Annotated in this window: 54 protein-coding genes and 1 pseudogene (2 of these 55 cut by a window edge); 33 read left to right on the top strand and 22 right to left on the bottom strand. The window is 64.5% G+C overall.

Going from position 1 to position 55,915, the window contains the following annotated elements:
• Positions 1-716 carry the 3' portion of a cytochrome c peroxidase gene (locus tag MTX23_RS32870; protein ID WP_280978299.1) on the top strand. Its footprint begins 310 nt before the window's first position, so 716 of the gene's 1,026 nt are visible here — the last part of the coding sequence; its start codon lies beyond the left edge, outside the window; its stop codon occupies positions 714-716.
• A 17-nt stretch (positions 717-733) separates the two neighbouring features.
• On the opposite strand, the gene MTX23_RS32865 is transcribed toward MTX23_RS32870, so the two are convergent.
• Complete coding sequence (locus tag MTX23_RS32865) at positions 734-895, bottom strand: hypothetical protein (RefSeq protein ID WP_280974225.1); 162 nt, start codon at positions 893-895, stop codon at positions 734-736.
• Between the two features lie 299 nt (positions 896-1,194).
• Between MTX23_RS32865 and MTX23_RS32860 the strand changes: the two genes are divergently transcribed.
• A complete protein-coding gene (locus MTX23_RS32860; RefSeq protein ID WP_280974224.1) occupies positions 1,195-2,178 on the top strand; it encodes a hypothetical protein in 984 nt (327 codons plus the stop codon).
• Between the two features lie 27 nt (positions 2,179-2,205).
• On the opposite strand, the gene MTX23_RS32855 is transcribed toward MTX23_RS32860, so the two are convergent.
• Entirely contained in the window at positions 2,206-2,523 is a 318-nt protein-coding gene (locus MTX23_RS32855; protein ID WP_280990711.1) for a methylamine utilization protein, read from the bottom strand.
• Positions 2,524-2,782: 259 nt separating this feature from the next.
• On the opposite strand from MTX23_RS32855, the gene MTX23_RS32850 reads away from it, so the two are divergent.
• Entirely contained in the window at positions 2,783-5,686 is a 2,904-nt protein-coding gene (locus tag MTX23_RS32850) for an EAL domain-containing protein (RefSeq protein WP_280974222.1), read from the top strand.
• 193 nt (positions 5,687-5,879) lie between these two features.
• On the opposite strand, the gene MTX23_RS32845 is transcribed toward MTX23_RS32850, so the two are convergent.
• Both MTX23_RS32845 and MTX23_RS32840 read right to left on the bottom strand, forming a co-directional pair.
• Positions 5,880-6,428 (bottom strand): sigma-70 family RNA polymerase sigma factor, encoded by a 549-nt coding sequence (locus tag MTX23_RS32845; protein ID WP_066515735.1) that lies wholly within the window; start codon positions 6,426-6,428, stop codon positions 5,880-5,882.
• Positions 6,428-6,631 carry a NepR family anti-sigma factor gene (locus tag MTX23_RS32840; RefSeq protein WP_280974221.1) on the bottom strand — a complete coding sequence of 68 codons (204 nt, stop codon included), beginning with the start codon at positions 6,629-6,631 and terminating at the stop codon, positions 6,428-6,430. The genes MTX23_RS32845 and MTX23_RS32840 overlap by 1 nt, the downstream gene beginning before the upstream one ends.
• 269 nt (positions 6,632-6,900) lie before the next feature.
• Between MTX23_RS32840 and MTX23_RS32835 the strand changes: the two genes are divergently transcribed.
• The 3 genes from MTX23_RS32835 (at position 6,901) to MTX23_RS32825 (ending at position 9,032) form a co-directional block, all read left to right on the top strand.
• Complete coding sequence (locus tag MTX23_RS32835; protein ID WP_280974220.1) at positions 6,901-7,710, top strand: response regulator; 810 nt, start codon at positions 6,901-6,903, stop codon at positions 7,708-7,710.
• Between the two features lie 222 nt (positions 7,711-7,932).
• The gene (locus MTX23_RS32830) at positions 7,933-8,814 is read left to right on the top strand and encodes a DMT family transporter (RefSeq protein ID WP_280974219.1); all 882 of its coding nucleotides are present in this window, start codon (positions 7,933-7,935) and stop codon (positions 8,812-8,814) included.
• Between the two features lie 77 nt (positions 8,815-8,891).
• Positions 8,892-9,032 carry a hypothetical protein gene (locus tag MTX23_RS32825; protein WP_280974218.1) on the top strand — a complete coding sequence of 47 codons (141 nt, stop codon included), beginning with the start codon at positions 8,892-8,894 and terminating at the stop codon, positions 9,030-9,032.
• 45 nt (positions 9,033-9,077) lie between these two features.
• On the opposite strand, the gene MTX23_RS32820 is transcribed toward MTX23_RS32825, so the two are convergent.
• Complete coding sequence (locus MTX23_RS32820) at positions 9,078-9,326, bottom strand: hypothetical protein (RefSeq protein ID WP_280974217.1); 249 nt, start codon at positions 9,324-9,326, stop codon at positions 9,078-9,080.
• A gap of 178 nt (positions 9,327-9,504) precedes the next feature.
• On the opposite strand from MTX23_RS32820, the gene MTX23_RS32815 reads away from it, so the two are divergent.
• Together MTX23_RS32815 and MTX23_RS32810 are read left to right on the top strand one after the other, a co-directional pair.
• A complete protein-coding gene (locus MTX23_RS32815) occupies positions 9,505-9,693 on the top strand; it encodes a hypothetical protein (RefSeq protein ID WP_280974216.1) in 189 nt (62 codons plus the stop codon).
• Entirely contained in the window at positions 9,647-9,847 is a 201-nt protein-coding gene (locus MTX23_RS32810) for a hypothetical protein (protein ID WP_280974215.1), read from the top strand. The genes MTX23_RS32815 and MTX23_RS32810 overlap by 47 nt, the downstream gene beginning before the upstream one ends.
• Before the next feature lie 833 nt (positions 9,848-10,680).
• On the opposite strand, the gene MTX23_RS32805 is transcribed toward MTX23_RS32810, so the two are convergent.
• Entirely contained in the window at positions 10,681-10,935 is a 255-nt protein-coding gene (locus tag MTX23_RS32805; protein WP_280974214.1) for a hypothetical protein, read from the bottom strand.
• Between the two features lie 180 nt (positions 10,936-11,115).
• Here MTX23_RS32805 and MTX23_RS32800 point away from each other — a divergent pair, with 180 nt between their 5' ends.
• From MTX23_RS32800 to MTX23_RS32785, 4 genes are all read left to right on the top strand, one after another.
• Positions 11,116-11,340 (top strand): hypothetical protein, encoded by a 225-nt coding sequence (locus MTX23_RS32800; protein ID WP_280974213.1) that lies wholly within the window; start codon positions 11,116-11,118, stop codon positions 11,338-11,340.
• 118 nt (positions 11,341-11,458) lie between these two features.
• Positions 11,459-12,139 carry a transglutaminase family protein gene (locus MTX23_RS32795; protein WP_280974212.1) on the top strand — a complete coding sequence of 227 codons (681 nt, stop codon included), beginning with the start codon at positions 11,459-11,461 and terminating at the stop codon, positions 12,137-12,139.
• A gap of 105 nt (positions 12,140-12,244) precedes the next feature.
• Positions 12,245-13,144 carry a DMT family transporter gene (locus MTX23_RS32790; protein ID WP_280974211.1) on the top strand — a complete coding sequence of 300 codons (900 nt, stop codon included), beginning with the start codon at positions 12,245-12,247 and terminating at the stop codon, positions 13,142-13,144.
• 301 nt (positions 13,145-13,445) lie between these two features.
• Positions 13,446-13,838, top strand: a complete 393-nt coding sequence (locus MTX23_RS32785) for a hypothetical protein (RefSeq protein WP_280974210.1) — start codon at positions 13,446-13,448, stop codon at positions 13,836-13,838.
• A 975-nt stretch (positions 13,839-14,813) separates the two neighbouring features.
• Here MTX23_RS32785 and MTX23_RS32780 read toward each other — a convergent pair.
• From MTX23_RS32780 to MTX23_RS32770, 3 genes are all read right to left on the bottom strand, one after another.
• Positions 14,814-15,251, bottom strand: coding sequence for a hypothetical protein (locus tag MTX23_RS32780; RefSeq protein ID WP_280974209.1), 438 nt, complete (start codon positions 15,249-15,251; stop codon positions 14,814-14,816).
• Between the two features lie 130 nt (positions 15,252-15,381).
• Entirely contained in the window at positions 15,382-15,753 is a 372-nt protein-coding gene (locus MTX23_RS32775) for a DUF883 family protein (protein ID WP_280974208.1), read from the bottom strand.
• Between the two features lie 133 nt (positions 15,754-15,886).
• Positions 15,887-16,999, bottom strand: a complete 1,113-nt coding sequence (locus MTX23_RS32770; protein ID WP_280974207.1) for an AI-2E family transporter — start codon at positions 16,997-16,999, stop codon at positions 15,887-15,889.
• A 228-nt stretch (positions 17,000-17,227) separates the two neighbouring features.
• Between MTX23_RS32770 and MTX23_RS32765 the strand changes: the two genes are divergently transcribed.
• Together MTX23_RS32765 and MTX23_RS32760 are read left to right on the top strand one after the other, a co-directional pair.
• A complete protein-coding gene (locus MTX23_RS32765) occupies positions 17,228-18,049 on the top strand; it encodes a L,D-transpeptidase (RefSeq protein ID WP_280974206.1) in 822 nt (273 codons plus the stop codon).
• A gap of 8 nt (positions 18,050-18,057) precedes the next feature.
• Complete coding sequence (locus MTX23_RS32760) at positions 18,058-18,699, top strand: DUF2865 domain-containing protein (RefSeq protein WP_280974205.1); 642 nt, start codon at positions 18,058-18,060, stop codon at positions 18,697-18,699.
• A 94-nt stretch (positions 18,700-18,793) separates the two neighbouring features.
• Here the strand turns inward: MTX23_RS32760 and MTX23_RS32755 are convergent, their stop codons facing one another.
• The 3 genes from MTX23_RS32755 to cysD all read right to left on the bottom strand — a co-directional run bounded on the left by MTX23_RS32755 (position 18,794) and on the right by cysD (position 23,851).
• Positions 18,794-20,956, bottom strand: a complete 2,163-nt coding sequence (locus tag MTX23_RS32755; RefSeq protein ID WP_280974204.1) for a malate synthase G — start codon at positions 20,954-20,956, stop codon at positions 18,794-18,796.
• 156 nt (positions 20,957-21,112) lie between these two features.
• Complete coding sequence (gene cysC / locus MTX23_RS32750) at positions 21,113-23,032, bottom strand: adenylyl-sulfate kinase (RefSeq protein WP_280974203.1); 1,920 nt, start codon at positions 23,030-23,032, stop codon at positions 21,113-21,115.
• 24 nt (positions 23,033-23,056) lie between these two features.
• Complete coding sequence (cysD, locus tag MTX23_RS32745) at positions 23,057-23,851, bottom strand: sulfate adenylyltransferase subunit CysD (RefSeq protein WP_280974202.1); 795 nt, start codon at positions 23,849-23,851, stop codon at positions 23,057-23,059.
• Positions 23,852-24,102: 251 nt separating this feature from the next.
• Here cysD and cysG point away from each other — a divergent pair, with 251 nt between their 5' ends.
• The 12 genes from cysG to MTX23_RS32685 all read left to right on the top strand — a co-directional run bounded on the left by cysG (position 24,103) and on the right by MTX23_RS32685 (position 35,651).
• Positions 24,103-25,539 carry a siroheme synthase CysG gene (cysG, locus tag MTX23_RS32740; RefSeq protein ID WP_280974201.1) on the top strand — a complete coding sequence of 479 codons (1,437 nt, stop codon included), beginning with the start codon at positions 24,103-24,105 and terminating at the stop codon, positions 25,537-25,539.
• On the top strand, positions 25,536-25,853 hold the full coding sequence (locus MTX23_RS32735) for a DUF2849 domain-containing protein (protein WP_280974200.1): 318 nt from the start codon (positions 25,536-25,538) through the stop codon (positions 25,851-25,853). Before cysG ends, MTX23_RS32735 begins: the two co-directional genes overlap by 4 nt.
• 12 nt (positions 25,854-25,865) lie before the next feature.
• On the top strand, positions 25,866-27,521 hold the full coding sequence (locus tag MTX23_RS32730; RefSeq protein WP_280974199.1) for a nitrite/sulfite reductase: 1,656 nt from the start codon (positions 25,866-25,868) through the stop codon (positions 27,519-27,521).
• Positions 27,508-28,023 carry a DUF934 domain-containing protein gene (locus MTX23_RS32725; protein WP_280974198.1) on the top strand — a complete coding sequence of 172 codons (516 nt, stop codon included), beginning with the start codon at positions 27,508-27,510 and terminating at the stop codon, positions 28,021-28,023. The genes MTX23_RS32730 and MTX23_RS32725 overlap by 14 nt, the downstream gene beginning before the upstream one ends.
• Positions 28,020-28,751, top strand: a complete 732-nt coding sequence (locus MTX23_RS32720; protein WP_280974197.1) for a phosphoadenylyl-sulfate reductase — start codon at positions 28,020-28,022, stop codon at positions 28,749-28,751. Before MTX23_RS32725 ends, MTX23_RS32720 begins: the two co-directional genes overlap by 4 nt.
• A gap of 259 nt (positions 28,752-29,010) precedes the next feature.
• The gene (locus tag MTX23_RS32715) at positions 29,011-30,000 is read left to right on the top strand and encodes a sulfate ABC transporter substrate-binding protein (RefSeq protein WP_280974196.1); all 990 of its coding nucleotides are present in this window, start codon (positions 29,011-29,013) and stop codon (positions 29,998-30,000) included.
• A gap of 87 nt (positions 30,001-30,087) precedes the next feature.
• Positions 30,088-30,873: a sulfate ABC transporter permease subunit CysT gene (cysT, locus tag MTX23_RS32710; protein WP_280978298.1), complete on the top strand. Its 786-nt coding sequence runs from the start codon at positions 30,088-30,090 to the stop codon at positions 30,871-30,873.
• An 11-nt stretch (positions 30,874-30,884) separates the two neighbouring features.
• Positions 30,885-31,847: a sulfate ABC transporter permease subunit CysW gene (cysW, locus tag MTX23_RS32705; RefSeq protein WP_280974195.1), complete on the top strand. Its 963-nt coding sequence runs from the start codon at positions 30,885-30,887 to the stop codon at positions 31,845-31,847.
• A complete protein-coding gene (locus tag MTX23_RS32700; RefSeq protein WP_280974194.1) occupies positions 31,837-32,886 on the top strand; it encodes a sulfate ABC transporter ATP-binding protein in 1,050 nt (349 codons plus the stop codon). Before cysW ends, MTX23_RS32700 begins: the two co-directional genes overlap by 11 nt.
• Before the next feature lie 191 nt (positions 32,887-33,077).
• Positions 33,078-33,575: a CAP domain-containing protein gene (locus MTX23_RS32695; RefSeq protein WP_280974193.1), complete on the top strand. Its 498-nt coding sequence runs from the start codon at positions 33,078-33,080 to the stop codon at positions 33,573-33,575.
• Between the two features lie 111 nt (positions 33,576-33,686).
• Positions 33,687-34,850 (top strand): DUF3734 domain-containing protein, encoded by a 1,164-nt coding sequence (locus MTX23_RS32690; RefSeq protein ID WP_280978297.1) that lies wholly within the window; start codon positions 33,687-33,689, stop codon positions 34,848-34,850.
• A gap of 12 nt (positions 34,851-34,862) precedes the next feature.
• Complete coding sequence (locus MTX23_RS32685) at positions 34,863-35,651, top strand: 3-hydroxybutyrate dehydrogenase (protein WP_280974192.1); 789 nt, start codon at positions 34,863-34,865, stop codon at positions 35,649-35,651.
• Between the two features lie 93 nt (positions 35,652-35,744).
• On the opposite strand, the gene MTX23_RS32680 is transcribed toward MTX23_RS32685, so the two are convergent.
• Positions 35,745-37,136, bottom strand: coding sequence for an oligosaccharide flippase family protein (locus MTX23_RS32680; RefSeq protein ID WP_280974191.1), 1,392 nt, complete (start codon positions 37,134-37,136; stop codon positions 35,745-35,747).
• 116 nt (positions 37,137-37,252) lie between these two features.
• Positions 37,253-38,092: a protein-disulfide reductase DsbD domain-containing protein gene (locus tag MTX23_RS32675; protein WP_280974190.1), complete on the bottom strand. Its 840-nt coding sequence runs from the start codon at positions 38,090-38,092 to the stop codon at positions 37,253-37,255.
• 136 nt (positions 38,093-38,228) lie between these two features.
• Between MTX23_RS32675 and MTX23_RS32670 the strand changes: the two genes are divergently transcribed.
• Positions 38,229-38,879, top strand: coding sequence for a YqgE/AlgH family protein (locus tag MTX23_RS32670; RefSeq protein ID WP_280974189.1), 651 nt, complete (start codon positions 38,229-38,231; stop codon positions 38,877-38,879).
• A 148-nt stretch (positions 38,880-39,027) separates the two neighbouring features.
• Here MTX23_RS32670 and MTX23_RS32665 read toward each other — a convergent pair whose 3' ends face one another.
• Both MTX23_RS32665 and MTX23_RS32660 read right to left on the bottom strand, forming a co-directional pair.
• Entirely contained in the window at positions 39,028-39,915 is an 888-nt protein-coding gene (locus MTX23_RS32665; protein ID WP_280974188.1) for a TauD/TfdA family dioxygenase, read from the bottom strand.
• A gap of 177 nt (positions 39,916-40,092) precedes the next feature.
• Positions 40,093-40,872 carry an SDR family NAD(P)-dependent oxidoreductase gene (locus MTX23_RS32660; RefSeq protein ID WP_280974187.1) on the bottom strand — a complete coding sequence of 260 codons (780 nt, stop codon included), beginning with the start codon at positions 40,870-40,872 and terminating at the stop codon, positions 40,093-40,095.
• Between the two features lie 183 nt (positions 40,873-41,055).
• On the opposite strand from MTX23_RS32660, the gene MTX23_RS32655 reads away from it, so the two are divergent.
• A complete protein-coding gene (locus tag MTX23_RS32655) occupies positions 41,056-41,790 on the top strand; it encodes an SDR family oxidoreductase (RefSeq protein ID WP_280974186.1) in 735 nt (244 codons plus the stop codon).
• Positions 41,791-42,185: 395 nt separating this feature from the next.
• Here the strand turns inward: MTX23_RS32655 and MTX23_RS32650 are convergent, their stop codons facing one another.
• Together MTX23_RS32650 and MTX23_RS32645 are read right to left on the bottom strand one after the other, a co-directional pair.
• Complete coding sequence (locus MTX23_RS32650; RefSeq protein ID WP_280974185.1) at positions 42,186-43,880, bottom strand: SGNH family hydrolase; 1,695 nt, start codon at positions 43,878-43,880, stop codon at positions 42,186-42,188.
• A gap of 353 nt (positions 43,881-44,233) precedes the next feature.
• Positions 44,234-45,622 (bottom strand): lytic murein transglycosylase, encoded by a 1,389-nt coding sequence (locus MTX23_RS32645; RefSeq protein WP_280974184.1) that lies wholly within the window; start codon positions 45,620-45,622, stop codon positions 44,234-44,236.
• Between the two features lie 222 nt (positions 45,623-45,844).
• Here MTX23_RS32645 and galU point away from each other — a divergent pair, with 222 nt between their 5' ends.
• On the top strand, positions 45,845-46,720 hold the full coding sequence (galU, locus tag MTX23_RS32640; protein WP_280974183.1) for a UTP--glucose-1-phosphate uridylyltransferase GalU: 876 nt from the start codon (positions 45,845-45,847) through the stop codon (positions 46,718-46,720).
• Positions 46,721-46,844: 124 nt separating this feature from the next.
• Here the strand turns inward: galU and MTX23_RS32635 are convergent, their stop codons facing one another.
• From MTX23_RS32635 to MTX23_RS32625, 3 genes are all read right to left on the bottom strand, one after another.
• Positions 46,845-48,458: a benzoate-CoA ligase family protein gene (locus MTX23_RS32635; RefSeq protein WP_280978296.1), complete on the bottom strand. Its 1,614-nt coding sequence runs from the start codon at positions 48,456-48,458 to the stop codon at positions 46,845-46,847.
• The gene (locus MTX23_RS32630) at positions 48,452-49,582 is read right to left on the bottom strand and encodes an FAD-dependent monooxygenase (protein WP_280974182.1); all 1,131 of its coding nucleotides are present in this window, start codon (positions 49,580-49,582) and stop codon (positions 48,452-48,454) included. The genes MTX23_RS32635 and MTX23_RS32630 overlap by 7 nt, the downstream gene beginning before the upstream one ends.
• A gap of 260 nt (positions 49,583-49,842) precedes the next feature.
• Positions 49,843-50,844 carry an NADP-dependent oxidoreductase gene (locus MTX23_RS32625; protein WP_280974181.1) on the bottom strand — a complete coding sequence of 334 codons (1,002 nt, stop codon included), beginning with the start codon at positions 50,842-50,844 and terminating at the stop codon, positions 49,843-49,845.
• 153 nt (positions 50,845-50,997) lie between these two features.
• Here MTX23_RS32625 and MTX23_RS32620 point away from each other — a divergent pair.
• Positions 50,998-51,156: pseudogene (locus MTX23_RS32620) on the top strand (amino acid ABC transporter substrate-binding protein); the annotation flags it as partial.
• Between the two features lie 82 nt (positions 51,157-51,238).
• On the opposite strand, the gene MTX23_RS32615 reads toward MTX23_RS32620, so the two are convergent.
• Positions 51,239-52,174 carry a RimK-like protein gene (locus MTX23_RS32615; RefSeq protein ID WP_280974180.1) on the bottom strand — a complete coding sequence of 312 codons (936 nt, stop codon included), beginning with the start codon at positions 52,172-52,174 and terminating at the stop codon, positions 51,239-51,241.
• Positions 52,175-52,473: 299 nt separating this feature from the next.
• Between MTX23_RS32615 and MTX23_RS32610 the strand changes: the two genes are divergently transcribed.
• From MTX23_RS32610 to MTX23_RS32600, 3 genes are all read left to right on the top strand, one after another.
• Positions 52,474-53,247 (top strand): ferredoxin--NADP reductase, encoded by a 774-nt coding sequence (locus MTX23_RS32610; RefSeq protein WP_280974179.1) that lies wholly within the window; start codon positions 52,474-52,476, stop codon positions 53,245-53,247.
• 471 nt (positions 53,248-53,718) lie between these two features.
• Positions 53,719-54,473, top strand: a protein-coding gene (locus tag MTX23_RS32605; protein WP_280972604.1) for an IS5 family transposase whose coding sequence is annotated in 2 segments (ribosomal slippage) — positions 53,719-54,052 and positions 54,052-54,473 — 756 coding nt in all. Because the reading frame shifts where the segments join, the coding sequence is not laid out codon by codon here.
• 208 nt (positions 54,474-54,681) lie between these two features.
• Positions 54,682-55,915, top strand: the 5' portion of a protein-coding gene (locus MTX23_RS32600; protein WP_280974178.1) for an FMN-binding glutamate synthase family protein. Its footprint extends 398 nt past the window's final position; only the first 1,234 of its 1,632 coding nucleotides appear in the window; the start codon lies at positions 54,682-54,684; its stop codon lies beyond the right edge, outside the window.

Below are 55,915 nucleotides of genomic sequence, written 5' to 3'. Positions count from 1 at the left end.
TTCGCGCACCAACCCTGATCGACGTGGCCTTCACCGAGCCCCTGGGATGGGACGGCAAGTTCAAGACTCTCGAGTCCGTTGCGTTCGGACCTATCGAGAGCCCCGCCAACATGAACATGACGGAGCCGGAATTGATCGCCCGCCTCTCGGCGATCCCCGGTTACGTCGACGCGTTCGCCCGTGCCTTTGGCGACGGCGCGATCACGCGGCCGCGAATCGAAGCGTCGCTGGCGACGTTTGAGCGCTCCATCCTGGCCGGTGAGGCGCCGTTCGACCGGTGGATCAAGGGAGACGACACCGCCATCAGCGCGTCGGCGCAGCACGGTTTTCGAATTTTCAACGGCAAGGCACGTTGCTCGTCCTGTCACAGCGGCCCGTCCTTCTCGGACGGATCCTTTCAGGACATCGGTACCGCGAAGGGCAAGGACATCGGGCGGGGCAGTTTCTTTCCGACCTCCGTCAAGCTGCGATACGCGTTCAAGACGCCGACATTGCGCGACGTTGCGCGTCGCGGGCCCTACATGCACGACGGATCGGTCGCGACCCTGGAAGACGTCATAGAGCTGTACAACAAGGGCGGAATCGATCGGCCGAGCCGGTCTCCGGACGTCAAGCCGCTGTCCCTGACAGCCAGCGAGAAGAAGGACCTCATCGCCTTTCTTCAGACGCTGACCGCATCCGCGCCAGCGTCCATGGCGCCAAGGCTGCCGCGATGACGGCCGACTGACGCGTGTCAGGACACGCTCGGCAGGACGCACCCCAACAGGCCTAGACCCACGATCAGAAGCGCCCCCGCGCAGGTCTCCAGGGCATCGGTCCGCTCCGGATACCGTTTTGCTCCGAGGGCGAGCACCGAGCCCACCCCGACACTCACGACACTCAACGCTTCGAGCATGCATCGGCTCCCTATCCGCCTTGTCTGCGCTTTCACTACGACAGGTCGAATTGAGGCTCCGTCCAGGAATTAGCTAAAATCCGAGACAATCGGCGGAAAGCGGCGTAAAGGCGCCGGCCTGTTCATCGTTAACCACGAAACAACCAATGGGTGTTGGCCTGCAAAAACTGCTAAAATTTGATGTAAGATGAACAGATCGTTAAAGGTGGGCGGTAGTTGAAATGTTCAGTGGATGGGAGCGGGGTGCCAATTCGGCACCGCGTGGGCGCTCCGTCTTCGCCAAGTGCATTCTCGGGATTTTGTTTTGCGTCATCGCGGCACGAGAGGCCGATGCGCATGTCAAATGGTTTTGTGCCTATAACGTCGCCGGGCAGCCCCGCGGTCTCGAAAATGTCCTGTGCCAGGATTTCGAACTGCTGCTGGGCGTTGCCGTCTTCTGGCTCTTCGCCGGCTGCCTGATCGAGCCAACTGCTCTGGGTGCGGCAACGATCCGCGTCCTCGACCGGATCACCGAGCCGCTGCGGCTGCGCACGGAGACGATGATCCGCGCCGTCTGTGCTTTCTTCTTCATCTCGATCTGGGCCGTCGGCGGAATCCTGCTGACCCCTGAGCTGAAGACGACGTCGCCCCTCGTGGGCATGCTGCAGCTTGGCATCGCTGCCGGCATGCTGTCGCGACGAACGCTGCCGCTGTCTGCAGCCGGGATCGCGATCCTGTTCGGGATCGGCGTGCGCGACTACGGCATCTTTCACCTTGCCGACTATCCGATCTTTCTCGGGGTCGCTGCCTACCTGGCGCTTGTCGGGCTCAAGAAGGACCTGTTCGGAATTTCGCCGCTCGACGTGGTCAGGTATTCGGCCGGCGTGACGTTGATGTGGGCCTCCATCGAAAAATGGGCCTACCCGGAATGGAGCTTCCCGCTGCTCATCGAGCACGCCACCATCACGTTCGGCTTCGACAACGAATTCTACATGCGTGCTGCGGGCATGGTGGAATTCACCCTCGCCTTCGCGCTGCTGTGGACGCCGCTGATCCGGCGCTGCGCGGCCGTGGTGCTTACCGGGATGTTTATCGGCGCATGCTTCGAATTCGGAAAGATCGACGCGATCGGGCACTCGGCGATCGTGGCCGTCCTGCTCGCAATCGTCTGTGACAACCGCACGTCCGCGCGCGACGTTCGTGCGGCGTGGCTTGCGCCCGTCAGCCTGTGCGCGGCGCTGACCGTGACGCTGTTCGTCTACTATGCCGGTCACGCCGCGCTGTTCAAGACATCGATATTGTAGGGCCGCCGGGATCGCTGCCCGAGACCACTACTTGGCGACGTGGACGGTGAGCTTCATTTTCGGATGAATGCCGCATAACACCGTGTAGTCACCGGATACGGGAAAGGCGACGTCATATTTGCTGCCCGGCTGCTGATCGCCGGAATCGAAGCTGAACTTGTCCGAGCTCAAATAAGCGTGATGCAGCAGTTCGCCGTCGTCGTTAATGAACCGTAAAGTCTCGCCACGCCTGATCGAGATCTCCGCGGGTCTGAACTCCCGATCCTTCTGTGAGATGGCATAGGGGCTCGCGCCCAAGGCCGTTCCTGCCAGCGCTCCCGCGATCATCGCGGCCGCAATCTCCACGCGGCCGAACCTGCCCAGTCGCAAAGCGCACAACCAGCCTGACTGCATTTGACCCCCGCTCGAAAGTCGGACATCAGACATCCTACGGCGCAAATGGTGCCTTCAGGGTTACTTTGTCATGATGATTATCGGCAGTTGATCTTAACGATTTTGGCATGAGTTGTAGTCACAACTAGCGCAATTTACGCAAGCAGTTTCTTTCCGCTGCGTCAGGTGTTCTGCGTGGCTCGAGTAACGTACACTGCAGCCGGACACGGACATGGACCTTCTCTTGAGCCTGAAAACGGGAAGTGTTGCGGTGTTTCGGTTTGTTTCCGGCTGCCTGTCGCGTGTCGCTTTGACCAAAGGCTCAATTCGTACCCAAATTCTCATTTTCTCCCTTGCGATGAGCGCCATTGCGGTGGCGCTCGGGGGATACTCCGTGCTTGGAATCCGCCATGCCGGCGATCTGGTGGCCAGGACGTTCGACAAGTCTTTGATGTCGATCAACTACGCCCGCGCTGCGGGCGCGGACTTCGCCGCAATGCGGGTGGCATCGTCGCAACGCCTGTTGACCACCGACCCGACGGCCCGCGCCAGGCTCGACAGCCAGATCGAAGCGCTCGCGAAGACGCTTTCGGAAGATCTGACCGTCGCTGCCGATCGGTCGCAGTCGTCCCGGGCCGCGAAAGCCGCCGCCAAGGTTCAGGAAGCCGCCGACGCCTGGATGGCGCTGCACCGTCGCGCCGTCGAATCGTCTTCGCAGGAAGCTGCTGCGTCCGGGTCGCATGCACCGGGCACGTCGGTCGGTGACGTCGACCGATACGCCGAGATCGTCAGTCAGCAGGTTGAACTGCTGGTCAACTATACGGCAGGCGACGGCTTTCTGTTTCGGCAGCGGGCACTCTCGACGATCAAGCGGGATCTGCAGCTCAATGTGGCAGGGCTGACCGCTGCGCTGTTTCTGTCCGCGCTCTTTTCGTGGTTGCTGGCGCGCCGCATCATTGGACCGGTCGCCATTGCGTCGAAGGCGGCAAGGCGCATCGCCGGCGGCGATCTCGATGCAACGATCCCCAAGGGCGGCACCGACGAACTCGGCACGCTTCTGACCGCAATGGAAACCATGCGGGACAACATCAGAAGGACGGTCGATCAGGAAGTGTCGCAACGCCGGTCGGCACAGGCGAGGCTGTCCGATGCGCTGGAAACGTCGCATGAAGGCGTCGTGCTTCTGGGCGCGGACGGCGAAATCGCTCTGGCGAATTCGCGCGCAAGCGAGTTCATCCGCCTCTCCCCGCGGCTTCTGCGCTCGGATCGACTCGATGCCGCGGCGCCGGCCGATGGCGAGGTCAATGGATTCGCGAGTGAGGCCCAGCTTTCCGATGGACGATGGTTGCGCGTGAGCCGGAGCGAGACCCAGGAAGGCGGCGTCGTCCTTGTCTACAGCGACATCACCACGCTGAAGCAGCAAAAGGCAGAGCTGCACGCGACCAATCTGCGGCTCGATGCGGCGCTGACGCACATGTCGCAGGGCCTGTGCCTCTACGACAGAGACGGACGGCTGCAGGTCGTCAACCCGCGGTTCTGCGAGATCTTCGATGTTTCGCCCGAATTGATCGTGCCGGGGATGACGCTGGAAGACATCCTCGAGATGAGTGTTGCCGCGGGCAATCATGGCACCCGGACCGTGGCCGATCTGCTGGCGGAGCGCGAGCGGTCGATCAACGCGCGCGAGGGAGGCAACTATCTCCAGCATCTGAGCGACGGGCGCATCATTTCGATCGCGCAGCGACCGACATCCGACGGCGGGTGGCTTGTCACCTGTGAGGACGTGACCGAGCAACAAAGGGCGGAGTCGCAAATCGCGTTCATGGCCCGGCATGACGCCCTGACCAAGCTGCCGAATCGAACCTTGCTCGCCGAACGGATCGAGCAGGCGGTTGCGCAGGCCGGCCGGGGCCTTGGCTTTGCCGTCTTCTGCCTGGATCTCGACAACTTCAAGCAGGTCAACGACACACTCGGGCACCCGGTGGGTGACGAATTGCTGTGCGCGGTCGCGGACCGCCTGAATGCGTGCGTCCGCGAGGTCGACACCGTCGCGCGCTTGGGTGGCGACGAGTTCGCAGTCATACAATGCGGCATCCAGAATCCCGAGGACACCGAGCGTCTTGCGCGCCGCATCGTCGAATGTGTCGCAGCGCCGTACGAGGTGAGCGGGCATCGCGTCGTCGTCGGGTGCAGCGTCGGAATGTCGGTGTCGCCGGGCGACGGCACGACCGGCGAGAAGCTCTTGAAGAACGCCGACGTCGCGTTGTACCGCGCCAAGATGGAAGGCAGGGGAACCTGGCGGTTCTTCGAGCCTGCGATGGACGCGAGCCTGCAGCGGCGCCGCGCGCTCGAGCTGGATCTTCGCGAGGCGATGGCCAAGGACGAGTTCGCGCTGTTCTATCAGCCTCTCTATGATCTGCATCTCGACCGCATCTGCGGCTTTGAGGCTTTGCTGCGCTGGCATCATCCCAAGCGCGGACTCGTGCCGCCCGACCAGTTCATTCCGATCGCGGAAGAGATCGGGCTTATCGTCAAGCTCGGAGAATGGGTGCTCAATCGTGCCTGCGAACAGGCGGTCACCTGGCCGAGCGAGATGAAGCTTGCGGTCAATGTCTCTGCGGCCCAGTTTCGCGATCCGGGGCTGATCGACATCATTTCCGGCGCACTCGCAGCTTCAAAGCTGCCGCCGCGCCGGCTTGAGCTCGAGATCACCGAATCCATCTTCCTGGCAAACAGCACCGAGACGATTGCGATGCTCCACGAGCTGAAGGCGCAGGGGCTGCGCATCGCATTGGACGATTTCGGCACCGGCTATTCGTCGCTGAGCTATCTGCGCAGCTTTCCGTTCGACAAGCTCAAGATCGACAAGTCGTTCGTCCGGGACGCAACGGCGACCCATGGGTCGAAATCGATCGTCCGCGCCGTCATCAGCCTCGGCAGAAGCCTCGGCATGACGACCATCGCCGAGGGAGTCGAGACGGTCGAGCAACTGGACCATATGAGAGCGGAAGGCTGCAACGAGGCCCAGGGCTTCCTGTTCAGTCCTCCGGTCCCGGTGACCGAAATCGCGGCGAAGATTCTGGAGCTGAGAAACGGCTTCAAGGCAGACTCGTTCAGGAATGCGATGGCGAGCTAGAGCATGATCAGGAAAAGTGTGAAGCGGTTTTCCGAAAAGATCATGCTCAAACAAGAGGCTAAAGCGCGATGACGATTCAACCCAATCTCATCGCGCTTTAGCGGCGCGTGATCGCGCTCGCCGAGTCCCTCTTGCACCCCAAACGAAAAGGCGGCCCGGTCGGGCCGCCTTTCCTGATCCGCATGTCTCGCGCCTAGCCGCCATTGCCGCCGATCACGGCGCGCACGGTGTTGTCGGGGCCGAAATCCTCGGCGCTGTCGACATAGAGCAGGGCGCTCAGTTTCGAGCGCGCACGGTTGACGCGGCTCTTGATGGTGCCAACCGCGCAACCGCAGATCGCCGCGGCATCCTCGTAGGAGAAGCCCGAGGCGCCGACCAGGATCAATGCCTCGCGCTGGTCCTGCGGCAGCTTGTCGAGCGCGGCGCGGAATTCCTCGAACTCCAGATGCGCGGCCTGCGACGGCTGGCTCTTCAGCGTCTTGGCATAGTTGCCTTCGGCGTCCTCCACCTCGCGTCGCCGCTTCCGGTAGTCGGAGCGAAACAGGTTGCGCAGGATGGTGAACAGCCACGCCGGCAGGTTCGAGCCCGGTTGGAACGAGTCGATGTTGGCGATCGCGCGCAGCAGGGTCTCCTGCACCAGATCGTCGGCGCGATCGCCATTACCGGAAAGCGAGATCGCGAACGCGCGCAGGCTCGGCACGGACGCCAAGATGTCGTCGCGAAGTTCATTCGTGAGAGGCATTAGTCCCCTCCATTGTTCTTGTCAGCATCGCCCCCGGCAACGGCCGCCGCAGCAGCCTCAGGCCCGTCGAGTTTGCGGATCAATTCCGCAAAGCGGTCGGGCACCCCCTGTCGCACCACGTCGTCGTACATGGCGCGAAGCTGGTGGCCGATTCTTGATTGAATCTCGGCGTTGAGACCGCCCTGCTTCTTTACTTCCTTCATGATCTGATCCACGCTTCCCCGGGAGTTAAGTCTCTGATTTCCAAGTCGTTTCCTCGAGCACAGAGGTTGGCCGCGTCACCTCGTCGGTTCGGAGCTAATGCAAAGTTGCGCAGAAAGTTCCGAAATGCTGGAACTATTTCACGGAACTTTTTCGCCTTTCGCGCGTAGTCCGGCATGCGGGGGAACAGGGGTCGCCCTATGAGCTTGATACGTCACCCCAGGGCAACGTGTTTCAGGCCGATAGGCTCAAGAACAAGGATGGAGTGGGAATGTCCCGATCGCAGGTCGTTGCTGAACATCTTCCGTTGTTGCGGCGCTATGCGCGCGCGCTGACAGGAAACCAGGCGTCGGGAGACGCCTATGTCGGGGCCATGCTCGAGGCCCTGCTGCAGGATGGATCATTGCTGGATCAGACTTACGGCCCGCGCGCCGGGCTGTTCCGGCTGTTCACCCAGATATGGAATTCAGTGTCCGTGAACAACGACAACGCCGACGTGGCGACGTTGTCGTTGCCGCCGGAGCGCAGGCTCTCCAATATCACGCCGTTGCCGCGCCAGGCCTTCCTGCTGCTTTCGCTGGAAGGCTTCTCGGAAGAGGAGGTGGGTTATATCCTCGGCACCGACATCGCCGAGACGCGCAAGCTCACCGACGCCGCCGGCCGCGAAATGGCCGCCGAGATCGCCACCGACGTGCTGATCATCGAGGATGAGACCTTCATCGCGATGGACCTCGAGAGCCTGGTGAAGAATCTCGGCCACAACGTCATCGGCGTGGCCCGCACCCATTCGGATGCGGTGGCGCTCGCCAAGAACAAGAAGCCCGGCCTGATCCTCGCCGACATCCAGCTCGCCGACGGCTCGTCGGGCCTCGATGCGGTGAACGAGCTGCTGCGTACCTTCGAGGTGCCGGTAGTGTTCATCACCGCCTATCCCGAGCGCTTCCTGACCGGCGAGCGGCCGGAGCCGGCGTTCCTGATCTCAAAACCGTTCCAGCCGGCGATGGTGTCGGCGGTCGCGAGCCAGGCGCTGTTCTTCCAGCGCAACTCGCGCAACCGCACGGCGCGCGCGGCGTCGGCATGATGTCCTGATTCAGATAGGCTGGCAGAACCTGGTACCGGCGCGCCGCAAGGTGCGCCGTTTTTCTTTAGAGCATGATCTTTTCGGAAAACCGCTTCACACTTTGCGCTAGCGTGGCCCTCCGGGTCCGGATCATGCTCCAGGCGACCTTCGTGCGCGTTTCGCGCGGCCCGACATGCGGCGCAGGCGGTGGAGCCTCACGTGTCCGCCTGCTAAGCGCATGCCATGGACACAACGCGGCGCGACAGATCGATCGGTTTTCTCTGCCTGTTGGTGACGGCCTCCGGCTGGGCGCTGAACTGGCCGCTGATGAAGCTGTTGCTGCAGCAATGGCCGCCGCTGTTCGCACGCGGGTTGGCCGGAACCTGCGCGGCGGCGATCCTTGGGCTCCTCGCACTGGTCCGCGGGCAGTCGCTCGCGGTACCCCGCGAAGCGATCCCGCGGCTGCTGTTCGCGTCGTTCACCAACGTCTTCGCCTGGATGGGCTTCGGCACCATCGCGATGAAGTTCGTCACCGTCGGCGAGGGTGCGCTGCTGGCCTACACGATGCCGATCTGGGCGATGCTGTTCGCCTGGCCGGTCCTGCACCTCCGCCCGACGCTGCGCGACCTTGCTGCGCTGGTGCTGGGCGTCGCCGGTGTCGCGTTGCTGCTCGGCGGAGCCGGCTTTGCCTTCACCGCCGGCAAGCTGACCGGCATTGCGCTCGCGCTCTCCTGCGCGATCCTGTTCGCGCTCGGCAACGTGCTGAACGGCAAGCCGTTGCCGATGCCGCCGCTTACCGTGGTCGCCTGGCAGGTCGGCATCGGTTGCCTAGTGATGCTGGTGCTGGGCGTGCTGTTCGAGCACCCGAACTACACGGCGATCACGCCGCTCGGCATTGGCTGCTTCGCCTACATGACGCTGATGCCGATGGGCATCTGCTACCTCACCTGGTTCGAGACCCTGCGCCGTCTGCCGCCGACCTCGGCCTCGACCGGCATGCTGCTGGTGCCCGTCATCGGCGTGGTCTCCGCCGCGATCATCCTGGGCGAACCTCTGGGCCTGCGCGAACTCGGCGCCATGGTGCTCACCCTCGGCGGCGTGACACTGGCGCTGCGGCGGGCCTGACGCGCGCTGTTTCCTGCCGGGTCTGAAGGGAACCGACGTCACTGGGGCGCGTTCTCTGCAAGATAAGGAGCTTGGCCATGCGCAAGGTACTCGCGCAGCTTGATGAAGAGCAGAAGGCGCAGCTGCTTTATATCGCGGATCTCGGCACGGCGATGTTTACGTCGGCGCTGGTGGTCTGCATCCTGAAGGGAATCGTGGACCTCTTCAGCGGGGCTTGAGCCGGCGCCGCATTGTGCTCTGGGCACGGACCGCGCAACGCGCCGTCAATCCTTTGTGGGCGCGTCCGTTTCCGTCTGCGTGTGCCCCTCAGGCCCTCGATCGAACACACCATATTCGCTGGATTTCACCCCGGCTGCGGCATCGACGGCCGAGCTTGCCAGGCCGAGCCTGAGCAGCTCGCGGACCGCCGCGGCGCGGGTCGGCATGCGGTGCCTGAATCGGAAATCGTCGACGGCCGTCAGTTCTTCGGGGGAGAGCATGACCTGGAGACGTTCGGCACGAAGCTCGTTCATTGCTGACCACCCAAACTTAGTCAGTTGAGCAATTTGCTGAACGAACCAAATTGCGTCGGGTTCCTCAAGCTCAGACAAAAAAGTTAACTTAGTAAAATTACCAAGCAAAATCAATAATTTACGTGGGTGAAAACGGAACGAATCTAGTGCCCGCGTCTTTCTACTCCGGAGAGATGTCATGGCCGACGAGCTCAAGCTGCCCCGCAAGCTATCCGAGGAGCCGGCTGCGCCGAAGCCGCTGCGGCCGAGCCACGCGCGGGTCATCGAGCAATTGGACCGCTGGGCCAACAGTCCCGGTCTTCAACCGCCAAAGGTAGACGATGCAGAAGACGATGCAGAAAGTGATTCAAAGACGGAAGCGATCTGAGCCCCATACATTCGAGCAACGCCTGGAAGAGCATCGGGTGCGGCTCGAGCGCGAACTGGTGCGGCTGCCGGCCGGCGCCAAGCGTGAGCAGCTTATCTCGCGCATCGAGCAATTGCGGGCCGCAGCCGAGCTGAATGCGATGCTGTCACTATAGGCATGAGCGATTGCGCGCGGAGGGGCCGGCTTAGCAGCCGCGGCAGATCGAACGTATGTTGGCGCTGACTTCCGCGCTATCCTTCGAGCTTTCCGTGGGAGGGCCGAGCCAACTGGGGCGTGCCCATCCCGCCGGGGAAGGGCCTTCCCATCCGGGACGTTCCCAATCCGGCCTTGCTGGCCTTGCCAGAAAGATAATGGGTAAGGTGAACTTGAGCGCATCCTCGTCCATTTCTGCGGGCGGTGGCGGAAGGGGTTGCGCACGTTCGACAATCGCACACGCTTCGTTGTCGAGCGCGGAATTCCACTGTTCTCGACTAGCCAGGTCGACAGCAGCCTGCCCATCCGGTCGAGGCGCAAGCTGACTTTGACGGTCGCGGTCTTCCCCTCGGGCGGTGTGGACGGCCGCTTGGCGGCGTCCAAGCGCGCTACCAGTTCCTTTCTCCATGCATCGACCGCGCGGCTCTGTGCGAACGACGGAGTGGCAGTTGCGATCAACAAAGCAACGACAACGATCCGCTGCTACATGAAAAGACCTAATCAATTCCAATCGCCTTGCCCGTGCGGTCCTATTCGCACGACGGTTGATTGCAAGCGACGCCGCTCGTTATGCATCGGTTTTGCGCCGCCGACATCCAATTCGAAAAAACGTCTTGCCTGCACCGGTGCTGCACCGCCGGGGGCTACATCGCGGCGTCGGTTGCGCTGCCGATCCTGCGCTGTTCGGCGGCCTGTTCCTGGTGAGGACGTTCGCGACGTAGCGCTCTGGAGCATCTTCGAGCGAAGTGGATATCCCTTCGCGCGAAGCGGACGCGTCGATCAGAGCCGAAACAGCTAATCGGTCGGGTGCCGGCCGGTGCGTGGGTTCAATGGGTCGGTCGGCCGTCGCCGCAGTGCCTCGGGGAGGAACGCCTCGCTGCGCTTGGGCGAGGCGTCGGCGCGGACGTCGGCCGCCCATTGTGCGCGTTCGTGCGAGGTCTGGTTGTCGTCGAATGTCCGCTTCACGTCGGTCCCATCGACCGGATCGTTGACCCCATGCTGGCTCACCGGTCCGTTGGTGCCGCTGTGGATATCGCTGGAATCGTCCATGGCGGGCTCCGCTTGCGGTTTCATCCGGACCAACGTTGCCCGTTCGCGCGTCGTTCCGAAAATGTGAAGGGCTGGCGGCGCGATCCACTGGCCGGAATCCTTGGCTCGTGCAGGACCAGTCGGTAGTATGGAACCCGTTTGGGGCCCAAGACCAAGGCAAGACCAAGGAAAGACCAGGGAATGAAGCACGTCGACGTCGCAGTGATTGCTGCCACCTTGTGGCTGCTGGCGTCGATGGTGCTGGACATCCTGACGCCGAAGTCCATCACCGCGCTGATGATTGCGGGCGCACTCGCCCCGCCGTTCCTGATCGGGATCGGCATTCATTTCGCACGCGAATACTTCAAGGCGAAGCGGCACAGCTACGGGCCGCCGCCCCGATGGGACGAACGCTTCAAGAACTGAGCAGGGCAGGCGTGCGATTGCTGCATTGAACCGCGCCGAGGCGGCTTGCTATAGCGTTGCCAAGCGAAGCGAAAACCGCGCGCGCGAGGAAAACGCATCAAGGCAAAGGGTTTGCGGCATGGCCGACACGCTCCCCGATACGATCAGCCGCCTCTACACCGACCCCGGCGAATATATCGACAGCGATCATCCCGCGGTCGAGCAATTCGCCCGTGCCGCCGTCCCTGCCGGGGCGAGCGCGCGCAACAAGGCGAGCCTGCTGTACAAGGCGGTGCGCGACGGCATCCGCTACAACCCCTATGTCAGCATGCGAACGCCCGAGAGTTACCGCGCCTCCAGCGTGCTCGCCGCCGGCAACGGCTATTGCGTCGGCAAGGCGGCGCTCTACGCCGCCGCCTGCCGCGTCCACGGCATTCCGGCCCGTGTCGGCTTCGCCGACGTCCGCAACCACCTCACCACCGAGAAGCTGCGCCAGAGCATGGGGACCGACCTTTTCACCTGGCACGGCTTCACCGAGGTGTTCGTCGACGGCGCCTGGCGCAAGGCGACGCCGACCTTCAACGATACGCTGTGCGCCAAGCTCGGCGTCAAGCCGCTTGATTTCGACGGCCATTCGGACGCGCTGCTGCATCCCTTCGACGGCGCCGGGCGCGCCTACATGCAGTATGTCAACGACCACGGCACCTACCACGACGTGCCCGCCAAATTCCTGATGCGCGAGATGGCGCGCGAATATGCCGACATGCATGGCGAGGACCTCTCCGGCCGCGACATGGAGCGCGAGGCTGCTGAGCAGTAGCGGGCGGGTGTCTCGGCGGATGACGGCGCTGACGCAAACAACCTTCGTCGATTGCGCGCCGACTGAGGGGGGCGTGTTATGGATGCGGAGTTGCCGAAAGCTTCGATGAGCCGCTCGGCTACGGGCTGGCAGGACGCGGTCGCGCTGATCGGCTTCATCCTGGTTGCCGCCGGGCAAGCCTCCAACCAGGTTCTGGCGCGCGGCCTTGCCGGCTCGGTGCCGCCGTTTTCGCTGGCCTACTTCCGCTGGAGCATCATCGCCATCGGGCTGGCGCCCTTTGCGATCGCGGCGATCCGCGATGGCAAGATCCCGCTGGCGCACAGCGCCTGGCCAATCCTCGCCGCGGGCTTTCTCGGCATGTTCCTCTGCGGCGGCCCGGTCTATGTCGCCGGCATCACGACCACGGCAATCCACATCGCGCTGATCATGGCGCTGTCGCCGATCGTCGTACTCCTGATATCGGCAGCGCTCGGCATCGAGCATATCGGCCCGCTGCAGTGGCTCGGGACGGGTCTTGCGCTCGCCGGCGCGCTCCTGATCGTCTCGGGCGGTCACCTGGAAACCTTCACCCAATCGGCGGCGGCATGGGGCGACCTGCTGGTCGTGTTCGCGATGCTCGGGTGGTCCGGCTACACCCTCCTGCAATCGCGCGTCGCGCCGCGTGCCTCGCTGCTGGCGCGCGTCAGCCTCTTCGCCGCGGCTGGCGCGCTGTGCTCGCTGCCGCCTGCGATCCGCGAGATGTGGATCGAACCGGCACAGGTCTTCAACGCCAGGGCGCTGGAGGCCTACGTCTTCGCCGGTCTCGTGCCCGGCCTGCTCGCCTACGCCGGCTTCGCCTGGCTCGGCGGCAAGTTCGGCTCGGTGCGGACGTCGCTGGTGCTCTATGTCGCGCCGATCGCGAGCGCGATCCTGTCATGGATCATCCTCGGCGAGCCGCCGACCGCGCTCCACGTGCTCGGCGGCGTGCTGATCCTCGGCGGCGTCTGGGCAAGCTTGCGGAAGTAGCCGCGGCGCGCGATGAGGCGCGCAGATCAGTCGGCTCTATGCCGCGCGTAATGCACAAAAAGCAGGGCGCGACCGGCATCACCACGATCGCGCCCTACGTCGCCGGTCAATGGGGCAGGGGGAATAACCGGCTGCCGAAATGACGCAGAAACCCCCGGACTCGTTCCGGGCGAGCGAAAATATTTTTTGTACACGGTTAAGTGATTGTGGGAGGCCAGAACCCCCCAGCTTTTGTTCGCGTTGTGTCCGGGATCGCCAAGGGAATTTTAAGGGAATTTTTCACGGGGCGAGGGACATCACCATGTCACAGATTCATATGGGAATTTTCGGCGTGCTCGCTATTGGCCTCACGCTCGGAGCCGTCCAGCTCGCGTCGGGCCATGATCTGATCGGCGGCCAGCAGGTCGCCACGACCCCGGCGCCCGAGAGCGCCGTCAATCGCGCCGCCAAGGCCGACCGTGCCGCGGCGCCGGTGGCCGGTCAGAAGACGAAGACCATCGCGTTGAAGTTCGACGGACTTCCAGCCACCTCCGTCGTGGTCCGTGTTCCCGCGGCCAAGGAAGAAGCGCGCAACCGCCCGGTGGCGCCCGCTCCGGCCCGGCCCGGCGAGGCCCGCAAGGTTGCTTGCGAGCCCGTGGTCAGCGTGCTGACTGACGTCGCCAAGCTCCTGCAACCCGGCCGCTGCGTGACCTGAGGCCGATTGCGCTGATCCGTGACCGGTCGGCGCGGCCAGCGTCCACGCTCTTGTCAGTCCGGCCTCGCGCCAAATGGCGCGCCCCGGAACGACCGCGGCAATCGCATAAAGCATCACTGGCCTCAGGGGCTAACGTTGTTTCCGCGTCGTCATGGCCGGGCTTGTCCCGGCCATGACGAGTTTGCGGCTAGACCAACCAAACCGCACGCATCGAACGCGCAGCGTGATCTGCATATGCAGTTGCCCTGCCGGAACGACGGTGGAGGATGGAACGCCGCCCCTGGCACTGATTTGCCCGACGGCGCAAGACCCCGATGCGAAAATATTTCTGTTTTCCGGAAATGCAACTCAGTCTATGATCCGCCCGTCTCACCCGCTTGAGGGGCGCTTCGCGATCGTCACGAGTGTTGGGTCGAGATGCGGTGGACGCTCACTGCGCGACTGACGAGGGCGCAGGAGGCGGACGGTGAAGTCGTGCAGGCCTGACGCCCTAGTGGCAGGTGTCTCGTCAGCAAGAGGCTATGCCTCTGCTGATGACGGTGACAACAAAGCCCAGTCTCGCCGGGGAGAGCACGTATAAGCCGTAACCCATCGCGCAGGGAAAGCCGGGATTGCTCCGGTTTCACCTGTGGTCCTACCTCCCGAGCTTTCCATTTGCTCGGGACCCATGGGTGCGATCGGCACCCGGCTTTCCCTGCGCCCTCTGCTGATTGAGAGGGCGGAACGAGATGCAAAGCTCGGACAGATCGTGTCGCGAGAATGTAAAGTTGCGTTCCCATCCACTTCTGTCATCGCCCGGCTCGACCGGGCGATCCAGTACGCCGCGGCCTGTCGGTCAAGCTCCACGTCTCTGGAATACTGGATCACCCGCAGGTGCGGGTGATGACACCGCGCTGTTTGACATTTTAAATCGCCAAATCGAGGTCCATCCGCGACGACGTTTCCGGCCATCCGCCGGAACAACCGCGCGGGCCGCTACTTTTCCGTCGGCTCGTTGCTGCCGGCAGCGCTGCGGCTTGCCATCAGGCCGAGTGCGAGGCCGCCCACCGCCAGGATCGGGATCAGCCGCTTGGCGCCGATGGCGCGGACGATCTGCAAGCCGGTGGCGATCACCACCGGATCGGTAAGAGCGTTGGCCGCAGCAGCCTTGGCGGCCTTCTCGGCCTGCCGCCGCATCTCGCGCTTGCGCACTGTGTACGCTATGGCGGCGATCAGCGTGACCACGAAGAACAGCGCGGCACCGGCAAGGCATGCCTCCACCGGGCCGTAGTGCTGCAGCACGAATACGAAGGCGGCCGCGCACAGGAAGACGATGGTGATGAACAGCGCAGCCGCGACGGCGCCGGCGAGCGAGGTCAGCCGCAGGGCGTTCCCGGCGGATTGCTTGACGTCATCGATCAGCCGCTGAAGCATTGCGATGCCTTGCCCTGTAAAGTGCTTCGACAAACGACGCGGCGGCGCGCCAGCGTCGCCAACGCGCTATGAGGCGTGGTTTGTGCATGATTGCCATCGCTGACCTTACTCGCCGGAAGCCATTGGTCGTTTACCGGCGCCAGGTGAGGCCGATCAGAAAGCCGAGGCCGAGCGCGAGGCCGACGGTCGCAAGCGGCCGCTGCGTGATCACCTCTTCCAGTGTTTCCTCGATCGAGGAGGCTGCATCCTGCGCCGCGCCCATCATCGCGCCGCTGCGCTCCGACATGTCGTCGAGCGCGGATTCCGCGTTGGCGCGCGTCTCGCTGTAGCGGCGGCGGGCCTGCTTGCCGGCATTGCCGGCAAACGAATTGAGCGCTTGGGTGATCTGTTCGGTGAGGGCGGCGATATCGTTCTTCACGGCGGTGACATCCTTCTCGAGACGTTCGTAGGTCGCTTTGTCCGTCATGTTCTTGATCCCAAATGCGCTGTCCGTGCCCGACATCGAAAGCACCCTCGGAAAAACCCTGCGTTGAAAAAACGCCTCGCTGTCGGCAAAGTTCCTGGCGTGAAACCGCGCATTCTCGTTTGACACGTTTTCTTCACGCGAACCGGTGCCCACTTCGCTTGAAGCGCTTCTAGCCTTCAGGCAGCTGCGGCGAATTGACCGGCATCAAATGCTCTTTCACGATCAGCCCGACGATCAAAAGCGGCGACGACAGAAAGGCGCCCATCGGGCCCCATAGCCAGGTCCAAAACGCCAGCGCGAGGAAGACCGCGAGCGCATTCAACGACAGCCGGCGACCGACGATGGTCGGGGTGATGAAATGTCCTTCCAGGAAGGTCACGACCGTGAAGCAGGCCGGCGCGATCAGTCCGGCAGCGATCGTTGGCAAGGCGATGATTCCGATCACGACCAGCACCACGAACATTGCGACCGGTCCGATGATCGGGATGAAGTTCAGCGTCGCGGCGAGCGCGCCGAGACCCGCCGGGCTCGGCATGCCCGTCATCGCGCAGATCGCCCCGGTGACGATACCGACGCCAGTATTGATCACGGTCACGGTCAGCAGGTAGTTGCCGAGATGCGTCTCGAGCTCGTTCAGGATCCGCAGCACGCGCAGCCGCGCCTGCCGCTCGCGGAAGGTCATGACCAGCGTGCGACGCAGATCCTTCCAGCTCGCGATGAACAGGATCAGGGTCGCGATGAACAGCAGGAATTCGGCGAAGGTCGGTGACAGGAATTCCAGCGTCGGTTGCACCCATTCGAACTTCGGGAGCTGGAAGGCGGGGAGCGTCTCGGAGCCGCCGACCATGCTCTGCAGCTCCTGCCACAGCGCAAGGAGGGGGTCGAACACGTGCAGCTTTTGCTTCAGGATCGCGCCGAGCTCCGGCAACCGCGAGCTCCATTCCACGATCGGCGACGAGATCAGCCCGACCAGGAAGGCAACCGCCGCTCCGACCGCGATCACGAGCAGCACCGCACCGAGTGGGCGCGGGATCCGGTAGCGTTCGAGGAAGCTCGCCGCCGGCGACAACATGGTGCCGATGATGAAGGCCATGGTGATCGGCAGGAAGAATGCGCGTGCCAGATAGAGCACCACAACGACGACGATCACGAGAAGCGCGACCAGCGCGAAGGCCACGACCTCGGCGCGGCGGATCACTGGCGGCCGTTCGGCCTTGCTGTCGGGGACCGGGGTGCCCTCCGGCGTATCGGCGAGGAAACGTTCACTTGGAAGGACGCGCACCAGACCTCTCCCGCGCGGGGACAAACACATCCGCGCCGCGAAGTCGCCCCGCGCGTCGAATTACCAAACGACAACGGTGCATCCGGACGAAGGTTCCATCGCGGAATCGTGAGGCTGCGTGGGTTGACAGTCGCGGCCTTGAGATGATTCGCGGCGGAACCGCATGGCGGCAACGCGCGTTTGTCCGCCATCGCATCACCACGATGCGCATCCCTTCAGGGGCAGCACATGACACAGCAGTCTCTCGTCAGCCGCCGGCTTTCGTCGCGCGCCACGCGCACCCTTGCCCGCACTCTTGCCTTCGCCAGCGTCCTGTTCGTGACGCCATTCATCGCCACCAGCGCGGCCAACGCGCAGGCCAATCCCCAGACACTCGGCTACGCGTCGACCCAATCAGGCGCCTTTCCGAGCGACGAGGTGTTGAACGATCCCGCGGCCGAGGACGGTGCTCTGCCGGCGCGCTTCCGCCGCACCACCGTCGCGCTCAACACGACCGAGGCGCCGGGCACCATCATCATCGACACCGGCAACACCGCGCTCTATTACGTGCTCGGCGGTGGTCGCGCGATCCGCTACGGCGTCGGCGTCGGCCGCGCGGGCTTCACCTGGTCCGGCGTGCAGAGCATCAGCCGCAAGGCGGAGTGGCCGGATTGGCATCCGCCGGCCGAGATGATCAAGCGTCAGCCCTATCTGCCGCGCTTCATGGCGGGCGGTCCGGGCAATCCGCTCGGCGCGCGGGCGATGTATCTCGGCTCGAGCGAATACCGTATCCACGGCACCAACGATCCGACGACGATCGGCAAGTTCGTGTCGTCGGGCTGCATTCGCTTGACCAATGAGGACGTCACCGATCTGTTCAGCCGCGTCAATGTCGGGACCAGGGTTGTGGTGCTGCCGAAGAACGGGCCGCATGTCGCCGCACGCGAGCTCGGTCCGACGACGACCGAGATCTCGGTGCGCCCGGGTCCGATGTCGCCGCGGCCTACGGTGATGACGCAGCGCTCGGGTCGCCAGGCGATGAACATCCCGGTCTCGTCCGCGCTGTATTGAGGATCGGCATGGTGAAATGGAATACCAAGCGGTGGGTGCGCGGGACGGCCGCATTGTTCGGCCTCTCGCTTGCGCCCGCCGCGCAGGCCCAGGACTTTTTCTCGGAGCTGTTCGGCGGCCTGATGCAGGGACGCCCGCCGCTCATCCGCGTGCCGTTCGACGACGGCAATGCGCCCGTCGCGCCGCGGGTCGAGCGTCCGCGCTATGGCAGCACTGGCGGCGGCCAGGCCTATTGCGTGCGGACCTGCGACGGCCGCTACTTCCCGATCTCGACCTCCGGCAAAGCGAGCAAGGCCGAGATTTGCAGCAGCTTCTGCCCGGCGAGCGAGACCAGGGTCGTCTACGGCAGCAGCATCGACAACGCCGCCACCGAAAACGGACAGCCATACTCCGAACTGCCCAACGCATTCCGCTATCGCGACGAGATCGTTACGGGCTGCACCTGCAACGGCAAGGATTCGGTCGGGCTGGCCGCGATCAAGATCGAGGACGATCCGACCCTGCGCAAGGGCGACATCGTCGCCGGCAAGGATGGCCTGATGTCGGTCGGCCGAGGTGCGGACCGGCGCGGAGCGCAGCTCAACTTCACGCCGGTGCCGGAGCGTATCCGTGCCAGGTATGGGTACCCGCCTGTGGTGGCGCGGGAGTAGCGGATGTCGGTGCCTGCCGGAAGGGTATCTCCAACAAAAAAGCCCCGGCTTCACGCCGGGGCTTGTGCTTGTCACGTCGTCGCGGGCGCGCAAATCAGCCCGCGGCCTTGGCCTCGCGGCGGCGCGCGGTGAGGATGTATTCGGTGTAGCCGTTCGGCTGCTCGCGGCCCTTGAACACCAGGTCGCAGGCAGCCTTGAAGGCGACGCCGTCGAACGAGGGCGCCATCGGCCTGTAAAGCGGATCGGCGGCGTTCTGCTTGTCGACCACGACGGCCATGCGCTTCAAGGACTCCATCACCTGGTCCTTGGTGATGACGCCCTGATGCAGCCAGTTCGCCAGATGCTGGCTCGAGATGCGCAGGGTGGCGCGGTCTTCCATCAGGCCGACATCGTGGATGTCGGGCACCTTGGAGCAGCCGACGCCCTGGTCGATCCAGCGCACGACATAGCCGAGGATGCCCTGGCAGTTGTTGTCGATCTCCTGCTTCACGTCGTCGGGCGCCCAGTTCGACTGCGACACCGGGATGGTGAGGATGTCGGAGAGCTTGGCGCGCTGGCCGCCCTTGGCGAGCTCCTGCTGCCGGGCGATCACGTTGACCTGGTGGTAATGCAGCGCATGCAGCGTCGCGGCGGTCGGCGACGGCACCCAGGCGGTGGTGGCGCCAGCCTGCGGGTGGCCGAGCTTTTGTGCGAGCATGTCCGCCATCTTGTCGGGCGCCGCCCACATGCCCTTGCCGATCTGGGCATGGCCGGGCAGGCCGTCGATCAAGCCGATGTCGACGTTCCAGTCCTCATAGGCCTTGATCCAGGGCTGCGCCTTCATGTCGTTCTTGCGGATCATCGGCCCCGCTTCCATCGAGGTGTGGATCTCGTCGCCGGTGCGGTCGAGGAAGCCGGTGTTGATGAACATGATGCGCTTGGACGCGCGCTGGATGCAGGCCTTGAGGTTGACCGTGGTGCGGCGCTCCTCGTCCATGATGCCGACCTTCAGCGTGTTCTCCGGTAGTCCGAGCATCTTCTCGACTTCGGCGAACAGGTCGCAGGTGAGCTGCACCTCGTCGGGGCCGTGCATCTTCGGCTTGACGATGTAGGCCGAGCCGGTGCGGCTGTTCTTGACCTTGGAGTTGCCCTTGAGGTCGTGGATCGCGAGCAGGCCGGCCACGGCGGCGTCCAGGATGCCTTCCGGAATCTCTTCGCCCTTGGCGTCGAGCACGGCGTCGGTGAACATGTGGTGGCCGACATTGCGCATCAAGAGCAGGCTGCGGCCATGCAGTTTCAGCTCGTCGCCCGCGGGCGTCTTGTAGATGCGGTCGGCATTGAGCGAGCGGGTCATGGTCTTGCCGCCCTTCTCGAAATCCGCCGACAGCGTGCCGTTCATCAGGCCGAGCGTGTTGCGATAGACCAGCACCTTGTCCTCGGCATCGACCGCTGCGACCGAGTCTTCCATGTCGAGGATGGTGGAGACGGCGGCTTCCATGATCATGTCGGCGACACCGGCCGGATCGTCCTTGCCGATCGGATTGTTGCGGTCGATCTTGATCTCGACATGCAGGCCGTTGTTGACGAGCAGGATCGCGCTGGGCGCGGCGGCATCGCCCTGGTAGCCGGCGAACTGCGCGCCGTTCTTCAGCGCGGTGGCACTGCCGCTCTTCAGCTTGGCGGAGAGCTGACCGGAGACTACGGTGTAGGAGGTGACATCGGTGTGGCTTCCGGTCGCAAGCGGCGCCGCGGCATCGAGGAAAGTCTTAGCCTTGGCGATCACCTTGTCGCCGCGTGCCTTGTTGTAGCCCTTGCCGGACTCGCTCGGATCATGCGGGATCGCGTCGGTGCCGTAGAAGGCGTCGTAGAGCGAGCCCCAGCGCGCGTTCGCGGCGTTCAGCGCGTAACGGGCATTGGTGAGCGGCACCACGAGCTGCGGGCCGCAGATCTTGCCGATCTCCTCGTCGACATTGGCGGTCTCGACCTTGTGGGTCGCCGGCTCAGGCAGGAGATAGCCGATCTCCTTCAGGAATGCGGTGTAGGCGTTGATGTCGAAGGCCTTGCCCTTGTGGGCGCGATGCCAGTCGTCGATCTTGGCCTGCAGCGTGTCGCGGACGGCGAGCAGCTCGCGGTTCCGCGGCCCGAGCTTCTGGATGATGGCGGCCAGTCCGGCCCAAAACGCATCGGGCGCGATCCCGGTCTTGGGCGTCGCCTCCTTGGCGATGAAATCGAACAGGACAGGGGCGATCTTCAATCCGTAGGCGTCGACACGAGTCATGATGGGCTTTCTCAAAAGAACCGGGCGTTTCGAGGCCGTTTTCAAGCGAAAACAGCAAAAAACGCGCCAAAGGGCCGCGTTCACCGCCCTTTTAGCCCTAAAAACGCGGCTCTGAGAAGGCCCCTTTGTCGCCGGGGCGACGACAGGTCAAAGGCGTCAGATATTCGCCGCGAGATCGGTCAGTTCGTCGAACACGATACCGGTCCTGGCCAACATCCGCTCGATCTCGTCGGTGGCGTCGCTGACCGAACGGTTCGAGGTATCGATGGTCAGCTCGTTGCCGGTCGGCGGCTGATAGTCGTTGGCGATGCCGGTAAAGCCCTGCAGCGCGCCCGAGCGGGCCTTGGCGTAATGGCCCTTGGGGTCGCGGGTCTCGCAAACCTCGGCCGGCGTCGCAACGTAGATCTCGCGGAACGCGCTGTCTGCGATGCGACGCGCTGCCGCACGATCGGCTGCCGATGGCGACACCGCGGCGACGATCGCGATATGGCCGTTGCGGGCGAGATGGGTCGCGACCTCGGCGAGACGGCGGATGTTCTCAGCTCGATCCTGCGGCGAGAAGCCGAGATCGCCGTTGAGCCCGGCACGCAGCGTGTCGCCGTCGAGCAGGATCGGCGAGCCGCCATTGCTGAACAGCCGCCGCTCCAGCGCACGTGCCAACGTCGACTTGCCGGAGCCGGGCAGGCCGGTCAGCCAGATCACCGCGCCGTTGTGACGATAGCGCGCGGAGCGCTCGTCGGGACGCAGCGCGGATTCGACCGGCACGATGTCGACGGGCACGGCAGGACGGCCGGCGTCGACCGACAGCACGAGGCCGCCGCCGGCGATGCGGCCGTTGACCTCGATCACCAGACGGCCGGTGCGCGGATTCTCGGTGTAGGGATCGGTCGCGACCGGCTGCGCCAGCGAGATGTCGATCTCGCCGACATGGTTGCGCGCGATCGCCGCGTTCTCTTCATTCGACAACGCGCCCGGATCGACCGCCTTCTCGATCGCGACGACGGTGGCGCGGCTCTCCCTGGTGCCGAGCCGGATCAGGATCTGCTCGCCCTTGGTGAGCGGCTTGTCGTGCAGCCAGAAGATGCGCGCGCGGATGCGGCGGGTATCGCGTGGGCTCTGTCCGGGATGGCCGATGATGTCGCCGCGTTCGATGAACAGCTCGCGGTCGAGCGTGATTCCGACCGAACGTCCCGCGGTCTGCGGACCGTCGACCGGCGTCACCGGCCAGCTCTCGACCGTCTTGATCCTGGCGATCTTGCCGGCCGGCATGATCACGATCTCGTCGCCCGCCTTGAGGCTGCCGGACTCGATGCGACCCGCGACGATGCGGCGGTCGTCGAACTTGTAGATCGCCTGCGCCGGCAGCCGCAGCGGAAGCTGCGCCAGCGGCCGCGCCGGCTCGAGCGCATCGAGGGCTTCGACCACGCTCGGTCCGGAGTACCAGCCGATCCGCGGCGTATGCTCGGCGACGCCGTCGCCGTCGCGTGCGGAGATCGGGATCACCGCGGACGGTGTCACGCCGAGGCCGATCAGGTGCGCCGAAATCTCGTCGCTGATCTCCTTGAACCTGATGGCGCTGAAATCGACCCGGTCCATCTTGTTGACGACCACTGCGACCTGCTTCACGCCGAGCAGATGCAGCAGATAGCCGTGCCGCCGCGTCTGGTCGCGCACGCCTTCGAGTGCGTCGATGATCAGCACCGCGCCGTCGGCCTGCGAGGCGCCGGTGATCATGTTGCGCAGGAATTCGGCGTGGCCGGGGGCGTCGATCAGCACGACGTCGCGCGAGCGGGTGCGGAAGCGGATCTGCGTGGTGTCGATGGTGATGCCCTGGTCGCGCTCGGTCTGCAGCGCGTCGAGCAGGAACGACCATTCGAACGGCATGCCGCGCCGCGCGCTGACCGCCTTCAGCATTTCCAGCTTGCCGTCGGGCAGGCTGCCGGTCTCATGCAGCAGGCGGCCGACCAGGGTGGATTTGCCGTGATCGACATGGCCGACGATGACGATGCGAACCTGCGGCCGCGTGGTGCCGTTGGGCGTGGCCGAGATCGAGGCGGTGGGAAGGATCATGTTCATCGAAACGCTCGCGCCAATATGAGATCAGAGATAACCGGCGACACGCAGCCGCTCGAACGCATCCTCGGTCTCGTGGTCGAGCGCGCGGCCGGCGCGTTCCGGGATCTTGGTGGCGTCGAGCTCGGTCAGGATTTCGTCGATGTTGGATGCGGTCGATGCGACCGGGAAGGTGATGTCGGCATCGCCCAGCGAGCGATAGCGCTTGCCGTCCCTGGCGAGATAGAGCGGGATGATCGGAATGTTTTCACGCTTGGTGTAGGCCCAGATGTCGGCCTCGGTCCAATGCAGGATCGGATGGATGCGCAAGTGCGCACCCTGCGGCGGCGAGGCATTGAAATGATCCCAGAATTCCGGCGGCTGGTCGCGCACGTCCCATCCACCCTCGACGCCGCGCGGCGAGAACACCCGCTCCTTGGCGCGCGTCGCCTCCTCGTCGCGGCGGATGCCCGCGATCAGTCCGTCAAAGCCGTGCTTGACCAGCGCCAGTTTGAGGCCCTCGGTCTTGCGCGCGGCGGAGCGCGCGGCCGGCGGCAGGGTCGGATCGACGCTGTCGATCGGCGGGCAGGGCTCGACGCGCAGGTCGAGGTCCCATTCCTTTCCGAAGTGGTCGCGGAACGCATACATCTCCGGAAATTTCTTGCCGGTGTCGACATGCAATGCCGGGAAAGGGACGCGGCCGAAGAACGCCTTCCGCGCCAGCCAGATCATCACGTTCGAATCTTTGCCGAGCGACCACAGCAGGGCCAGCTTCTTCAGCCGCGCGAACGCCTCGCGCAAAATGTAGATGCTCTGCGCCTCGAGCTCGTCGAGGTGATCCATCGTCGGCGCATCCCGCCCGGCCGAAAAATTCGGCACGGAAGATGCTTTCGGAAGGACTGCGGGCCGCGATCCGGCGGCGGCGGCGGATTCGTTGTCGAGAAGATGCATCTATCGGCCCTTGGCCCGTGGGGGTGAAAATTCTAAAGTTGCGCCGCAATAGAGAAGAAATAATTTTCTATTTATCGGCCTTGATCGAGAGATAAATAGAAAATAATTTCAGTCAACCCCCAAGTTGGGGAAGCGAGTGTCTGATGCGATACCTGCCCGTCTTTTTGGATCTGCAACGCGGCAAAGTGCTGCTCGTCGGAGCTGGCGAGCTTGCGCGCGCCAAGTTGCGCCTGCTGGCGGCTGCGGGCGCCCATGTCCGCTGGTATGCGACCGACGGCGATCATGAGCTCGCGGGCCTCGCAGCAGGCGAAACGGCGCGCGTCGAGCGCGCCGAGGGTGATCCGCTCGCGGCCGATCTCTCCGATGTCATCGCCATTCTGTGCGCCGGTGCAGGCGACGTCGGCGTCGCGATGTCTGCGCGCGCAAAGGCGGTTGGCCTGCCGGTCAACGTGATGGACGACCTCGCGCATTCCAGTTTCATCTTCCCGGCGATCGTCGATCGTGGCGATGTCGTGGTCGCGGTCGGCACCGGCGGCGCGTCGCCCGTGGTGGCTCGCCGCGTCCGCGAGCGCATCGAGGCGGTGCTGCCGGCGCGCATCGGCGATCTCGCCGGCTTCATCGGACGCTTCCGCAAGTCGATCCACGCCCATATTCCTGAGTTTTCGCTGCGCCGCCGCTTCTGGGAGCGCATTGTTGACGGTCCGATCGGCGCGCTGGTGCTGGCCGGCCGCAACGACGAGGCCGAGCAGGCGCTGACCGCCATCGCCGATCCCGCCGCCTTTGCGGGCGCGAATCCGGAAGGCAAGGCCGAAGGGCATGTGACGCTGGTCGGGGCCGGTCCGGGCGATCCCGATTTGCTGACGGTCAAAGCGTTGCGCGCGCTGCAGGACGCCGACGTCGTGTTCTACGACGAGCTGGTGTCGCCTGAGATTCTGGACCGTATCAGGCGCGATGCCGCGCGGATTCCGGTCGGCCGCCGTGTCGGCAAGCCCGGCATCGGCCAGGACGCCATCAACAAGCTGATGATCGAGGCTGCGAAGTCGGGCCAGCGCGCGGTGCGGCTGAAGGGCGGCGATCCCTTCGTGTTCGGCCGCGGCGGCGAGGAGATCGAGGTGCTGCGCGACGCCGGCGTCGCCTATTCGGTTGTTCCCGGCATCACGGCCGGCCTCGGCGCTGCTGCGCAGTTCGAGGCGCCGCTGACCTATCGGCACGAGGCGCTGCGCATCACCTTTCTCACCGCGCACAAGGCGCGCGACGCCGCGGTCGTCGATTGGTCGGTGCTGACCGACAGGAAGATGACTGTCGTCGTCTACATGGGCATGACCGCGGCGCCCTCGATCCGCGCCGGCCTGCTCGCCGCAGGGCGCTCGCCGGAAACGCCGGTCGGCGTGTTCGCGCGCGTGACGCGCCCGGACGCCAAGGCCGCGGTCGGCACGCTCGCGCGGCTGCCCGAACTGGTCAAGAAAATCGATGGCGGTCCCGCCATCCTCATCATTGGCGATGTGGTCGCGCATTCCGCGCCCTGGCGTCAATCCAACCTCAACCAAGTCATCACAGAACTGCTGGAAGCTGCCCAATGACCTCTCCGCTCGAACAGAAGAAAATCCGGATCACTGGGCCGTCGGTGGTGACCGCCAACCGCACCTGGGACGGCGCCGTCGTGTACCGCACCGCGCAGAAGGGCTGGTCGACCGATCTGCCCGACGCGGCGATCGTGAGCACGTCCGACGATGCACGTGCCCTGCTGGCCGACGCGGTGGCCGACGATGTCGGCGCGGTCGGCGCCTATATCGCACCGGTCGAGCTCAAGGACGGCGGCAAGGTCAGGCCCGGCAATCTCCGCGAACACATCCGCGCCAAGGGCGTCACCATCGACCTCCGGGTGCCGGCGTAAGGTTCATCGATCATGTATGCTTATGACGAACTCGACCGCACGCTCATCAACGAGCGCGTTTCGGAATTCCGCGACCAGGTGAAGCGCCGGCTCTCCGGCGAGCTCACCGAGGACGAATTCAAGCTGCTGCGGCTGCAGAACGGCGTGTATTTGCAACTGCACGCCTACATGTTCCGCGTCGCGATCCCCTACGGCACGCTGTCCTCGAAGCAGCTGCGCCGGCTCGCCCATGTCGCGCGCCGCTACGACCGCGGCTACGGCCACTTCACCACGCGGCAGAACATCCAGTTCAACTGGATCAAGCTCGCCGAGCTGCCGGATGCGCTGGCCGATCTCGCCGAGGTCGGCATCCATGCGATGCAGACCTCCGGCAACAACATGCGCAACGTCACCTCGGATCAGTGGGCCGGCGTCGCGCCAGGCGAGATCGAGGATCCCCGCATCTGGTCGGAGCTGCTGCGCCAGCACACCACGCTGCATCCGGAATTCTCGTTCCTGCCGCGCAAGTTCAAGATCGCGATCACCGCCTCCGAACACGACCGCGCCGCGATCAAGATCCACGACATCGGGCTGCGCCTGCACAAGAATGCCGACGGCGAGACCGGCTTCGAGGTGCTGGTCGGCGGCGGCCTCGGCCGAACGCCTTTCATCGCCAAGTCGATCAAGCCGTTCGTCCACGGCCGCGACATTCTGAGCTATGTCGAGGCGATCCTGCGCGTCTACAACCAGTACGGCCGCCGCGACAACATCTACAAGGCGCGCATCAAGATCCTGGTGCACGAGCTCGGCGTCGAGAAGTTCGCACGCGAGGTCGAGGAGGAATGGCAGCAGATGGGCGATGTCGGGCTCACGCTCGATCGTGCCGCCATCGAGGAGGTCCGCTCCCGCTTCTCCTATCCGACCTACGAGAAGCTGCCGCACATGCCGGACGAGCTGAAGCGGGCCGCGCATGATCCGCTGTTCGAGCGCTGGCGCAAGAACTCGGTGGCGCCGCACAAGGTGCAGGGCTATTCCATCGTGACGCTGTCGCTGAAGCCGGTCGGCGGCCCGCCCGGCGATGCCACCGCCGAGCAGATGGATGCGATCGCCGACCTTGCCGACAAATATTCGTTCGGCGAGATCCGTGTCGGCCACGAGCAGAACCTGGCGCTGCCGCATGTCGCCAAGCGCGATCTGCCGGCGCTGTTCAAGGCGCTCGACCGGCTCGGCCTCGCGACGCCGAACGTCAACCTCGTCACCGACATCATCGCCTGCCCGGGACTGGATTACTGCTCGCTGGCGAACGCGCGCTCGATCCCGATCGCGCAGGAGCTGACGCGGCGCTTCGCCAACCATGACACCGCCGACCTGATCGGCCGCCTGCACATCAACATCTCCGGCTGCATCAATGCCTGCGGCCATCACCATGTCGGTCATATCGGCATTCTCGGCGTCGAGAAGAACGGCGAGGAATTCTACCAGATCACCATCGGCGGCCGCGCCGACGAGAACGCGCAGATGGGCACGCTGATCGGCCCGGCCGTTCCGTTCGCTGAAGTGGCCGACGTGATCGAAGACATTGTTGAAGCCTATCTCGCGCTGCGCGACCGTCCCGAGGAGCTGTTCGTCGATACGGTGAAGCGTCTGGGCGTCGAGCCTTTCAGGGAGCGCGTCTATGCCACTCGTTAAGAACGGGCGGATCACCACCGATCTCTTCGTCCATGTCGCCGACGGCGCCGAGCTGCCGGGTGACGGGGCGATCCTAGTCACGGCGGAGCGGTTCCTCACCGATCCGGAGGCGCTGCTGCGCCACTCCGGCAGGACCGGCGTGGTCTGGCCGAACAACCGCGATCTCGACGAGCTGGTACCGTATCTCGATCGTCTCGCGGTGGTCGCGCTGGTGTTCCCGACCTTCCGCGACGGCCGCGCCTACAGCCAGGCGCGTCTGTTGCGCGAGCGTCACGGCTATGACGGCGAGCTGCGCGCCACAGGCCAGGTGCTGCGCGACCAGTTCGTGTTCATGACGCGCGCCGGCTTTGACGCCTTCGAGGTGAAGAAGGAGGCGGATGCCGATGCCTTCGCCGAGACCATGAAGCGCTACTCGGTGTTCTACCAGCCGACCGGTGATGGCCGCGTCACCGCGCTGAACCGCCGCATGCAGCAGCGCCACTCGGAGAGCGCCGGCCAGTGAGCATAGTCGCACCAGAGTTGACGTCGCCGCCGCGCGGCACGTTGCCATCGGCCGATGCGCTCAATCAAGCGCTGCGCGCGGCTTCGCCCGCCGAGGTGATCGCCACGGCGCTGAAGACGGTCGGTCGCGAGCGCTTGGCGTTGGTGTCGTCGTTCGGCACCGAGTCCGCCGCGCTGCTCAAGGTGATGGCGGACGTCGATCCGTCGATCCCCGTGGTGTTCCTCGACACCGGCTGGCTGTTCGAGGAGACGCTCGCCTACCGCGACACGCTGATCGCAACGCTCGGCCTCACCGATGTGCGCTCGATCAAGCCGCTCGAAGAGACGCTGTCGCGCGAGGATCCCGACCGCGAGCTGTGGTTCACCGATCCCGACGCTTGCTGCCGGATCCGCAAGGTCGAGCCGCTGGCGCGGGCGTTGAAGCCGTTCTCGGCCTGGATCAATGGCCGCAAGCGGTTCCAAGGCGGTGCCCGTGCCGACATCCCGGTCGTCGAGGACGACGTTACGCGGCTGAAGTTCAACCCGTTTGCCAACGTCTCGCGCGAGGAGATCGAGGCGATCTACGCGCTTGGCAAGCTGCCGCCGCATCCACTTGTCGCATCGGGTTATCTCTCGGTCGGGTGTATGCCTTGCAGCAGCCGGTCCGCACCCGGCGAGGATGCACGCGCCGGCCGCTGGCGTGGCCGGGCGAAGACGGAATGCGGCATCCATACGGCCAAGATTTCGTAGAGCATGATCCAGACCCCGAGAGCCGCGCTAGCGCAAAGTGTGAAGCGGTTTGCCTCGCGACAAGCGCAAGGCGTTTGCGCGGAGATCATGCTCAAACGAAGCGTCACACGACAAAGACTTCGTAGCGCGACGGGTCCGTAGCACAGCTACGCTGCGCGGCCGCAAACAATGAAAAGCGGTTTCGTTGACTTAAGGCCACTTCACCGCGAGTTATGTCCGGGCGTGTTCCCCGACATTCTCGGGTTGAATGGAGACAGAAATGATCCGTCGTATCCTGCCGCTGGTCGCGGGATTGCTGTGGGCAAGCTCGGCTTTCGCCGCCGACTATTCGCTGCTCAACGTGTCCTATGATCCGACGCGTGAGCTCTACGTCGACTTCAACAAGGCATTCGCCGCGGCCTATCAGAAGGAAACCGGCAAGACCGTCGAGATCAAGCAGTCGCATGGCGGCTCCGGCTCCCAGGCGCGTTCTGTGATCGACGGGTTGCAGGCGGACATCGTCACCCTGGCGCTCGCCTACGACATCGATGCGATTGCGGCGAAGGGCCTTGTCGCTCCCGATTGGCAGAAGCGGCTGCCGCTCAACGCCTCGCCCTACACCTCGACCATCGTGTTCCTGGTGCGCAAGGGTAACCCGAAGGGCATCAAGGATTGGGATGATTTGATCAAGCCCGGCGTTGCCGTGATCACGCCGAACCCGAAGACGTCGGGCGGCGCGCGCTGGAACTATCTGGCCGCCTGGGGCTATGCGCAGAAGAAGTACGGATCGGTCGAGAAGGCGAAGAAGTTCGTCGCCGATCTCTACCAGAACGTCCCCGTGCTCGACACCGGTGCGCGCGGCTCGACGGTGACCTTCGTCGAGCGCGGCGTCGGCGATGTCCTGCTTGCGTGGGAGAACGAAGCCTTTCTTGCGCAACGCGAATTCGGTCAGGACAAGTTCGAGATCGTGGCGCCGCCGCAGTCGATCCTCGCCGAGCCGCCCGTCGCGGTGGTCGATAAGGTTGCCGACAAGAAGGGCACCCGCGCCGTCGCCGAAGCCTATCTGAAATATTGGTACACCAAGGAAGGCCAGGAGGTCGCCGCGCGCAACTCGTATCGGCCGCGTGATCCCGAGATCGCCAAGGAGTACGAAAAATCCTTCGCCAAGGTTGAACTTTTCACCATAGACGACGTTTTCGGCGGTTGGACCAAGGCGCAGAAAGACCACTTCGCCGAGGGCGGCATCTTCGATCAGATCTACAAGAACTGATCGGCTGACCCGAAGCACTGGCCAACAGGGGGATATGTGAGCATAGCGGTCGCACGGCGCAGCACCTTGCCGGGGTTCGGTCTCACCATGGGACTGACCCTGACATGGCTGTCCGTCATCATCCTGATCCCGCTGGCCGGCCTGTTCCTGAAAACCTTCGAGCTCAGCCTCGATCAGTTCTGGGGCATCATCACCAGCCGCCGCACCCTGAGTGCGTTGAAGATTTCGTTCGGATTGTCGTTTGCCGCGGCCTGCGTCAATCTGGTGATGGGCACCATCATCGTCTGGGCGCTGGTGCGCTACCGCTTTCCGGGCCGGCGGCTGTTCGATGCCATCGTCGACATTCCGTTCGCCCTGCCGACCGCGGTTGCCGGCGTCGCGCTGACGCAGCTGTTCGCGCAGAAGGGCTGGCTCGGCGCACCGCTCGCCGAACTCGGCATCAAGGTCGCGTTCACGCCGATCGGCATCTTCGTCGCGATGATCTTCATCGGCATCCCCTTCGTCGTGCGCACGGTGCAGCCGGTCTTGATCGATCTCGATCCCGAGATCGAGGAGGCCGCGGCAAGCCTCGGAGCCAATCGCTGGCACACCGTGTTCCGCGTCATCCTGCCGAGCCTGATCCCGGCACTGCTCACCGGCTTCGCGCTCGCCTTTGCCCGCGCCATCGGTGAGTACGGCTCGGTGATCTTCATCGCCGGCAATCTGCCTAATGTCTCCGAGATCGCGCCGCTCCTGATCGTGATCCGGCTGTCCGAATTTCGCTATGCCGACGCCACCGCGATCGCGGTCGTGATGCTGGTGGCCTCGTTCCTGATCATCTTCCTGATCAACCGCCTGCAGCGCTGGGCCCAAGCCCGCATTCCCGTGCATTGAGGGACCCCGCGATGTCGTTGCAAACGGGATTGGTCTCCTCGACGCCGCAGTTGCGGACCTACGCGCCCGCGACCGACGTCAGCGTGGCGGCTCCGGCGCCGCGCCTGGAGATCACTCGCGCGCAGCCGGTCACCGCGCCGCGCAATCTGCGCACCGAGCCGGGACCGGTGCGCTTCATCATCATCGCGCTCGCGTTGACCTTCCTTGGCGTGTTCGTCGTGCTGCCGCTGGTCGTCGTATTTGCCTCGGCTTTCTCGAAGGGCATCGGCGCTTATCTAGCCGCACTGGCCGAGCCCGAGGCGCTGGCGGCGATCTGGCTGACGCTGCTGGTCGCTGCGATCTCGGTCACGCTCAACCTCGTGTTCGGCGTGATCGCGGCCTGGGCGATCTCGAAATTCGAGTTCACCGGCAAGACCTTCCTGATCACTCTGATCGACCTGCCGTTCTCGGTCTCTCCGGTGATCTCCGGCCTCGTCTTCGTGCTGCTGTTCGGCGCGCAGGGCTACTTCGGCCCGTGGCTGCAGGCGCACGACGTCCATATCCTGTTCGCGGTGCCGGGCATTGCGCTGGCGACGGTGTTCGTCACCTTCCCGTTCGTGGCGCGCGCGCTGATCCCGCTGATGCAGGAGCAGGGCACGCAGGAGGAAGAGGCGGCGATCTCGCTCGGCGCGTCCGGCCTGCAGACCTTCTTCCGCGTCACACTGCCCAACATCAAATGGGGCCTGCTCTACGGCGTCCTGCTCTGCAACGCGCGCGCGATGGGCGAGTTCGGCGCGGTGTCGGTGGTCTCGGGTCACATCCGCGGCGAGACCAACACGATGCCGCTCCTGGTCGAGATTCTCTACAACGAATATCAGTTCGTATCGTCGTTCGCGATCGCGTCGCTGCTCGCGATGCTGGCGCTGATCACGCTGGTGGTGAAGACCATCCTCGAGCGGCGGCTGGATGAAAATGAGGCGCCCGATGGCGATTGAAGTCAGGAACATCGTGAAGAGGTTCGGCAGCTTTGCCGCGCTCGACAATGTCGATCTCAAGGTCGCCGACGGCGAGCTGTTGGCGCTGCTCGGGCCCTCCGGCTCCGGCAAGACGACGCTGTTGCGGATCATCGCCGGTCTGGACTGGCCAGATACCGGCGAGGTCACGATCGACGGCGAGAATGCGTTGACCCGCGGCGCCAGTGAACGCCAAGTCGGCTTCGTGTTCCAGCACTACGCGCTGTTCCGCCATATGACGGTGTTCGAGAACGTCGCCTTCGGCTTGCGCGTGCAGCCGCGCGCCATTCGCAAGGACGAGGCGACGATCCGCGCCCGCGTCAAGGAGCTGCTCGATCTGGTGCAGCTCGATTGGCTCGCCAACCGCTATCCCAGCCAATTGTCCGGCGGCCAGCGGCAGCGCATTGCGCTGGCGCGCGCGCTCGCGATCGAGCCGCGGATCCTGCTGCTCGACGAACCCTTCGGTGCGCTCGATGCCAAGGTGCGCAAGGAGCTCAGGCAATGGCTGCGCTCGCTGCACAACGAGATCCACGTCACCTCGATCTTCGTCACGCATGATCAGGAGGAGGCGCTCGAGGTCGCCAACCGCGTGGTCGTCATGGACAAGGGCCGGATCGAGCAGATCGGCTCGCCCGGCGACGTCTATGACAACCCGGCGACCGCCTTCGTGCACGGCTTCATCGGCGAATCCATCGTGCTCCCGGTCGATGTCGGCGGCGACGCGGTGCGGCTGGATGGCCGTCCGCTGAACCTCCTGGCCCATGGTGTGGCGCCGGGCGCGGCGAGGCTGTTTGTCCGCCGCCATGACATGGCGATCGGTCCGGCAGGAGCCGGCGCGCTGGAAGGCGCCATCCGGCATGTCCGCTCGTTCGGCCCGATCCAGCGCGCCGAGGTCACGCTGGCCGGGAGCGAGGGCAAGACCGTGATCGAGATCGACGCTCCCCGCGATCGCGAGCTGCGGGCCGGCGACATCGTCTCGCTGCAGCCCCGCCGCTACCGGATCTTTGCGGCCCCGCGGTAGCCCCTAGTCATTCCGGGGCGCGAAGCGAACCTCAGATGCGCAATTGCGCATCGGGGAATCTCGAGATTCCGGGTTCGATGCTACGCATCGCCCCGGAATGACGGCGTTGAGACGGCCAAAAATCAACCCCTGTTCACCATTCAGCCACGGTTGGCATGCAACAACGGCCCTCCAACCTTGGGGGGGTCTCAGTGAAACGGACGATCGTCGCCCTTTTCGGGCTTCTGGTGCTTGCCGGCTGCGCCGTTGAGACCAAGATCCCGGAAGAGCCGGCCATGTATATGAACATGGCTCAGCCCGGCGCGGTTCTGGACACCCAGGCGGCGGCGATCATGTTCTCCCAATACCGCCAGAACAACGGGCTCGGCACCGTCGTGGTCGATCCGGACCTGGTCAGGCTTGCCGAGCAGCAGTCGCAGGCGATGGCCGCCCGCAACAAGATGGATCACGACGTGAAGGCCCCGCTCGGCAAGCGGCTGGAGGCCGGGGGGTATCCCGCGACGGTCGCGGTTGAAAACATCTCCGCCGGCTACCACACGCTCGCGGAAGCATTTTCGGGTTGGCGCGATTCACCGCCGCACAAGGCCAACATGCTGAAGAGCGGTGTCACAAGGATCGGCATTGCAGCGGTCTATGCTCCGAACACCAAATACAAGGTGTTCTGGACGCTCATTCTCGCGGCAACCTGATCTCGATAAATTCCGCGTGATCCAACGTCGCATCTGACCGATTGACGCCGCGGCGAACAGCCGCCACGGTGTGGCCGAAGTCATTCCCTGACCGAACGGTTTCGAATGAACATGTCGGACTCCGCGCCAGCCTCTGCGCCGGCGCATGCGCAGCGCGTGCTGGTTCTCCAGGGCGGCGGTGCGCTCGGCTCCTACCAGGCCGGCGCCTTCCAGGCTCTCTGTCACGCAGGCTTCGAGCCGGAATGGATCGCGGGCATCTCGATCGGCGCCATCAATGCCGCGATCATCGCCGGCAACGAGCCCAACAAGCGGGTGCCGCGCCTGAAGGAATTCTGGGAGATGGTGTCGTCGCCGGTGCCCTGGAATCCGGTCTCGAACCATGAGCGCGCCCGCTCGCTGTTCAACGAGACCAGCGCCGCGATCATCGCGACCTTCGGCGTGCCGGGCTTCTTCACGCCGCGCATTCCGCCGGCGCCGCTGTGGCCGCCCGGCAGTTCGCAATCGCTGAGCTATTACGACACCGCGCCGCTGAAGAAGACGCTGGAGCGCCTGGTCGATTTCGATCGCATCAACGATCTGAAGACCCGCCTGTCGGTCGGCGCGGTCGGCGTCACCTCGGGCAATTTCCGCTACTTCGACAATTACGAGTTCAAGAAGCTCGGCAAGAAAATCGGTCCGGAGCACATCATGGCGTCCGGCGCGTTGCCCCCGGGCTTTCCCGCCGTCGTCATCGAAGGCGAGTATTACTGGGACGGCGGCATCGCCTCCAACACGCCACTCGATTTCGTGCTCGACGGGGAGGTCAACCGCGATCTCCTGATCTTCCAGGTCGACCTGTTCAGCGCGCGGGGCCAGCTGCCGGAGACGTTGCTGGAAGCCGCCGAGCGCGAAAAGGACATCCGCTATTCCAGCCGGACGCGGATGAACACCGACAAGAACAAGCAGATCCACAACGCCCGCATGGCGGTGCGCGACCTGATCAGCAAGCTGCCGGACTACCTGAAGAACGATCCCTCGGTCGAGCTGTTGCGCAAGGCCTCGAAGGAGAACACTGTCACGGTGGTTCACCTGATCTACAAGAGCAAGAACTACGAGACCAATTCCAAGGACTACGATTTCTCCCATGTCGCAATGGTCGAGCACTGGAACGCCGGCGTCCGCGACGTCCATTTGTCGATGCGTCACAAAGAATGGCTAGAACGGCCGCAGTCCGGGGAAACGATGGTGACTTACGACCTCACGGGGGACGAACCCAAGTCCCGTGAAAGCAGATAGGAGCGAATAAGAATGGGTACGCTGACAGACAAGACCGCCGTTGTGACAGGCTCGACCAGCGGCATCGGATTGGCTTATGCGCGCGCCTTCGCCGGCGCCGGCGCCAACATCGTCCTCAATGGCATGGGCGTTCCGGCCGACATCGAGAAGGAACGCTCCGGCATCGAGACCGATTTCAAAGTGAAGGCCGTGCATTCGCCAGCCGACATGACCAAGCCGGCGGAGATCGCCGAAATGGTTGCGCTCGGCGAGAAGACCTTCGGTTCGGTCGACATTCTCGTCAACAATGCCGGCATCCAGTTCGTCTCGCCGATCGAGGAGTTTCCGCCGGAGAAGTGGGAAGCGATCATCGCGATCAACCTGTCGTCCGCCTTCTACGGCATCCGCGCCGCGGTGCCCGGCATGAAGAAGCGCGGTTGGGGCCGCATCATCAACACCGCCTCGGCGCATTCGCTGGTGGCCTCGCCGTTCAAGTCGGCCTATGTATCGGCGAAACATGGCATCGCCGGCCTCACCAAGACGGTCGCGCTCGAGGTCGCGCAGCACAAGATCACCTGCAACTGCATCAGCCCCGGCTATGTCTGGACGCCGCTGGTCGAGCACCAGATCCCGGACACGATGAAGGCGCGCAACATGACCAAGGAGCAGGTCATCAAGGACGTGCTGTTGGCTGCGCAGCCGACCAAGGAATTCGTGACCTCGGAGCAGGTCGCAGCCCTCGCGCTGTTCCTGTGCAGCGACGATGCCGCGCAGATCACCGGCGCCAACCTCTCGATCGACGGCGGGTGGACCGCGGAGTAGTCCTTCCGCGCGAACGGACGCGGGATCTGTCAGCTACGCGCAGCCGGCTCTGATTGGATCAGGGCCGGCTTTCGCTTGTGGCCGGCAGAAAAGCTATGGCGCTGGCCGCGCCTTTCCGAAGGCCAGCACATGCAGTCCGAGGCGGGAGCGCACGACGTAGAACAGCAGGATCGTCTCGAATGTCAGCGACATCGAGGTCGACGCCGCTGCGCCCATGCCGCCATAGCGCGGCACCAGCGCGAAGCACAGCCCGACATTCATGAGGAAGGCCACGGCGTAGGCGGTCGCGCAGATGCGCTGTTGGCCGAGCATGTTGAGCAGCCGCTCCACCGGCCCGATCGCCGAGCGCACGACGAGCCCGATCGCGGCGACCAGCATGATGTCGTAACCGCCCACGAAATTCCGGCCGAACAGCCACAGTAGCGGCTTGCCGAACGCCAGGAGGGTGACCGTCGCAAGCAGCGAGGGCCAGAACGTCCAGTTGATCGCGTGCGCGACATAGGCCGACAGCCGGTCCTTGTCGCCGAGTGCGTTGTATTCGGCGAAGCGGTGCGCCGTCGTTGCGGACATCGCGTAATGGATGAAGGAAACCAGCGCGAGCGTCTTCACCACGGCAAAGTAGATGCCGACCTCCTCGGAGGGGCGGAACTGCTGCAGCATCAGCACGTCGGTGTAGGACAGCAGCATATAGAAGCTTTCGACCAGCAGGATGGGCAACGAGATCGCGAGCCAGCCCCTGACATCGTAGGCCTTCTCGCCGGGTTCGATATGCGCGGCGAGGCGGCGGTTCAGCACGATCATCTGGCCGATCGCGGCGATGTACACCGCCGCCGCGCTCGCGGCCATCGCAGCGGTTGCGCCGAGGTGAAGGCCGAGCGCCAGCGCCCCGGCAGTGAGCCCGATGATCAGTCCCTGGCGCACGATGAACTGCGGCATCAGGCCGAGCTGCATCCAGTCATGCGCACGCGAGATTCCGTCCTGCGTGTTGGCGACGACGAAGGGCGGCAGCGTCAGGCAGCCGATATAGAGCGGCACGATCGTATTGGCGTCGATCCAGGGCGACAGCAGCCGGATCAGACCCGCGAGCAGCAGCGCCACGACGGTGGACGCGCCAAGGGTCATCCAGCGGCTGCCGGAGAGGAAGCCGCGCAGCAGGGCGTGGTCGCCGCTGGTGCGGTACTCCGGGATGATCTTCTGCGCAGAGGCCGCGATACCGAAATCCATCGTGCTGCCGAGCAGCAGCACCCAGGTCCAGACATAGACATAGATGCCGTAGTCCGAACCGCTCATCCAGCGCGCCAGCAGGATCTGCGCGAGATAGGCAATGGCGGCGCTGATCACGCGGATGACGAAGATGGTGCCGGCGAGCCGTTTGGTGACGGAGGCCTCGTTGGTTCCGCCAAGCATGCGCGAGGTGACGCTGCGCAGGCGTGCGATCGGGCCTGACGGCGCAGTGGTTGCGGACTGGGTATCCATCACGGCCAAAGCAGGAAATTCCTGAAACGCCGCGAGGCGGCGGCAATGGTCCGATCTATCAACGAAACGTTAAGATTGGGTTGGGCACGGGCACCGCACCCCCCGCCGCGGAACGACCGCTCGGGTCAGTTCAAATTGATGTTGAACTCGTAACTTTTGTCGCCGCCGACCAGCGTCAGTTTCAGCGCGGCGCCTTCCGGGTTGGCGCCGGGGGGCAGGCCGTCGAGTGCGAAGGCAAAGCGCTTCACCCCGGGCGGGGAGTGCTCGACCAGCTTCGGCACCGGCAGTGTCCAGTCGGGCGTCGGCCCCTCAACGAACAGGCTGACATCCTTGGTCTCGGGCGCCGTGACATCGACCAGCACGTTGTTCCCGTTCCGCTTGACGTCGCGGATCGTGATCGGGTTGGGATCGCCGATATTGGCGGGCTTCGGCACCGCGTTGAGGGCCTCCGACAGCGCGCCGTCCTCGGTGCTGGCGACGCTCGCGAACGCCAGCTCGGCCTTCGCTTCCACGGGTACGCAGAGCTTCTCGCACACCGCATAGTTGATGTCGGCGCGCAGCGTCAGCGGCTTGTCAGGATTCTTGGCGACGATGCGCAGCGGCAGCACCACCTGATGCTTGTAGCCGAGCGAGGTTCCGCCGGCGCCGTCGTCGAATTGCCGTGGTGCCGGCCACATCACGGTCACGGCCTCGACATTGTCCGACTTCGAGAAGTCGAACCTTGGCGGTACCCCGGAATCGCCGGGCGTCCGCCAATAGGTCTTCCAGCCGTCCTGGAGCTGGAAGGCGATGCCGCCGAGCAGCACCGCACCGCTGCGCGATCCCGCCAGCAGCCTGACCGCGGAATGTGCATCCTGCTGCCATGGCGAGGCGTCGTCGGCGCGAACCTGCGTTGCCATGCATGCGACGGATAAAATTAAGGCGGCAAAGCCAAATGCGGTCCGTAATGGAACTATTACGATCATGAGACGTCTTTACCTGCAACTTTCGTTGCAAACCATTGAATTGCTTGTGATGCATTGCCGCGCGCGGCGCGGAGGTTGATTGACAGAACCGCCACCCAATATCAGGATGGCGGATCAGCAGGAAAGGCCTCTGCCGATGAGCCCTGAAGGCAAAACACGCAAGACCGCCACGGGTAGAAGCGCCGGCATCGGTCACAACGCAGCCGATGATGGCTACCTTGATGGGCAGTTGCTGATCGCGATGCCGGTGATGAGCGACCCGCGCTTCGAACGCTCGGTGATCTACCTGTGCGCCCACTCGTCCGAGGGCGCCATGGGCATCATCGTCAACCGCCCGGCGGGCAGCATCGACTTCCCCGGGCTGTTGGTGCAGCTCGACATCATCAAGAAGGCGGACCAGATCAAGCTGCCCGAGAATGCCGAGATGATGAAGGTGATGAAGGGCGGCCCGGTCGACACCGGCCGCGGTTTCGTGCTGCATTCTAGCGACTTCTACATCCAGGATGCGACGCTGAACATCGACGACGGCATCTCGCTGACAGCGACCGTCGACATCCTCAAGGCGATCGCCAAGGGCGCCGGTCCGAGGCACGCGATCCTCGCGCTCGGCTATGCCGGCTGGGCGCCGGGTCAGCTCGAGAACGAGATCCAGCACAATGGCTGGCTGCACTGCGACGCCGATCCGGATCTGATCTTCGGCGACGATGTCGACGAGAAGTACGCGCGCGCGTTGCGCAAGATCGGCATCGATCTCGGCATGCTCTCGAACGACGCCGGGCACGCGTAGCTCGTACGCCGCTCGCTCCGTGTCATGCCCCGCGGAGGCGGGGCATCCAGTACGCCGCGGCCCGTCCGCAAACCACAAATGTCCTAGAATACTGGATCGCCCGGTCAAGCCGGGCGATGACGGCATGGATATTGCGGCGTCGGCGCGCTTATGCCGCCGCGTCCTGCGCCACCGTCGGCGCCGTTCCTGCCACCGTGGCGCGGCGCATGTCGCGGGGTTGCGACTGGTCGTAGCGGCGGACGCGGTGCACGGTCTGCCGGTTGTCCCACATCACGAGGTCATGCACGGTCCATTTGTGCACATAGACGAACTCGGGCTGGGTGGCGTGCTCGGTGAGATCGCGCAGCAGCAGCCGCGCCTCCGGTACGCTCATGCCCTTAATCGCGCCGGCGTGGGATGAGAGGTACAGCGACTTGCGGCCGTGCACCGGATGCGTGCGCACCAGGCGCTGCAGCACCGGCTTGAACATCTCCTTCTCCTCGTCAGAGTAGTCGAGGAAGCCGAGCGAGCCGCGCGAATACATCAGCGAGTGCTCGCAGATCAGGTCCTCGATCTCCGCCTTGGTTTCGTCGTCGAGCGCGTCATAGGCGGCGCGCATGTCGGCGAATTCAGTGTTGCCGCCCTTCGGGTTCACCACGCGCGCCGACAGCAGCGAGAACTTGGCCGGGATGGCGCGGAACGAGCTGTCTGAATGCCACAGGCAGTTGCCGAGGTTAAACAAATGAGTGCGGTGATCCTTCGGCAGCGGCTTACCGTCCTTGCCGAGATTGGACACGTCGTTGAGCCCGGAGGAGAGGCGATAGTCCTCCTTCTTGGTCACCGTGCCGCCGCGGGATTTTTCCCGCTCGCCGAAATTCAGCGCAAAGGCGAGTTGCTGCTCGTCTGATATGTCCTGGCCGTGGAACACCAGCACCGCGTACTTGTCCATGCCGGCCTCGATGTCGATCGCTTCCTGCTTCGTCAGCGGCTTGCGCAGATCGACGCCGGATACTTCGCCGACGAAATGCTTGTGAAGCTGCCGGATCAGGACCGTCATGGCGCATCTCCCCGTGCGTTGCGGGCGGCTTTCCCGCTTTCGTTGGCGGGAAGGCTACTCCCGGCGCGCGCCCTGTCAACGCATCGTACCGCATGCGGGGTTGCGCAGATTTGTGTCTGCGATGTCTTCCGGCGTTGAAGCGCCGGGCGGCTCGCGCTCTGAGCTATGGCGCCCGCATCAAGCGTTCCTGGCCATCAGGCCACCGTCCACCGGAATAACGGCGCCGGTCAGGAAGGAGGCGGCGGGCAGGCATAGGCTCAGCGTCATATGCGCGACCTCTTCCGGATCGCCGTAGCGGGCGAGCGCGGTGCGGCGCTTGGCGTAGATCGTCTTGTGCTCCTCGGAGATGCGGTCGGTGATCCCGGTGCGGATCGGTCCTGGGCAGATGCAGTTCACGGTGATGCCTTCGCGCCCGAGTTCCACCGCGAGCGAGCGGGTCAGGCTGGTGACGCCGCCCTTTGCCGCAGAGTAGGTGCTGTGCAGCGCGGTCGCGCCGAGCGCTTCGGTCGAGGCGATGTTGACGATGCGCGGCGAAGCCGACTTGCGCAGATATGGCAGCGCGGCGCGGATGATGCGCGGATGCGCCGTCAGCATCACCGCGATGCCCTTCGCCCAGGCGTCCTCGTAAGCGGGATCGTCGATCGGCACGCGCACCGAGATGCCGGCATTGTTGACGATGATGTCGAGCCCGCCGAAATGCGCGGCAACGTCATTGACAACCTTCGTGATCGCGTCGCGGTCGGCAACGTCGAGCACCCAGGCTTTTGCCGAACCGCCCGCCGCGGTGATCTCGTTGGCCACGGCCTGCGTGCCTTCCGCCGTGAGGTCGGTGACCGCGACATTGGCGCCTTCATCGGCGAACACGCGTGCGGTGGCGCGGCCCATGCCGCTGGCGGCGCCGGTGACGAGGACGGTGAGGCCCTTCACCGAACGGCTGAGCTGCTTGAATTCGGACATGATCGTACTCGCGGAAGGATGCTTGATGCGTTGTGAGATCGACAAGGCTGGCACCGATCCGCAAATACGTCAAACCGGTGATCGGATCCGAGCGCGTCGGCAGCGCATTAACGCAAGTCCGCCGGTGGCTTTTCGAAAAGGATCAAGCTCAATCAAGAAAACAGCAAACGGGAGAGGAACGCGATGAACGAACTCGATTTCTCAGGCAAGCAGGTGTTGGTGGTCGGCGGCTCCAGCGGGATCGGCAACGGCATCGCGCAAGCGTTCCGCGCCAAGGGCGCGCGCGTCGCCGTCTGCGGCACGCGTGCGCAGGCGAGCGATTATGCCGCCGAGGACGGCTCGCAGCTCGAAGGCCTCGCCTATGCGCAGCTCGATGTCAGCAATCCGCAGGCGATCGACGCGTTCAAGCCGTCCTTCGACCGGCTCGACGTGCTGGTGCTGGCGCAAGGCGCGGTGATTTACCGCCGTGGGGAATTCGCGATGGATGGCTTCCGCAAGGTGATGGAGGTCAACCTGATGAGCCTGATGGCCTGCGCGACCAAATTCCATGACATGCTCAGCGCGAGCAAGGGGGCGCTGATCATCGTGAGCTCGACCGCGGCCTATCACTCCACCATGGGCAATCCGGCCTACAACGCCTCGAAGACCGGTGCGGTCGGGTTGACGCGCACGCTCGGCGAGGCGTGGGCCGAGGACGGCATCCGCGTCAACGGCATCGCGCCCGGCCTCGTCGACACCAAGATGACCAAGGTGACGACGGCAAATCCGAAGCGTCTCGAAGGCGCGCTCGAGCGCATTCCGCTGAAGCGCCTCGGCACGCCTGCCGACATGGCCGGCGCTGCGCTGTTTCTGGCCTCGCCGCTGGCGTCCTACATCGTCGGTCAGACCATCGTCGTCGACGGCGGGCTGATCCTATAGAGCGCAATGAATTTGGATCGAATCGGTTCGGCCACCTCTCCCCGACGGGGAGAGGTCGATTTGCGCAGCAAATCGGGTGAGGGGCCGCGGCTCCAACGAGAGACCGTAGTCCCTCACCCGGCGCTGCGCCATAGCCGAAGCAGCGCTTCGGCGTTCTCTTAAGGACGGCCGCCGAAGGCGGCCTATGCCTCTCCCAAGGGAGAGGTGAACCGCCGCCGCTCCATCTCAACCCAATCTCATCGGGCTCTAGGAGGTGGCGGGTTGGCAACGCGCAGCCCGCCACGACTGAGCTCACGCGTCAGAGTTCATCGGCGGATTTGCCTTCGACTCATCCGCCCTGCAATTTTCCATCAATCGTACGGGTGAGCGCGTCGCGCGGCGTAACCGCCACACGCTTACTGCACGGGGTTGCGCGGCGGCACCGACGCGGATCGGCCGACATTGGCTGGCGGTCGTGGCGGCCGTGGCGGCGTCACCAGCGGGCGCTGCTGCGGCGCGCCAAAACCGAAGAACTCGCGGAACCAGGGCTGAGGCTGCGGCGGCGGTTGCGTCTGGACCGGACGGAACACCCGCTTCGGCTTGTGCGGTGCCGTGATGATCGAGCCGTCGGGCGCGATCGCCGTGGTCGTGGGCGGCGGATTGGCCGGCGTCGCCGGTGCGGCCGGCGTGGTCGCGGCGACCGGCACGTCCCCCTTCGCCGGCTCGCGTTCGATCTCGCGCCGCGGCCAGATGAAATCGTCGGCGCGGCCGGCGGGCGGCGCCAGCGCCTCGCCCTTCACCAGCGTGCGCGCGGCGAGCGGATCGACGGCGGCGGGCCGCGAGCCCGGTCCGCCGAGCAATTGATCGGTGCCGACCGAGGAGGCGACCAGGGGCAGCACCGGTCCGGCCAGCGGACGCGGCGCGGGCTTGCCGGGCTCGGCGCTGGTGTCCGGCGTTGCAGGTTCGTTCGGCAGCGCGATCGGACCCGAGCGTGCGGCTAGCAGGCGGTTGATCTCGCGCTCGACATAATGGGCGAGCTTGCGCGCGCCGGCCTTGGTGAAGAACACGCCGTCATAGGTGCGCAGCACGCGGATCTGGCCTTCGAAGTCGGGGCCCTTCTGCAGGTAGCGGCCGGACTCGTCGACGAACCCGTCCCAGACGTCGACATAGGTGATGCCGGCCTTGCCGGCCGCGTCGCGATAGAGCGCGTCGAGGAACAGCATGTCCGAGGTGCCCTTCTGGCCGCGGATCGCGGGCAGGCCGACCCACAGCACCGGCACGCCCTTGCTCTTCAGCACGTTGATCATCTCCTCGATCTTCTTGCTGTAGAGCTCGACCCAGCGCTCGTCGCGGAATTCGTAAAGGCCGTTCGGCGAGCGCGCGGTCTTCGCGGGCACGGCCTGTGCTGCGTCGCTCTCATCGTCGGGCGACAATTCGGAGTCGGTCGGCTTGTCGTCAGGCTTGGCTGCGGAGTCCTGCTTGGCATCGCCGGGCTTCGCGTCCGGCTTGGCGCGCGCGTCTTTCTTCTCGTCCTTCTTGTCGGCCTTCTTCTCCGCGACAGGTTCGCGGATCGCGGTGCGGTCGCTGAGGCCGAGCATGACGACGATCGCATCGGGATTCTCGTTGGCGAGAATGCCCTTGGCGGCGGCGGCCCAGTCCGCGGGCTCGCCCTTGGGCTGATAGCGGATCAGGCCCGACACCGTCTTGTGCTTGCGGATCACGCCCATGTCGGGCTGGTCGGAATAGGCATCCTCGAGGCCGTAGGCGAGCCAGTCGGCCATGGCGTCGCCAAGCACCAGCACATTGCGCTCGGCCGCAGCCTCCCGCTTGGCCGGCGGCGGGGCGCGTGAGAAATCCTCGCGCGGCCGCTGCGGCTGGGCCTGCTGCGGCGGTTGATGCTGGAACGGTGCGAAGAAGTCCGACCCGAACCAGCCGCCCCCGCCGCGGTGTTGCGGGGCCGGGCGCTGGGGCGGTCCGCCGAAGCCCGGGAAGTTGAAGAACTGGGCCGAGGCGGGGGCGGCGAGGCCGAGCAACAGCACGATCGCGACCGTCAGCGCGACCAGCGGGCCGGCTTCGGTGAAGATGCGCAAAAAGGATCTCGGCTTCGGCATTGAATTTCGGTCGCGATCAGCTGGAAGTGCCCAGCATATTAGCGGAATCGGGCCGCAAGCGGGCAGCTTTTCCACCATAAATCGGGCTTGTCCGGCCGCCGTCAAGGCGCGGGGCGGATAGCTGATTTCAGGGTTACTTTTGGAGGCGGGGAAAGTCCGAAGGTGTCGCCGCGACGATGGTGCACTCCCTCTCCCGCTTGCGGGAGGGCTTGGGTGGGGGTGTTGCCGCAACGAGGCTTTCGAAAGGGTCTTTGAGCGGAGGAAGCCCCCACCCGTCGTGCTCTTCGAGCACGGCGACCTCCCCCGCACGCGGGAGAGGTGGAGAGCGCCCGTGAACCGAGCGATAGGACGGATCACCGCCCCCGAAGCCGGTCCAGCACCTCGGAGGTGGCAAACCCGTCGGCGGGCGCGCCGATCGACACCTGGAAGCCGCGCAGGGCCTCGCGGGTCAGGCCGCCGATCTGGCCGTCGGGGGTGCCCTTGTAGAAGCCCCGTTGGGCGAGGAGCTGCTGCAATTCCAACCGTTCGGCGCGCGACAGCACCCGTTCTTGGCGCGGCCAAGGTTGCACGAAAGGCGATCCGCCGCGCAGGCGATCGGCAAAGTGGCCGATGGCGAGCGCATAGGCTTCCGCCGGGTTGTACTTCATGATCACGCGGAAGTTCTGCAGCATCAGGAAGCCCGGGCCCTCGGCACCGGCCGGCGCCAGCAGATAGGCCTTTTCGGAGGGCCGCGGGAACGGCTGGTTGTTGGCGCGCTTCAGGCCGAGACGCGCCCATTGCGATAGCGGCATCGCCTTGGCGCGGTCGGCCAGCATGTAGTTGAAGCCCCGGGGAACCACGACCTCGTAGCCCCAGCTCGCGCCGCTCCGCCAGCCGTCCTTGCTCAGGTTGTTGGCGGTCGAGGCGATCAGGTCGGCCGGATTGTCGACGACGTCGCGGCGGCCGTCGCCGTCGGCGTCGACGGCGTAACGCTTGAAGGCGGTCGGCATAAACTGGGTCGGGCCGAAGGCGCCGGCCCAGGAGCCGCGCATCTGCCCTGGCCTGAGATCGCCGCGGTTCAGGATCTCCAGCGCCGAGAGGAACTCGTCCTTGAAATAGGCCTGGCGGCGGCCGATGCAGGCCAGTGTCGCGGTCGACTGCACCACGCTGCGGTCGCCCCTCTGGGTCGAGTAGTTCGACTCGATGCCCCAGATCGCCGCGATGATGTAGCGGTCGACGCCGTAGGCCCGCTCGGCTGCATCGAACTGCGGCTTGTACTTCGCGAGGATCTCGCGGCCCTTGGCGAGCCTGGCGTCGCTCACGAGAATGTCGAGATAGTCCCAGATCGCCTTGGTGAACTCCGGCTGCGAATCCAGGAGGTCCATGATGCGCAGGTCGGGCTCCAGGCCCGCCGTGAAGCGCTCGTAATTCTCCTGGCTGATGTTTCGCCGTGCGGCATCTGGCCACATCTGCGCGATGCAGTTCGGAAAATTCGCCGCCGCCTCACGGATCGCGGCGGCAGTCATCAGCGGATGGCCCGAAGCGCCGTCTTCCCCGCTCCAGGGCGGCGCGGCGCCGTCCGGTCCCGTCGCGGCTTGCGGCGGCTGGTTCGCTCTCGAGAAGATGCTGTCGATCAGGTCAGTCAGTCCGTTGCTCGCCGATTGGGCAAGGGCGCTGCAAGGGATCAGCAGAGGGATCAGCAGCGACAGCGCGATCGTGATCGCGCCGATCCGGTTGGTTCTCGATGTTCCCGTCGACCGCATAGTGATGCGCCTGCCCAAAAAACTGCCGTTTCAGAAGGCCCTGTCACGGTTTCCAATCGCTTAACAAAGGCGAGATTTTGATGCCGCTGCATCTCGCCGGCTGGAACGGCGGAAATATGCCGCACCCATACATCTGCCTTTCATCTGCCTTTGTTAGCGGCTGCAAACGAGCTACCAAGGGCTGATTGCCCTCCCACCCGTTTGAAGGCTTCCGATAATCCCATGAAAATCCGTAAAGCCGTCTTCCCCGTCGCCGGTCTCGGTACCCGCGTGCTGCCCGCCACCAAGGCGATGCCGAAGGAGATGTTGACCATCGTCGACAAGCCTTTAATTCAGTACGTCGTCGACGAAGCCAGGGAAGCCGGCATCGAGCACTTCGTGTTCGTGACCGGTCGCAACAAGGGCGTGATCGAAGACCATTTCGACCGCATGTTCGAGCTCGACACCACGCTCGCGCAGCGCGGCAAGAAGGCCGAGCAGGAGATCCTGGCGCAGAACCAGCCCGAAGCCGGTGCGATGAGCTTTACCCGGCAACAGGCGCCGCTGGGCCTTGGCCATGCGGTGTGGTGTGCGCGCGACATCGTCGGCAACGAGCCGTTCGCCGTGGTGCTGCCCGACGAGCTGGTGCTGAACACCCCGGGCTGCCTCAAGCAGATGATCGAGGCGGCAGCCAAGCTCGGCGAGAAATCGAATGTGCTCGCGGTCGAGGCAGTGCCCGATCATCTTACCCATCAGTACGGCATCTGCGGCGTCGGCAAGCGCACCGGCAAGATCTTCGAGGTCGACGGCATGGTGGAGAAGCCGCCGAAGGGCACGGCACCCTCCAACCTCTCGATCACCGGCCGGTACATCCTGCAGCCGGAGATCTTCGATATCCTGGCGACGCAGGAGCGCGGCGCCGGCGGCGAAATCCAGCTCACCGATGCGATGATCGGACTTGCGAAGACACAGAAGTTCTACGGCGTCGAGTTCGAGGGCGAGCGTCACGATTGCGGCTCGAAGGCCGGCTTCCTGCGCGCCAACATCGCCTTCGGCCTCAAGCGCGACGATCTGCGGGAGGGCCTGCGCGCCGACATGAAGAAGTATCTCGAGAAGTGACGCTTGAGGCGCTGTCGTTGTGAACGGGGGTGAGGTGAGCACGCTGCTTGGGCTCCTCCCCCTTGTGTGTGTGTTCAGACAGGGGAGGTGGCGGAGTTGCGGAGCATGATCTCCGCATCATGCGTCACATCCGCATCACCGCCTGCCGGTCGATCTTGCCGGTGCCGGTCTTCGGCAGCTCGTCGATGAACTTCACCTCGCGCGGATATTTGTAGGGCAACAGCTTAGTCTTGACGTAATCCTGCAGCCGCCGCGTCGCTTCGTTGGTGTCGAAGCCGGCTTGGTTCATCACCACCACCGCCTTCAGCGTCATGCGGCGGTCCGGCAATTCGGCGGCATAGACGGCGCATTCGCGGACGTCGGGATGGTCGGCGAGGCAGAGCTCGACCTCGAGCGGATAGACCCACTGGCCGGAGATCTTGACCAGGTCGTCAGCGCGGCCGCGGAAGAAGTGGAAGCCGTCGCTGTCGCGCATGAAGCGGTCGCCGGTGTAGATCCAGCCGTCCTCGCGCACGGTCTCGGCGGTCTTGTCCGGCCGGTTCCAGTAGAGCGGGGTCGCGGAATCGCCGCGCACCCACAGGATGCCTTCCTCGTTGTCGCCGACCTCGCGGCCATCGCTGTCCCGCAGCATGATCTCGTAGCCGGGCACGCGCAGGCCGGCGGCGCCGAGCTTTTTCTTCTCCGCGCGATTGCAGAGATAGATGTGCAGCACCTCGGTGGAGCCGAGGCCCTCGATGATCTCGAGCCCGGTGAGCCGCTTCCAGCCGTTGAAGACATCGGCCGACAGCACCTCCGCGGCCGAGATCGCCATCCGCAGCGAGGAGAAGTCGGTTCGCTCGGCGGCCTCGGCCTTGGTCAAGGAGATGTAGAGTGTCGGCAGGCCGAAGAACACGGTCGGGCGATAGGTCTCGATCGCGGCAAAGATCGCCGCCGGCTTCGGCTGGCCCGGCAGCAGCAGCGTGGCGGCGCCGACCGAGAACGGGAAGGTGATCGAGTTGCCGAAGCCATAGGCGAAGAAGATCTTCGGTACCGAAAAGCAGATGTCGTCAGGCGAAAGCTTCAGCACGTTGCGCGCGAAGGCGAGCTCGCTATAGGCCATGTCGTGCTGCAGATGCACGATGCCCTTGGGGCGGCCGGTCGAGCCTGACGAGTACATCCAGAACGCCATCTCGTTGCGATGGGTGTCGGCTTCATCGAGCTCGCCGGGAAATCCCGGCAGCCATTCGCTGGCGTTGCGCGCCTCTGCCACGGCATGGTCGCCGGCTGTGCCGTTGACCACGATCAGCGTGCGCAGCGGCGTGTCCTTACAAGCCTCCGTGTTGAAGCGCGAACAGAACTCGGCATCGGTGACGGCGACCTGCGCGCCGGCGTCGGACAGATAGAATTGCAGCAGGTCCGGCGTGGTCAGCGTGTTGATCAGGAGCGGCACGAAACCCGCGCGCACCGCGCCGAAGAACGCGGCCGGGTAGGCCGGCGTGTCGTCGAGGAACAGCAGGATGCGGTCGCCGCGCTTCAGTCCCAGCGACCGGAAGCCATGGCCCCAGCGCGCGGCCTCGGCGCAAAGCTCGCGATAGGTCCGCGTGCCGGCCGGGCCGGTCAGCGCCATGCGCTCGGCATTGCCGTTCGCGAGATTGTCGAACAGGATGCGGCTTGCATTGTAGCGCTCGGGGATCGTGAAGCCGACCTCGCGCGCGCCGGGATTCTCTGGAGGAACCTGGTCGGCGATCTCGGTCATGATTGTTCCTTCGCAGCTTCGTAGCGGGCCATGAAGGCCGGCGACATTGCGCGCAGCCGCACGTCGTCGATCCGGCCTGAGCGGGTGATGTAGCTGTAGGCGAAATCCATCAGCCCGAGCTTCATGTGCTCGGGGAAACGCTCGTACCAGTCGGCGCTGGTCCGTGCAGCGGTCACGAGCTTCTTCACGATCGGCTTGCGCTCGCTCTCGTAGCGCGCGAGCGCCGACGGGATCCCGTTCTCTCCTTCCAGCGCCTTGGTCAGCGCGATCGCGTCCTCGATCGCGAGCCGGGTACCCGAACCGATCGAGAAGTGGGCCGAATGCAGCGCATCGCCGATCAGCACCATGTTTCCGTGCGACCAGCGCTCGTTCCAGATCCACGGGAAGCTGCGCCATACCGATTTGTTCGAGATCAGCCGGTGGCCGTCAAGGGTTGCGGCGAACACTTGCTCGCAGATCGCCTGCGATTCCTCGATCGTCTTGTCGGCAAAACCGTAGGCCGCCCAGGTCGCCGCGTCGCACTCGACCAGGAACGTGCTCATATCCTTTGCATAGCGGTAGTGATGGGCGTTGAAGCGGCCGCGCTCCGTTGCCACGAAGGTCTGCGACAGCGTCGCGAAGGTCTTCGTCGTGCCGTACCAGGCGAACTTGTTGGTCGAATGCGACACCGAAGCGCCGAACGCGCTCTCGAAGCTGCGGCGGACCATCGAGTTCAGCCCGTCGGCGGCGACGATCAGGTCGTAGCCTTCGAGTTGGTCGACCGATTGCACGACCGTGTCGAAGCGCGGCGTGATGCCGACGCTGCTCACCCGCTGCTGCAGGATCGTCAAGAGCGCGAGCCGGCCGATCGAGGAAAAGCCGACGCCGTCGATCTCGACGCTTTCGCCGCGCAGATTGAGCGTGATGTTCTTCCAGCTCTCCATCTGCGGCACGATGACATCGACCGTCTCGGGGTCGTCGGCGCGCAGGAAGTCCAGCGCCTGCTCGGAGAACACCACGCCGAAGCCCCAGGTCGCATCGGCCGCGTTCTGTTCGAACAGGTCGATCTCGGCGTCCGGGTGACGCTTCTTCCAGAGATAGGCGAAGTAAAGCCCGCCGGGCCCTCCGCCGATCACGGCGATCCGCAACGTCTGCCTCCCAGATTGACAGTGTACTGACTATTTGAGGCCAGACTAGCCGCCCTTCGGCGGGAACGCCAGAGGGAAAATTGTCGTCCCTCATGGTCGGGAGCGCCAACGGGTCCGCGTAAGGCGCGGCCCGATGACAGGCTCCGTACGTCTCTGGACGATGCTTCGCATCGCCAGGCGAACCATGAAACCTGTCCGTGACCTACATCCTTCGAGACGTGCGTTCCGCGCTCAGGATGACCGGATTGAGAGCACTCGTGCTACACCTTCACCATGCGCTTGCCGCGGTTTTCGCCGGCGAGCAGCCCGATCAGCGCCCGCGGCGTGTTCTCGAGACCGTCGATCACGTCTTCCTGTACCTTCAGCTTGCCCGACGCGACCCAGGACTGCAGGTCGGCGAGCGCGGCGTCGCGCTGGTCCATGTAGTCCATCACGATGAAGCCTTGCATGATCAGCCGCTTCACCACGATCAGGCCGGGCACGCCGCGCGGGCCGTGCGCGGAGGGGATGCCGTCATATTGCGAGATCGCGCCGCAGCAGGCGATGCGGCCGCGATTGTTCATCTGCGACAGGCAGGCTTCCAGGATGTCGCCGCCGACATTGTCGAAATAAATGTCGATGCCCTTCGGCGCCGCTGCTCGCAGCGCCTTGTAGGTGGCGCCGTCCTTGTAGTCGACCGCGGCGTCGAAGCCGAGCTCGCTGGTCAGCCAGTGGCATTTGTCCTTGCCGCCGGCGATGCCGACGACGCAGCAGCCCTTGATCTTCGCGATCTGCCCGACGATCGAGCCGACCGATCCGGCGGCCGCGGACACCACCACAGTCTCGCCTTCCCGGGGCTTGCCGACATCGAGCAGGCCGAAATATGCGGTCAGCCCCGCAACGCCGAAGACGCTGAGCAGATGCGTCATTGGTTCGAGCTTCGGCATCTTCGACAGATGCTTGGCGGGCACCGCGGCGTAATCCTGCCAACCGGTGTCGCCGAACACGATGTCGCCCTGCTTCAGGCTCGGGTCCTTCGACGACACCACCTCGGCGATGCTGCCGCCGGCCATCACGGTGTTGGCTTCGACTGCCGCGCGGTAGGTGGCACCGTGCATCCAGGCGCGGTTGGCGGCATCAAGCGAGATGTAACGCGTGCGCACCAGCGCCTCGCCGTCCTTCGGCTCGGGGATCGCGCCCTTGGTCAGACGAAAATGCTCGGGGCCAAGCTTGCCGGTCGGCTTTTCGACCAGCAGGATCATGCGATTGACGGTGTCGTTCATGGTGATGTCTCCCCTCGCATTGGTCGTTCCTAAGGCAACTGACTGCGCCGCGGGCGCGTCGTTGCACCCATTGTGCGCTGCGTGAACGCTAGTCCGCATGCTGGCATTCCACAACGGGAACATTTCGGCAAAGTCCCGCCAAACGCGAAGGACGTGGTCGAGCGCGCATTCCGCAAGCTCGCCACAAACCACGACATCATCCCGCTCTACAACAAGTGCTTCGTCGCCCGCCTGCCGACCGGCGAGAAGCTCAATGTCGCGCTCTCGCCGCAGCTCGAAGAGGCCTTCAAGGTGCTCGACGAGAACGAGTGACTTGTCACGAACGAGCGTCCTGAACTCCACTTCTCCCACAAGGGAGAGGCGAAGTGGGATACGCGGCGACCGCGTGCGGAAATTACGCGAACGCCTCGTCCATCGCGGCCCAGTACGCCGCCTCGACCAGCTCCGGATGCCGCTTGCCCAGCGCTTCCATCTTCACTCCGGAATTGACCTCGAGGATCTGCCACGCGCCGTCGGCGTGCACGACGTCGATCGAGGCGAAGCGGATGCGCAGCGCCTGCGCGGCCTTGATCGCAAGCGCGATGCAGGCTTCGCGTGTCGCGCCGTCCATCAGCAGCACCGGCGCGGCACCGGAATCGAGATTGTGCCGCCAGTTGATGGTGCGCCGCTCGCCGGCGGGCGGGACGGCGTCGAGCTCTGCGATTTCGAAGTCATCCGCGACGGTCTCAAGCTGCCCCGCCGGCACGGCGCTCCGTACAAGCTCGCGCAGCGAATGGACGCCGTCGCCCGTCACCTGCGGGCGCATCTTGCTGTAGACAATCAGCGCGCGGTCATCGAGCAGCACGACGCGCACCTCGTCGGCGATCTCGACATAGGGCGAGATCGCCAGACTCGGGTGCGCGGCAAGGATGCGCGCGACAGCCTGCTCCAGTTGCGCCTTTGTCGTGACGCGGAACACCAGCTCGCCTGATGTGCCCTCATTCGGCTTGACGACGAGGCCGCGCGGATGGGCATCGAGAAGCCGCAGCATCGCCTCCATCGATCCCGATCCCGGGATATGCGGGCTCAGCCTCGCGCCGAGAAACAAAGTGTGCGGGATCGCGGCGACGCCGGCCGTTGCCAGCACCTCGGCGCAGGCCGCCTTGTCGTTGGCGATCTGATGCGCAACCGCGCTGTTCAGTCCGACGTCGTAGCCGATCGCAAGCCGCCGCTCCGCGCCCCGCTGCATGATGACCAGCCAGCCGCCGGACCTGATCTCGATCGCGATATTGTGCGCGAGACAATATTTTTTGATGGTTTCCAGAAAAAGACGCTGGCTGATGAGGACCACTAAATCATTTTCCCTTCGCCGCGGTTCTCGTAGCAATTATTTGCCAGATCGGCGGAGATCTCAGCAAGTAAATTGCGTCCATCCCAGCGTGTTAACGACGTCGTGGCTGAACCTATCCGCGAAATCGAGCGACTGCCATTCTGAGATCGCAATTGCACGCCACGTGATCTTGACTATGTGATGCGGCGGCGCGATGGAAACGCGAGATCTTCAATGATTTCGGCCACTTCCGCGCCGTCGCGGGCAGCCTGAAAAATCAAACCATTCTAAATTCTGGTCAATCGAGAAAACGAAAACACATGAGCGCGTTCTATCGAGAGAAGGTTCTTTCCGTTCGCCACTGGACCGATACGCTTTTCAGCTTCCGAGCCACCCGCGATTCCGGTTTCCGTTTCCAGAATGGCCAGTTCGCCATGATCGGCCTCGAGGTCGAGGGCCGGCCGTTGCTGCGCGCCTATTCGATGGCGAGCGCCAATCATGAGGAAGAGCTCGAGTTCTTCTCGATCAAGGTGCAGGACGGCCCGCTCACCTCGAAGCTGCAGAAGATCCGCGAGGGCGACATCATCCTGGTCGGCCGCAAGGCGACCGGCACGCTGATCACCGACAATCTGATCCCCGGCAAGCGCTTGATGCTGCTGTCGACCGGCACCGGCCTCGCGCCGTTCGCCAGCCTGATCAAGGACCCCGAGGTCTATGATCGCTACGATTCGATCGTGCTGGTGCATGGCTGTCGCCAGGTCTCCGAGCTCGCCTATGGCGAGGAGCTGGTCGCCAAGCTGCGCGAAGACGAGCTGTTCGGGCCGCTGCTTTCGGAGAAGCTGCTGTACTATCCGACCGTGACGCGCGAGCCGTTCCGCAACCGCGGCCGCATCACCGATCTGATCACCTCCAACCAGCTCTTCGCCGACCTGCATCAGGGCCCGCTCGACATCGAGACCGACCGCATCATGATGTGCGGCAGCCCGGCGATGCTGGAAGACCTGAAGCAGCTGTTCGAGACCCGCGGCTTCAAGGAAGGCAGCGGCAACACGCCCGGCCACTTCGTGATCGAAAAGGCGTTCGTCGAGCGCTGATCTTGTTGGCCCGGCGCACGCTGGGCTCATCGCTACCGTTCTTGCTTTTGGGAAGGCTGGAGCCGCATCGGGCTCCAGCCTTTTGCATTTCGCACAGTGTGTCCGCGTGCGCCCTTCGCCTCTCCCGCTTGCGGGCAGGGCAATCGCATAGGACATCGCCAGGCGCCGGGCATGACGAGTTTGTGGGTAGACCAACCACAGGCATCGAACGCGCGGCATAACCGGCATGTGCGATTGCCCTGCGCTTGCGGGGGAGGCCGTATTGCATCGCAGATGCAATACGGGTGGGGGTTCTCTCATCTCGAAAATTCTGACTCGTGGCGATACCCCCACCCCAGTCCTCCCCCGCGAGCGGGAGAGGGGGCGCAGCTTGCTCGCGGTCGCCGCGTAAGCCCTAAGGTTTGTACTCAATCAGATGTATAATTTTACGTGGAGATATGATTCAAGCTCTGCATTTGCGGGGCTTGGATCATGGCGGGCGAGTTTTGGTTGAATGATCGGCAGTGGGCAGCAATCGAGCCCTTGCTGCCGCAAAATCAGCCCGGCGCTCGTCGAGTCGATGATCGCCGCGTGATCAGTGGCATCATCCATGTGTTGAAGTCCGGCTGCCGCTGGCGCGATTGCCCGGCAGTGTTCGGCCCTTACACGACCGTCTACAATCGCTGGAACCGCTGGTCGCGGCGCGAGGTCTGGCGCAATCTGTTCGAAGCACTTCGGGGCCTGTCGCCCGATGACGACTTCCAGGCCATCGATTCCACGACCGCCAAGGCGCACCGTGCGGCGGCCGGTGGAAAAGGGGGGCGGAGGCTCAGGCCATCGGTCGTTCCCGCGGTGGCAGGACCACCAAGATCCACGCCGTCTGCGACAGTCTCGGACGCGCCATCGCGCTCGAAGTAACGCCAGGTCAGCGTGGTGACATCCGCGCGGCGCTGCCCCTGCTCAGCTCTCTGCCACCACCGCGTTGCTGTGCGGCCGACACGGCCTATGACGCGAACGAACTGCGGCAATTCCTCATCGAACGGGGAACAACCCCGGTCATCCCAAACAATCCCACCCGAAAACGCTTCCATCCGTTCGACCGCGCCGCATACAAGCGGCGCAACCTCGTCGAGCGCATGTTTTGCAGGCTCAAGGACTGGCGGCGCATTGCAACCCGCTATGACAAGCTCGCCAGAAACTTCCTCTCGGCCGTCAATCTTGCTGCCGCTATCATTTGGTGGACCTGATTGAGTCCGGACCTTAAAGCCTCCTCGGAGGCCGTTCGTTGCATTGCGAAATGCGAGCTCAACTTGAGCGATACGACAGGGATACCGCCCATTCGGGCGGTTGTCATATCTGTGACTGTTCGGCGCTATAACCGTGTAGGACTTGTTCGGCGAGTTGGATTAGGCTCACGGCCGACAAGGTAGCCTTGTCCATTGGCTGAGGGGTTCTATGGAAACGCTGCTGCTGCCGTTCTCGCCGCGCTTCATCGTGCTGACGACCTGCGCCGTGGTGACGGCGCTCCTGCTGACGATAGGCGTCTTCGATCACAATCCGAAGATCTGGAACGTGGTCATGGTCCCGCTCCTGATCTTCGGTGCGCTGACATTGCTCGGCATCCGCGACCTCGTGCAGAAGAACCACGCGGTGCTGCGCAACTATCCGATCTCGGCGCATGTGCGCTTCCTGCTCGAGGAAATCCGCCCGGAGATGCGGCAGTATTTCTTCGAGAGCGAGAAGGACGGCATGCCGTTCTCCCGCGACACCCGCGCGGTGGTCTATCAGCGCGCCAAGGCGGTGCTCGACAAGCGGCCGTTCGGCACCCAGGAGGACGTCTACCGCGAGGGCTATGAGTGGATGCACCATTCGGTGGCACCGAAGCCTCGCGCCGACCAGAAATTCCGCATCACCATTGGCGGTCCCGACTGCACCAAGCCGTATTCGGCCTCGGTGTTCAACATCTCGGCGATGAGCTTCGGCGCGCTGAGCCCGAACGCGGTGCGGGCGCTGAACGCCGGCGCCAAGAAGGGCGGTTTTGCTCACGACACCGGCGAGGGCGGCGTCAGCCCCTATCACCGCGAGATGGGCGGCGACATCATCTGGGAGATCGGCTCCGGCTATTTCGGCTGCCGCAACCGCGACGGCACCTTCAACCCCGACGAATTCGCGCGCGTCGCGAGCGAAGACCAGATCAAGATGGTCGAGCTCAAGATCAGCCAGGGCGCCAAGCCCGGCCATGGCGGCGTGCTGCCGGCCGCAAAGGTCTCCGAGGAGATTTCCAAGATCAGGGGCGTGCCGCTCGGCGAGGACTGCATCTCGCCGGCCTATCACAAGGCGTTCTCGACGCCGCTGCAGATGATGGAGTTCATCGCGAAGATGCGACAGCTGTCCGGCGGCAAGCCGGCCGGCTTCAAGCTGTGCATCGGCCATCCCTGGGAATTCCTGGCGATCTGCAAGGCGATGAAGGAGAGCGGGCTCTATCCCGACTTCATCGTGGTCGACGGCAATGAAGGCGGCACCGGCGCCGCGCCGCTCGAGTTCATGGACCATCTGGGCATGCCGATGCGCGAGGGCGTCAATTTCGTCCACAACGCGCTGATCGGCATCAACGCGCGCGACCGCATCAAGATCGGCGCGTCCGGCAAGATCGCGACCGCCTTCGACATGGCGCGGGCGATGGCGATCG

The sequence above is a fragment of the Bradyrhizobium sp. ISRA436 genome, from assembly GCF_029910015.1.
In the GTDB taxonomy this organism is placed as follows: domain Bacteria; phylum Pseudomonadota; class Alphaproteobacteria; order Rhizobiales; family Xanthobacteraceae; genus Bradyrhizobium.
Note: the sequence above shows the minus strand (reverse complement) of the source record. Positions and strands in the feature narration are given on the sequence as shown.

What these genes read in the sequence shown, in the direction of transcription:
- MTX23_RS32625 (WP_280974181.1), bottom strand. Translation starts at nt 50,844, where the DNA reads ATGAACGACACCGTCAATCGCATGATCCTGCTGGTCGAAAAGCCGACC.
- MTX23_RS32685 (WP_280974192.1), top strand. Translation starts at nt 34,863, where the DNA reads ATGGGTACGCTGACAGACAAGACCGCCGTTGTGACAGGCTCGACCAGC.
- MTX23_RS32735 (WP_280974200.1), top strand. Translation starts at nt 25,536, where the DNA reads ATGACCTCTCCGCTCGAACAGAAGAAAATCCGGATCACTGGGCCGTCG.
- MTX23_RS32670 (WP_280974189.1), top strand. Translation starts at nt 38,229, where the DNA reads ATGAGCCCTGAAGGCAAAACACGCAAGACCGCCACGGGTAGAAGCGCC.
- MTX23_RS32865 (WP_280974225.1), bottom strand. Translation starts at nt 895, where the DNA reads ATGCTCGAAGCGTTGAGTGTCGTGAGTGTCGGGGTGGGCTCGGTGCTC.
- MTX23_RS32715 (WP_280974196.1), top strand. Translation starts at nt 29,011, where the DNA reads ATGATCCGTCGTATCCTGCCGCTGGTCGCGGGATTGCTGTGGGCAAGC.
- MTX23_RS32815 (WP_280974216.1), top strand. Translation starts at nt 9,505, where the DNA reads ATGGCCGACGAGCTCAAGCTGCCCCGCAAGCTATCCGAGGAGCCGGCT.
- MTX23_RS32675 (WP_280974190.1), bottom strand. Translation starts at nt 38,092, where the DNA reads ATGATCGTAATAGTTCCATTACGGACCGCATTTGGCTTTGCCGCCTTA.
- MTX23_RS32645 (WP_280974184.1), bottom strand. Translation starts at nt 45,622, where the DNA reads ATGCGGTCGACGGGAACATCGAGAACCAACCGGATCGGCGCGATCACG.
- MTX23_RS32800 (WP_280974213.1), top strand. Translation starts at nt 11,116, where the DNA reads ATGAAGCACGTCGACGTCGCAGTGATTGCTGCCACCTTGTGGCTGCTG.
- MTX23_RS32725 (WP_280974198.1), top strand. Translation starts at nt 27,508, where the DNA reads ATGCCACTCGTTAAGAACGGGCGGATCACCACCGATCTCTTCGTCCAT.
- MTX23_RS32650 (WP_280974185.1), bottom strand. Translation starts at nt 43,880, where the DNA reads ATGCCGAAGCCGAGATCCTTTTTGCGCATCTTCACCGAAGCCGGCCCG.
- MTX23_RS32805 (WP_280974214.1), bottom strand. Translation starts at nt 10,935, where the DNA reads ATGGACGATTCCAGCGATATCCACAGCGGCACCAACGGACCGGTGAGC.
- MTX23_RS32795 (WP_280974212.1), top strand. Translation starts at nt 11,459, where the DNA reads ATGGCCGACACGCTCCCCGATACGATCAGCCGCCTCTACACCGACCCC.
- cysW (WP_280974195.1), top strand. Translation starts at nt 30,885, where the DNA reads ATGTCGTTGCAAACGGGATTGGTCTCCTCGACGCCGCAGTTGCGGACC.
- MTX23_RS32765 (WP_280974206.1), top strand. Translation starts at nt 17,228, where the DNA reads ATGACACAGCAGTCTCTCGTCAGCCGCCGGCTTTCGTCGCGCGCCACG.
- MTX23_RS32730 (WP_280974199.1), top strand. Translation starts at nt 25,866, where the DNA reads ATGTATGCTTATGACGAACTCGACCGCACGCTCATCAACGAGCGCGTT.
- MTX23_RS32845 (WP_066515735.1), bottom strand. Translation starts at nt 6,428, where the DNA reads ATGCCTCTCACGAATGAACTTCGCGACGACATCTTGGCGTCCGTGCCG.
- MTX23_RS32700 (WP_280974194.1), top strand. Translation starts at nt 31,837, where the DNA reads ATGGCGATTGAAGTCAGGAACATCGTGAAGAGGTTCGGCAGCTTTGCC.
- MTX23_RS32690 (WP_280978297.1), top strand. Translation starts at nt 33,687, where the DNA reads ATGTCGGACTCCGCGCCAGCCTCTGCGCCGGCGCATGCGCAGCGCGTG.
- MTX23_RS32825 (WP_280974218.1), top strand. Translation starts at nt 8,892, where the DNA reads ATGCGCAAGGTACTCGCGCAGCTTGATGAAGAGCAGAAGGCGCAGCTG.
- MTX23_RS32785 (WP_280974210.1), top strand. Translation starts at nt 13,446, where the DNA reads ATGTCACAGATTCATATGGGAATTTTCGGCGTGCTCGCTATTGGCCTC.
- cysG (WP_280974201.1), top strand. Translation starts at nt 24,103, where the DNA reads ATGCGATACCTGCCCGTCTTTTTGGATCTGCAACGCGGCAAAGTGCTG.
- MTX23_RS32835 (WP_280974220.1), top strand. Translation starts at nt 6,901, where the DNA reads ATGTCCCGATCGCAGGTCGTTGCTGAACATCTTCCGTTGTTGCGGCGC.
- MTX23_RS32830 (WP_280974219.1), top strand. Translation starts at nt 7,933, where the DNA reads ATGGACACAACGCGGCGCGACAGATCGATCGGTTTTCTCTGCCTGTTG.
- MTX23_RS32820 (WP_280974217.1), bottom strand. Translation starts at nt 9,326, where the DNA reads ATGAACGAGCTTCGTGCCGAACGTCTCCAGGTCATGCTCTCCCCCGAA.
- cysC (WP_280974203.1), bottom strand. Translation starts at nt 23,032, where the DNA reads ATGAACATGATCCTTCCCACCGCCTCGATCTCGGCCACGCCCAACGGC.
- MTX23_RS32840 (WP_280974221.1), bottom strand. Translation starts at nt 6,631, where the DNA reads ATGAAGGAAGTAAAGAAGCAGGGCGGTCTCAACGCCGAGATTCAATCA.
- galU (WP_280974183.1), top strand. Translation starts at nt 45,845, where the DNA reads ATGAAAATCCGTAAAGCCGTCTTCCCCGTCGCCGGTCTCGGTACCCGC.
- MTX23_RS32760 (WP_280974205.1), top strand. Translation starts at nt 18,058, where the DNA reads ATGGTGAAATGGAATACCAAGCGGTGGGTGCGCGGGACGGCCGCATTG.
- MTX23_RS32790 (WP_280974211.1), top strand. Translation starts at nt 12,245, where the DNA reads ATGAGCCGCTCGGCTACGGGCTGGCAGGACGCGGTCGCGCTGATCGGC.
- MTX23_RS32610 (WP_280974179.1), top strand. Translation starts at nt 52,474, where the DNA reads ATGAGCGCGTTCTATCGAGAGAAGGTTCTTTCCGTTCGCCACTGGACC.
- cysT (WP_280978298.1), top strand. Translation starts at nt 30,088, where the DNA reads ATGGGACTGACCCTGACATGGCTGTCCGTCATCATCCTGATCCCGCTG.
- MTX23_RS32850 (WP_280974222.1), top strand. Translation starts at nt 2,783, where the DNA reads ATGGACCTTCTCTTGAGCCTGAAAACGGGAAGTGTTGCGGTGTTTCGG.
- MTX23_RS32775 (WP_280974208.1), bottom strand. Translation starts at nt 15,753, where the DNA reads ATGTCGGGCACGGACAGCGCATTTGGGATCAAGAACATGACGGACAAA.
- MTX23_RS32655 (WP_280974186.1), top strand. Translation starts at nt 41,056, where the DNA reads ATGAACGAACTCGATTTCTCAGGCAAGCAGGTGTTGGTGGTCGGCGGC.
- MTX23_RS32810 (WP_280974215.1), top strand. Translation starts at nt 9,647, where the DNA reads ATGCAGAAGACGATGCAGAAAGTGATTCAAAGACGGAAGCGATCTGAG.
- MTX23_RS32755 (WP_280974204.1), bottom strand. Translation starts at nt 20,956, where the DNA reads ATGACTCGTGTCGACGCCTACGGATTGAAGATCGCCCCTGTCCTGTTC.
- MTX23_RS32780 (WP_280974209.1), bottom strand. Translation starts at nt 15,251, where the DNA reads ATGCTTCAGCGGCTGATCGATGACGTCAAGCAATCCGCCGGGAACGCC.
- MTX23_RS32665 (WP_280974188.1), bottom strand. Translation starts at nt 39,915, where the DNA reads ATGACGGTCCTGATCCGGCAGCTTCACAAGCATTTCGTCGGCGAAGTA.
- MTX23_RS32660 (WP_280974187.1), bottom strand. Translation starts at nt 40,872, where the DNA reads ATGTCCGAATTCAAGCAGCTCAGCCGTTCGGTGAAGGGCCTCACCGTC.
- cysD (WP_280974202.1), bottom strand. Translation starts at nt 23,851, where the DNA reads ATGGATCACCTCGACGAGCTCGAGGCGCAGAGCATCTACATTTTGCGC.